Here is a 56,774-nt window from a genome sequence, read left to right as displayed (position 1 = left end):
CGCCGGCCTGTGGTTCGATTACGGGACGGACCGCGTCGCGCAATCCTATACCGCGGTCGATGCCGACGGTAATCCGGCCGACCGGTGGGGATACCGCAGCAAGGCGATCCGCACCGCCGATGGCCGCCTGCTCGCCTATGAGAACCAGCGCACCGTGACCGTAACGAAGGCGTTTTTCCTCGCCGACAGCATCACGCTCGGTCCGCGCCTGACGGTCGATGCCGGTTTCAAGGGCGTCGGTCTGCTGCGCAATGGCCGCAACTACCTGCCCGGGCCGCAGACCCGCGTCCGTCGCGACAGTTTTACCGCCTTGCCGCGAGCCGCGGTCCACTACGCGATCGACGACCGCCAGCAGTTGTTCGCCAACATCACGACCAATTTTCGGACCCCCAACGAGTTCACGCTCTACGACAGTTACGATGGCGGCGTCGTATCGACGCGCGGCACCAACGCGCTGAAGAACGAATATTCGGTGTCGCAGGAACTGGGCTATCGCTACATCGGCCCCAACCTGTCGGCATCGGTCACCGGCTTCCACTACAAATTCCGCAATCGCCAGTTGGCGACGGTGATCGACGTTGGCGGCGCGCAGGTCAATTCGACGCTGAATGCCGGCGGACAGACGTCCTACGGCGTCGATGCGGAGATCGATTATCGCCCGGCAAGGGGCGTCAGCGTTTATGTTTCGGGCGAATATCTGCGCGCGCGGATCGACGACGATCTGCCGGTTGGCGGCGACTATCTGCCGACACGGGGCAAGCGCGCGGTGTCGAGTCCGACGGTCCAGATCGCTGGCGGCGGTACCTATGACGACGGTCGTCTGTTCGGCAGCATCGCGGGCAAATATGTCGGGCGCCAATATGCGACGTTCATAAATGACGAGAGCATCAAGGGCTATGCGACGCTGGACGTCGCGGTCGGCGTGCATATGGCAGACTGGTTCGGCGGCAAGCGGACCGATTTCCGTGTCAACGCGATCAACGTGACCGATCCTCATGTCCTGGGGGGCGTCCAGGCGGTCAGTACCAACGCCGGCGATGTCATCGGACCCCGCGGTACGGTCATCAGCGGCTATGCGCCCGCCTATTACATCGGCAGCGGCGCGGCCGTCGCCGCGACCGTCTCGCGTGGTTTCTAGCTGTGGGCGACGCTGAGGGCTCGGCCACTAGCCACCGCGTTCACGGCATGGGCTTCGCCATGGAGGCGCCGACCTGGCCTGCGATCACCGCCGACGAAGCCACGACCGTGCTGGCCCGCTTTCCGGGCGCCGCCCGGATCGAAGCGCTACACTGGCATTCTCCGCGTCCCTTCTCCGCGGCCACGCTGATCCAAACGACGGACGGCGTGCTTCTTCTGAAACGCCATGATCGCCGGGTGCGCACGGTCGCGGGATTGGCGGAGGAACATGGTTTCATCGCCCATCTCGCGGCTGCGGGGACATCGGTACCTGAAGTGTTGCGCACGACGGACGGTGCCAGTGCGGTCGGGGTGGGCGAATGGACCTATGAACTCCATCGGCAGGGGGCAGGGGACGATGTATATCGCGACCGACCGTCATGGACGCCCTTCCTCTCCCAGGCGCATGCCCATGCCGCTGGTGTCGCGCTTGCGCGATTGCATCAGGCGTCAAGTGGCTTCGATGCGCCGGCCCGGGTCGCGCAGCCGCTCGTCGCCAGCTTCGGCATTCTGTCCGCTGCGGAGCCGCTGGCTCTTGCCGAAGCCTATGTCGAGGCACGTCCGGCCTTGGCCGCGTTTCTGACGGGGCGGCCGTGGCGGCGCCAGCTGTCGTCGCTCTTCGCGGCATCGGGCGATGGCCGCGCCCATCGCATCGCGCATCAGCAGCCGCTGTGGACGCATAATGACTTGCATCCCTCCAATATTCTCTGGTCGGCTGATGGCACTGTCGAAACCATATTCGACTTCGGATTGGCTGATCGGACCTGCGCGGCGCATGATCTGGCGATCGCGATCGAGCGGACCACTTTCGCATGGCTGGAACTCGGGGAGGGGCGGGATGATGCCATTGCCGACCCCATGGCTGCGCTATCGCTGATCGCCGGATATTCAACGATTCGCCCGCTCGACCGCACCGAGATCAATACGGTCATCCAGCTCCTGCCGCTGGTCCACGTCGAATTCGCTTTGTCCGAGATCGCCTATTTCGCCGGGATCGTTGGCGATTCTGACGCGGCATCGCTGGCCTGGGATGGATATCTTCTCGGCCATGCGGACTGGTTCTTCTCGGCCCCGGGACAGAATTTTCTCGCTCGCCTTCGCGTTGGTCGGAGCGTCTGATGTCGTCGCTGGAGATCGCTGCGGTCGTGATCAGCTTTCTGGCAATCTGGCTGACGGCGCGACGCAACATGCTGTGCTGGCCGCTGAACCTCGTCGCTTGCGCGCTGTATTTCAAACTGTTCCTCGACGTGCGGCTTTATGCGGACATGGCGCTGCAGGCGGTGTTCGGTATTGGCATCGTCTACGGCTGGATCGTCTGGCGCCGCGACAGGCACGACACCGGCGAGGTCGTCGTGATGCCGCTGCGGCGGCTGTGGGCGATAGCGAGCTTGGCTGTCGGCCTGCTCGGTGGACTTGCGATCGGGTGGTTCACCAGTCGCCATACCGACGCAGCGCTGCCATGGATGGACGCGATGCTCAGCAGCTTCAGCCTTGTCGCCCAATATTGGACGGCCCGCCGTCACCGCGAAAGCTGGCTCCTCTGGATCGCGGTAGACGTCGTGTATGTTGGCATGTTCGCTCTAAAGGGACTGATCCTGACCGCCGGGCTCTACGCGGTGATGATTGGCCTCGCCGTGATGGGCTACCGAGAGTGGCGGGAGATGCGAGGTTAGCTGTCTTACGGCTGCCGTTAAAAATCGCTCCTCCGCGGTGGTCAAGGTTACGACATCGACCGCAGACCTGCTGGATGCCAAAAGCGGTAGTAATGCGGAGATGAACAAATGGCAGAAGTTGGAAGCCGGGCGGGGAGCTCCGAATTACCGGTTGTGGGTCTTTTACCGAGTTGCATGATGAATCTATTCGAAAGCGTTTCGACATTCGCGCTGGGTAACATGAACGAGCCTCCCCAATGCCGCTTGTCGGCGGTGCCAGCGACGATGGAGGGTATCGCCGACCGCACGGCTTCTAATAAGCCTTACCGACGTACGTAGTTGTCCAGGAACGCGAGGTAGGCGTTCTGAGCGGTCACGCGGTTGGTGCGGCCCTGAAAGCCGTGGCCTTCGTCGGGGAACACCACATACTCGACCGGTACGTCGTTCTTCTTCACCGCCGCGACTAGTTCGTCGCTTTCGACCTTGAGGACGCGCGGGTCATTCGCGCCTTGGATGACCAACAGCGGCTTGGTGATCCGTTCGGCATGGAACAGCGGCGAGATGGCGCGGTGGCGCGCTTCGTCGGTCGCGGGGTCTCCCATCTCGTCGTAGAGCGCGATCCGGTTGGCGCCCCACCAGGCAGGGATCGACTTTAGCGTGCGCTGCCAGTTGGTCACGCCGAAGATGTCGATCCCGGCGGTGAACGCGTCGGGGTGAAAGGTGAGCGCTGCCGCCGTCATGTAACCGCCGTACGAACCTCCCATAACCGCAACCTTGTCAGGCGCAATCCAGTCCTGCTTGCGGAGCCATTCGCCCGAGGCGACGATGTCGCGCAGGTCCGCCTCACCATGGTGCTTGTCGTCCATGTGGAAGACGGACTTACCGTAGCCGCTAGACCCGCGATTGTTAGCGGCGAGCACCGCATAGCCGTGATTGACGAGGTGCTGGATCGACGCGCTGTAGCCGCGCCGGCTCTGCCCGCCCGGCCCGCCATGGACATACACGATCGCCGGCACCTTCGCCCCGGCCGATGCGCCCTTGGGGCGGTACAGGATGCCCGGGACCTGGACGCCTCCCTCCGCCGGCACGCGCACCACGGTGGCATCCACCAGGTCGGCCTCGCGGATTGCGGGATTCAGCGCGGTCGTCAGTCGGCGCGCGCGTCCGGTTGCCAAATCCGCCACAAAGACGTCACGCGGCGAGGTGTCGGAAGTGACGGTGAAGGCAATCTGCCTCTCGTCGGGGCCAAAGCGGACTGCGCCGAGGTCCCCCGCCGGAACGCCGGTGAGCACGATCGGCATGCCGGTTTGCGTGTCGGTGATGGTGAGCCGTGTCGTAGCGTCGGCGTTAAGCGCTGATACGCGGTAGCGACCGGAGGGCGAGAAGAAGGCAAACTGGACATCCCAGTCGCCGCGCACCAGCTCCGCCCGCGCCCCCGACGCCAGGTCGAATGTATAGGCGCGCATCCACTCGCCGTCCTGATCGCCAAGGTATATCAGCTTTCCGGAGTCCGGCGTAAAGTCGCTCGCGGCGAATTGGACGTTGCCCTGATGCGGCGTGACGAGCCTGGGCGCGGCGCTCATTGCGGTCAGATCGGCGACGTAAACGTCCGCGTTGGCGCTCGACAGCGTCTTGGTGACCGCTAGCGTTCGGCCGTCTGGGGCGACCGGCCCCACCTGGAAGCTGCCGTCGTTCCTGAACACCATGCGCGGCGTCAGCGTCGCCACGTCGTAAGCGTAGACGTCGTCCGCCGACGCCTCGCGCGCGTTTGACGAGACGAAGAAGGTCGTCCTGTCGTGGTTCCAACCCGCGAAGTCCGCCTTGGTCTTGGCGCCAGGGGTGAGGTCGGTCAGCGTGCCGTCAGGGGCGCGGACGAACAGGTGGGTTAGCTCGTTGCCACCAGTGTCGCTCGAGACAAGCACGCGCGCGTCCTCGGGGAAGGTCGTCACCGCGTAAGTCGCATTGGTGGTCGACCGGGTCAGCGGTACCGGCTTGCCGCCGGAGAGCGGTAGCAGATAGGCGTTGAAGGTTCCGCTCTCGTCCGATGAGACGAGCAGCGACTTGCCGTCGGCGGTGAAGGCGTCATCGCCAACGCCGGCAATCGCGTAGTTGCGTGTCTGGAGGAACTGCTCAGCGGTATAGCGCCGCGGTGTTGGGTCGGCTGCTTCGCTCCGGGTAGATACAATCAGGCTTCCGCCGAGCACCGACGTTGCCAGAAGAAACGCCGCCATCCCCGTCCGCATGATGATTACCCCCCAGTTAGTCGATAAGTTAGAGGAAACACCCGTCCCGGACCTGAGGCAAGGGGAGATCCGCTTACCGCCGCGCGATCCCGGCGGACGCATGTAAGCGCGGCGACAGCTGACCCGATGGTGATGCCAGCGACCGGCCGCCACTTATGGCTTTTGGGTAGTTTCATCATAAGTGGCAGATCTGCGACGGTGCCCTCTCATGAGCTCGGCCCCAGCGGCAGGCGCCAGCGCCGATAGACGAAGCCGAATGCGCCATCGGCAAACTCTTCGTAGGGCAGGGGCAGGCCGGCGACGTAAACGGTATGCAACGTCGGCGAGGGGTATTGCACTCGCCCGTTAAGTCCACAGGCCTCCCAGTTCGAACATGATATGTAAGCACGTGGCGTACCGTCCGGCTTCGCCTGAGACAGCAAGCGCCGTTTCGCCTGCAACGTGCCGGCGTTGCTCATCCGGTCGTGGGTCGGATTGATGACGATATCGGCGGTGAGAATGGCGTCCTCGGCATCCATGTTGACAAACGCAGCGCTGTTGCGGCCATGGACGATGTTGATCTCGCCGCAGATGAGCGCGAACACCGCGTGCTCGCCAACCTCGATCGTGCGGTCGGCGAGCCGGGCGCGAAAGCGGGCCAGCGCTTTACCACCATGATGACGAACCTCGCGACTGGAGCCAAAGGTCTGGCGCCCAAAGCGATGAAGCTCGCCGTCACCATCGATCGCCCACATGGCATGCGAATGGCCAGGATTACGGGGCGTTTGGCCGTCATGGTGGACCTCGGTGATGATCGTACCGCCCCGCGGTTCCTGTTCGATCTCCTGCGCTAGGCGGTGCAGATGCTTGCGGCTGTGCACGGCATAGCCGGCGGTGACGAGCAGGTCGGGGTCGTAGGCGTCCGAGGCCGCCAGGATAAGTCGGACGCGTTCGCGTGGTGCCAGCATCATAACCGGGCCGCAGCGGGCAAACGAAATGGTGCCGACCTCGAGGGATGGTGGCGCAGGGGGCACGGGCACCGGGCTCAGTATTCGCTAGCCAGCATGATGGTCAGCACCCGCAACGTCAGTGCCGCATCTGCCGGGTCAGGCGAGGCGAACTGCATCGCTCGGTCATAATAGTCTATCTTCCAGAATAGCGGCTGGTTTGCCCAGATCAGCACCCCGAAGTCATGTTCGCCGTAAGGGTCATCGTCGGGGGTGAAGGCATCGAAGGTCTGCACCGCGAGGAGGATAGCGGGCAGCGCATCGGGCCCCAGGCCGATAACCCCGGCGGTGGCGATCATCCGGCCGTCGGTTTGATTGGTACGGAACGCGTCGTTGAGTTGCGCCACCGGGTTGATGACCGGGGTGGCGGGGGCGTGCGTCGTCGGCTTCGCTGTCATGCGAATTCTCCGTTTCTATCGATGAAAAGGGTAGGTGGAGGGTGTGACCCTCAGACGAGGCGGATAAGCCGACGCTGTGCGTCGCGGTCGCCTTCAATATAGCATTCGGTCGTGGTGAGGCGCTTGTGTCCGGCCAGTTCCTGCACGTCGCGCAGCGAACCGCCGGTACGCGTCAACAGTCGCGCTGATCGGGTGATGAAGGTACGACGGCCGGAATGGGACGAGCAGCCGTCAAGCGCGAGACTGGCATAGGTGGCGGCGAACCAGTTGACGAGGCTGCGCGGGGTCAGGTGGGTGCCCCGTTCCGAGCGTACGACCGGTCCGACCCGAGGGCGGCCGGCTCGATCGTGCAGGTTACTCAGCGCTTCAACCAGTTGGGGGTGCAAGGGAATGCGACGGGCAAACTTGTTCTTGGCGATGGTCGCGGCGACGAAGATATGATCGCTGATCCGTCCATCCGGTTTTAGCACCATGGGCCAGGTGAGGCCGGCCATTTCGCAGGCGCGTAAGCCTGCCTTGAAGCTCAACAGGACCAGGACGCGATCACGATGGGCATGCCGACGCGTGGCGACGTGACGGAGGATCCGGCGCACGTCACCATGCTCCAGCACCCGGGCGGGGTGTGGCATAGTAATCTCCTGAAGGGGAATCGCAGTGATACCCACTGCGTAATACTATAATAACACACTAGTGCCTGTTTTGCAAATAACCCGGCTGTAGCGTCCGTCAAAGTAGCACAATCTCAAAGATGTAGGAAGAATTCAAACACGGAGAATCTGTTTCTCCGAGCGCTGGCCTATCAGTCGGTACGTAGCGCAGGGCGCAGAAAGGCCGACGTTTTCTGTCTTAAACTTAGTACGCATCCCCATTTGCCATCAATTTATAGCATTGCAATTGTTGGGTTGGTACTAATCGGTGAGACGGTCTGGCCCCACAGCGCCCTATGGAACGTCGAATAGAAATCCTGCACGTATGAACATAATTTAGTCTTCAATACGTGGTGCTTATTATCCCGGTCCTTTTTAAGTGATCGAAGCGCCTATAAAGCACCAAATGCGGCCAGTCCCCGAGAGGTATACGTTAACAGGACCGGAGATTATACACGTTGGGCAGCTTCACGTCGGCGGACCAGAATCCGAACAGTGTGGCACAACCGAGCCTTGCTGGTATACGCAAGGCCGATTGCTGCTAGACCGGTATATGCCCAAAAGATAATGACAATGCTCATTAGAGGTAAAGAGGCTGTTATGACGCTACAGATCAACATAACGCCAAACGGGCGCATGAGCCTGCCTGCTGACGTTCGCAAACGGTTGGGCCTGACGGGTGGCGGTGCGGTATATCTCGACGAAACCGAAGATGGCGTTGTTCTGCGAACCGCCAGCCAGGCGGTGGCAAGGGCGCAGGCGCTGGCCGCGCAATACACCGGCGGTAATCCCGACGCCTCGGTGGACGCATTCCTACAACGGCGTCGTGAGGACAGCGGCGAATGAGCGTGGTTCTCGACGCCTCGGCTCTCATTGCGATGATCAAGGGTGAAAAGGGGTCCGCCAAGGTTGCAGCCGGTATCGCCGGTGCGCGAGTGAGCAGCGTGAACTACGCCGAGGTGGTGACCCACTTCATCCATACCGGAATGCCCGAGCGAGAAGTTGATGCCATGCTTGATCCGCTGCCACTGACGGTAGTGCCGGCCGACAAGGCTTTGGCGCAAATTGCCGGGCGGCTGCGCGCCGTGACTGCCGAGGCGGGCCTCAGCCTTGGTGATCGCTTTTGCCTGGCGCTTGCCCGACGGGATGGGTTGCCTGCTTGGACCAGCGACCAGAACTGGAAGAAGATCGCGGATGCAGTCGAGGTCAAAGTCGTGACGATCCGCTAGAACTTGGCGGGGAAGGGGAGGGGGCAACCACCTGTCGATCCTCTGGAAGCGGAAGGTCTGCATTCTGGTGCAAAAATCGCCTGTCCGCTGTTGGGCGGCGTTTCGGCGAAAGCTGCCGGGCGGCTTCCGACCCAGTTCCCGCCGTTCAGCTAGACCGAGCGCTTTCCCGGAAGCGGCCATTTGTTCACTTTGCTTCCGGCGCGGACCGTGGTGACCGACATTTGGGACTTTCCTGCCAGTCAGCTTTCAGGATCGGAACGGTTGAATGCCGCCGGGCCGCGATTGCTGAAGCCGTAATGCATGTTCTGCGCGACGGCGTTGATGATGCCGTCCGCCTTCGCGGTGCGGATCAGTCGCGATAGAAAGGTTTCGCACCCCAGAAGCGACGTGGGCCGACCTTGTCAGACGGCTTCAATAGATGCGCAGCATTCCAACCTCGCGGTGCTGGACGGTGAAACGATCAGGCATAATGGGCCTTTCGATAGGAAGCAGGATCAGACGCGCGAGCGTCGGCGGGAAGCACGGTGCGTGCGGGCATCACGCAGGGTCGCACCGGGTGTGAGGTGCGCAGCAGGGACCTTGGGGACTGCGACGCGCTGCGACAGATAAATGCCGTTATGACCCGAGCAAAGGTAGGCGACGAAGCATGCGACCGCGATCGGCACAGCATAGGCCGCCCCGAACAATTCGATCCCCATGAAGGTGCAGGCAAGCGGCGTGTTGGCTGCACCCGCGAACAGCGCGACGAAGCCGATCGCCGCGAACACCCCCGTCGGCACTCCAAATATGGGCGCGAGCGCATTGCCGAGCGCCGCGCCGATGAAGAACAGCGGAGTCACCTCCCCGCCTTTGAAGCCGGCACTTAGGGTGACGACGGTGAAAAGCAGCTTCAGCGCCCAGCTCCATGGATGGGTGTCGGGACCAAAGAAGCTGGCGATGGTCAGGCCGTCCGATGACGGGGCGAGCGTGCCAAGGCCGAGATAGTCGCGCGTTCCGAACAGCCAGACCAGTGCGATCACGGTCACGCCACCGATGACGGGTCGTAGTGGGCTATAAGGCACCATGCGCTTCAGCCATCCGCCAAGCGCATGATTGGCCTCCGCAAAAGCTAGTCCGACCAACCCGAATACGACGCCCGCGACGCCAGCCTTGATGACGATTAGAGCGTCGACCGGCACTGTCGCATCGACATGGTAGATACCGTGGTGAATGCCCCAGGCAAGACAGGTCCAGTCGCCGACCAGTGCCGCGACTAGGCACGGCACCAGCGCGCGATACTCGACCCGGCCAATCGCCAGCACCTCCAGCGCGAAGACCGCTCCCGCAATCGGCGTCCCGAACACTGCGCCGAACCCTGCCGCGATCCCGGTCATCAGCAGGATGCGCGTTGCTTGCGTATCCAGCTTGAGGGCGCGCCCGAACCCGCCGGAAAGACTGCCGCCCAGTTGCACGGCGGTGCCTTCGCGTCCCGCCGATCCACCAAACAGATGTGTCACGACCGTGCCGAAGAAGATGAGCGGGGCCATGCGCAGCGGCACGCCGCCCCCCGGTTCATGGATTTGCTCGACGATGAGGTTGTTACCGCCTTCGACCGAGCGCCCTGTCAGATGGTAGAGCAGTCCGACCATGAACCCGCCGATCGGCAGCAGGTAAAGCAGCCAGGGAAAGGCAAAGCGAAGCCGGGTGACGGCATCGAGGCTCCACAAGAAGGCCGCGCAGAGCGTTCCCACCGTTGCGGCCATCGGGACCAGGATCAAAGCCCACCGCAGCACCGACATGGCATGGGTGCGGCGATCGCGAATGAACGCTGCCATGTTGAACTGGTCGTAGAGATTGCGAAATGTCGCGCGCACGATTCCTCCTTGCTGCCTTGCGGCGCCTGGTAGGAATCATCGGCCCTTGCGAGGGCGGTTCGGCCGAATGGCCCGGCGGAAATCCATCGCCGTGCCCGACCATATGCTGTCCGACGGCGACCTGGTCAACCAACGGCAGGGTCACGATGAGACCATTGTTTGCTGAGGATCAATAATTGGCTCACCCATGGAATAAACCCCGACGGGCGTCGTCTACGCTTTCGAGACTGATGCGCCGGAGGCTTATGCGTAGACGAAATTGGATGCTGGGTCTGACTGCTTCGGCCATGCTCACCGGCGCAGTCGCGGCCGCCCCCGCCGATGACTACGCCAGCATGGTATCTGCCGCGATGGACCGGATGATGGCGGGCATGATGGTCAAGCCGTCCGGCGACGTCGACCGCGACTTCGTCGCGATGATGCTTCCGCATCACCAGGGCGCCATTGATATGGCGGTGGCAGAGCTGCGCTACGGCCATAACGAGCAGCTCAAGCGCATTGCGCAGGAGATCATCATCGATCAGCAGCAGGAGATCGCCGCCATGAAGTTGGCGATCGGTCAGCCGCTACCCCCTTCGACGCCAGCCCCGACGCAGGGCGGCGACCACCACAGCCATATGGAGCACTGACATGATCCGGACCTTCCTGCTCTCGGCCGCCTTGCTGATGAGCGCCGCACCGGGCATTGCCATGGCTCAGCAGGCGCCGTGGAACGCCAAGGACGTGCCTGTCAGCCACCGCGACCGCGTCTATGCATCCGAACAATTCTCCAACACGGTGTCGGTAACGGACCCGGCCGACAACAGGTTGCTCGGCGTCATCAAGCTCGGCGATCCGCAGCCGATGAATTTTTCCCCGCTCTACAAGGGGCAGGTGCTGGTTCACGGCCTCGGCTTCTCGCCGGACGGGAAAACACTGGCGGTCGTGTCGATCGGATCCAACGCCGTGTCGTGGATCGACACCGCCACCAACACCGTCAAGCACACGACCTATGTCGGGCGCAGTCCGCATGAGGCGTTCTTCACGCCGGACGGCAAGGAGGTGTGGGTTACGGTACGCGGCGAGGATTACATCGCCGTGCTCGACCCCAAGACGTACAAGGAGACCGGTCGCATCAAGACGCCCGGTGGTCCGGGCATGACGATCTTCTCTCCCGATGGCCGATACGGCTATGTCTGTTCCTCGTTCAATCCGGTGCTGGCCGTGTTCGATGTCTCGACCCACGCGCAGGTCGGACAGGTGGCGCAGCCGAGTCCGTTCTGTCCCAACATCGCCGCGACGCCGGACGGCAAGCAGGTGTGGTTCACGCTGAAGGACATCGGCAAGACGGTCGCATTCGATGCCAAGCCGCCTTTCGCGATCCTCAAGGTGCTGGATACCGGACCGATCACCAATCACGTCAACTTTGCCCGCACGGTCAAGGGACAGTTCGCCTATGTCACGGTGGGCGGGGAAAACGCGGTGAAGGTGTTCCGCACGTCCGACTTCGCGCTTGTCGCCACCATCCCGGTCGGCAAGATGCCGCACGGCGTCTGGCCATCGGGCGACGGCCGGCGCATCTATGTCGGGCTGGAGAATGCCGATGAACTTGCCGCGATCGACACCGCCGGCAACAAGGTCGTTGCCACCGTGCCGGTCGGACAGGCACCGCAGGCGATCGCCTATGTGCCGAACGCTGTTCCGACAGGCCCCGGCACCGACAATCTCCAACCGCTCGGTACGGCAGGCAAGGCGGTGCATCTGAACATGGGGCCGGTTGGCGGCAATGGTGCGGCAAGCAGCATTACCCTCTTCGACCAGGGCATCATTCAGGTCGTGCAGAGTGCCGTTACCGGTTTGCAGCCCAAGAAGCCTTACATGCTCGTGCTCACCGCCAACGCGGACGGCAGCGGTGCGGTAGAGCCGCTTGCGAACTTCATGAGCAATCCGGCAGGTGCGGCGATCGTCAACGCATCGGGTCCGATCCGGCAGATCGTTCAGGGCAGTGCAGCGGCCCCCCGGCGCTTTCTGGCGGTCGCCGAGGTAGTGAATGGCGCACCGGGCCGCATCGTGCAGGTGCAGCGCGACTGAGATGGACCCGCTTGCCGCCGCGATCGAGCCCCTGGTCCCCGGTCTGCGCCGTTATGCCCGGTCGTGGTTGCGCGATCAGGCGATGGCGGATGACCTGGTGCAGGATTGCCTTGAGCGCGCGGTCGGGCGCTGGCGGCAACGACGCGGGACGGAGGTTCGCCCCTGGGTCTATGCAATCCTGCATAATCTGTTGGTCGATCATAAGCGGCAGCATGTCCGGCGAGGTACGGCGGTTCCGCTCCACCTCGTGGACGACGTTGCGCTCGGTCGCCCGGCCGATCAGGACGCAGGCCTGCACCACCGAGACCTGTTGCGCGCACTTGATGCGTTGCCCGAGGAGCAGCGGACGGTGCTGCTCCTCATTTCCGTCGAAGGTCTGTCATATGGGGAAGTCGCTGCCGTCGTCGGTGTGCCGCTGGGAACGGTGATGTCGCGCATATCGCGGGGGCGCGACCGTCTGGCGACGCTCCTCCGGGAGGGTGAACGGCCACGATTAAGGAGTATTCGATGACCAGCCCGATCGGAGAGGACGATCTGGCCGCGTGGATCGATGGCAGGCTGTCGCCCGAGCGGCAGCGTCTGGTCGACGCTTACCTTGAAGGCCAGCCGGACGTGCATGCCCGTTTGCGGGAGCAGGCGGAGCAGGCGCGAGCCCTTGCATCGCTTTTCGCTCCAATCGCGGATGAACCTATCCCGGCGACGATGCGCGTCGCAGCCATCAGGGGACGGCAACGCCAACCGCGTTGGCAACTCGCCATCGCCGCGTCGCTTCTGCTGGCGGTCGGGTTTGGCGGGGGCTGGTCGAGTGCGCGTTGGAGCGGCGAACCCCGCGCGGGCATCGCGGCGCTGGCCAACGAGGCGAGTGACAATTTCCGTGTCTATGCCGCCGACCGGATACGACCGGCGGAAATCGGCCCCGACCAGCGCGCCATGCTGATCCGGTGGACCTCCGCCCGATTGGGTGAGCGCGTGACCATCCCGGACCTCAGCACAGCCGGTTACCGCTATGGCGGGGGGCGATTGGTCGCGACGCCCCACGGCCCTGCGGCTCTTCTCCTCTACGATGGACCGCAAGCGTCCAAGCTCGCGGTGCTGACGAGGCCTATGCAAATCGACAAGAGCGCAAGCATGACCAGCACGTCCAGCGGGACCATGGGCCGGGTCACATGGGCTGTCGACGGGATCGGCTATAGTGTAGTGGGCGAGCGACCCGCTGCCGAGCTGCATCCGATCGCCGATGAGGTCCGGCGCCAGGCCGATGCGGGGCTTGTCTCCTGATAGCGCCTGGCCGCTTCTTAGCGCCGACAGGCACTGGGCGGACCAGCGGGATCACGGCTTGCGCTCGGCATCCTTCCGGTCGGCCTCTGCCGGAGTCAGCCTGGCCCGCTCGCGAATGCGACGTTCGAGCGGAGCGCCCGCGAACAGTACGAGCATCGCAAGGCTCAACCCGCCGATGATGAGCGGCCACACCGCCAACCCTGCTGCCGCGCCGATCGTGGCCGTGACCCAGATGCACGCGGCGGTCGCCAATCCATGCACTTCCTGACCCTGGCCGACCCGCAGCACCGCGCCGGCACCGATGAAGCCGACGCCGGACAGAATGCCCTGCATCGCCCGTCCTGCGGCATCGGCGTTTACGTTCGGCAAGCCACTGTGCACGATCGCCTGCACGGCGATGCAGCTCGCCAGACCGACCAGACCCAGCGTTCGCAATCCCATGATCTGCCGGTTCTCGCGCGAGCGTTCCCAGCCGAGCACCATCCCAGCCGCGGTCGCCACCACCAGCCGCCCGATCGCATCGATCCAGAAGCCGAGGTCCGATGCCGCTGATGCTTCGATCATTCGACCAGCACGTGCACATGATGCCAGGCGGTGCACAGATAGCCGGCGAAGTTCCACACCGTATCCGGCCCCTCGGGCTGACCCTGTCCAGTCTCGTCGAAGGCGCGCACGACAAGGTGCTGGCGCCCCTTGGCGAGCGTGGCGTCGAGGGTCCAGCGCCGCCAACCCCAGTGCGCCTCCGGATCATCGGTGAACGTCGCCTGTTGCCAGTCGCGACCACCGTTTACCGACACTTCGACCCGAGAGACGCGGCGATCATAGGCGATGGCATAGCCCTCGATCCGCACCTCCCCGGCCGGCAGGCTTTCGCCAGAGCCGGGCACGCAGATCGCGGCGTTGAGCGGCATGGCATTGATGGTCAGACCCTGGCTCCAGTCGACGGTGTCGCTCGTCACATCGGCAGGAAAGAGCTTGTAGTCGTGCGCCTGGATCGGTGCGTCGGATGGCGTCTCGCGCACCTCGATCCGTGTCAGCCATTTGGCGCTCCGCACCCCGGCATAGCCCGGCACCACCATGCGGAGCGGTGCGCCGTGTTCGGGCGTCAGCGGCTCGCCGTTCATCGCCCAGGCAATAAGGACGTCGGGTTGCCGCGCCTTGTCCATGGCGATCGAGACCCCGAACAATGCTTCCTCGCCTTCGACGTCCACCTCGTCCGCGCCGGTGAACGCCACGAACAGGTCGGACGCATTCGGCGCACCGACGGCATCCAGTACGTCGGACAGTCGTACGCCGGTCCATTCCGCATTGCCGATCGCGCCCACGTCCCAGGGGTCGCCGGACGTCCTGGCGACCTGCTGAAGATCCGTGCGCCGGTTGCCGGCGCACTGGAGAACTGCCGTCACCGTCCGCGTGGCCAACGCGCTTTTCAGTTCCTCCACCGAGAAGGAGCGGCTCGCCATGCCCGTCCCGCTCACTTCGATCCGGTGATCGGCAGGCAGATCGGGCACTGCACCATGGCTGCGCACGTAGAACAGCGCCTGCGGCGTCAGGAACCGCTCGATCAGCGCGCCGGGCGTCGGCTCGGCGTTGTAGGGATCGGATTTGCGCTCGATCATATCAGTCATGGACGAACCAACGCCGCAAGCGCGCGGATCGCTTCAAGCCTTCAAGACTATCGCAGACGAAGGATTACCGATCGTTCCGATATCCAGATTGGAACAAACAGATCGAACGGTTGGTCGTATCGATCAGTTTGCGCGATACAAGCTGCATGACCCTGGAGCAGCTCAGAATCTTCGTCGGTGTCGCCGAGCGCGAACACGTCACCAAGGCAGCAGAGGTGCTGAACGTCACGCAGTCCGCTGCCTCCGGCGCGGTCGCGGCCCTCGAAGCGCGCTACGGGGTTCCTCTGTTTCACCGCGTCGGGCGTGGCATCCAGCTGACCGAAGCGGGCCGCGGCTTTCTGGAGGAAGCGCGCGCGGTGCTGGGGCGGGCAGCGCATGCCGAGACGATGCTGGCGGACTATGCCGGGCTTGCCCGTGGTTCGTTGCGGATCGTCGCCAGCCAGACGATCGCAAGCTACTGGTTGCCCGCAAGGCTTGCCGCCTTCCACGAGCGCCACCCGCAGATCGCGGTCGAGCTGGCGATCGACAACACCGAAGGCGCGGCAGCGCAGGTCCTTAGCGGAGCGGCGGAACTCGGTTTCGTTGAAGGCGAAGTGGACGAACCAGCGCTGGCGCATTGGGAAGTCGGACGCGATCCGATGGTGCTGGTCGGACGCAGGGACGCCGAGCGTGTCGACGAGGACTGGCTTCGCGCTGCACGCTGGATCGTCCGCGAGCAGGGTTCGGGCACGCGCTCGACCTTCGAGGACGTGCTGCGAACGCGCGGGTTTGATCCGGCCCAGCTGACGGTAGCGATGACGCTGCCGTCCAACGAGGCGGTGCGTACCGCGGTCGAGGCCGGTGCCGGCGTCGCTGTGTTGTCGCGATTGGTCGTCGCACGCGTGCTCGAGGCCGGCGATCTGGTCGAGCTGGCGCTTGAGTTACCCGATCGCGCCTTCCACGCGCTGCGCCACAAGGAACGCTATCGCACCCGCGCGGCCGACGCGCTGACGGACCTCATCAAGGAGCAAGTCGCATGACTGCCGACGCACCTTCGGCCCTGACCGGCCTCAAGCCGCTAAGCAGGCTCGATCACCCGCGCGAGATGATCCGCCAGTTCACACCCAACTGGTTCGCCGCGACCATGGGCACCGGCATCCTCGCTCTCGCGCTGCCGCAGGTGCCCGGCATCGGCCCCGCGCTCAAACCGATTGGCGAGGTGTTGTGGTTCTTCAACATCGCGCTCTTCATCCTGTTCGCCGGTCTCTATGGCGCGCGCTGGGCGATGTTCGGGCATGAGGCACGGCGCATCTTCGGCCACAACACCGTGTCGATGTTCATCGGGACCATCCCGATGGGCTTGGCGACGATCATCAACGGATGCCTCGCCTTCGGGATCGCGCGGTTCGGTAACGGCATCGTGCCGGTCGCACACGTCCTGTGGTGGATCGACGTCGCCATGTCGCTCGCCTGCGGCGTGTTGATCCCCTACCTGATGTTTACCCGCCACGAGCACAGCCTGGACGGCATGACCGCGGTGTGGCTGCTGCCGGTCGTCGCAGCCGAAGTGGCGGGTGCCAGCGGCGGGCTACTCGCACCGCATTTGGCCGATCCCCACGCGCAAATCGTGACGCTCGCGACTTCCTATGTGCTGTGGGCCTATTCGGTGCCGGTCGCGTTCGGCATCCTCGCCATCCTGATCCTGCGCATGGCGCTCCACAAGCTTCCGCACGAGAGCATGGCAGCATCCTCCTGGCTGGCGCTGGGGCCGATCGGCACTGGGGCGCTGGGTATGCTGGTGCTCGGGGCGGATGCGCCGGCGATCCTCGCTGCGCACGGGCTGGCCGGTGTCGGTGCCGTCGCGCAAGGGATCGGCGTCGTCGCCGGGCTCTGCCTGTGGGGTTTCGGCCTGTGGTGGCTGGCGCTCGCGACGCTCATCACCATCCGCTACTGGCGCGCCGGCGTCCCATTCAACCTTGGCTGGTGGGGCTATACCTTCCCGCTCGGCGTCTACACCGTCGCCACCTTCCGCCTCGGTACGACGCTGAACCTAGGCTTCTTCGGTATTGTCGGCACAGTGCTGACGGTCGCGCTCGCGGCGATGTGGCTCCTGGTCGGTGCCAAGACACTCGCCGGAGCATGGCGCGGCAACCTGTTCGTCTCGCCCTGCATCGCTACCCCGAACTGATCCACCCTGATGATCGGATCAATCGGTCCGATCACTTGCAGAACGCCGCTTCGAACCGCCAGCGTGGCTGGCCACAGGAGAGCCTTGTCATGGACAATTTTGACGCCGCGCTGGCGAGTGAAACCAGCCGTCGCCGCTTTCTCAGGCGTACGGCGCTCGGCACCGCCGGCCTTGCCGCAGCACCTGCGCTGGCGCAGCAGCTCGTCGACCTGAAGCTGCCTGGCGGCAATGCCGAGCGGCCGATGACCAGCGCCTTTCCTGGCAAGGGCAGCATGATCCTCCAACGCATCCATCCTCCGCTGTTGGAGACGCCGATGGACGTGTTCGACAAGTCGGTGTTCACGCCCAACGACCAGTTCTTCGTTCGCTGGCACTGGGCCGACATTCCAACCTCGATCGACGTCGAGAGCTTCCGCCTCAACGTCTTCGGCCACGTCAACCGACCGCTGTCGATTAGCCTCGCCCAACTGCTGCGCCTGCCGCGGGTCGAGATGGCGGCGGTCAACCAGTGTTCGGGCAACAGCCGTGGGCTGTTCCAGCCCCGGGTCGCCGGCGCGCAATGGGGCAACGGCGCGATGGGCAATGCCAAATGGCTCGGCGTGCGCCTGCGCGACGTGCTGGACCTCGCGGGGGTCAAGGCAGGCGCGGTACAGGTGCGCTTTGGCGCGCTCGATCAGCCGGTTGTGGCGGACGCCCCTGACTTCGAGAAGGCGCTCGACATCGACCATGCCCGCGACGGCGAAGTGATGATCGCCTTCGGCATGAACGGCGAGCAGCTGCCGCTCCTCAACGGCTTTCCCTGCCGGCTGATCGTCCCGGGCTGGTATTCGACCTACTGGGTCAAGATGCTGAACGCGATCGAGGTACTGCCCGGCCTTGACGACCAGTATTGGATGGCCAAGGCCTACAAGATACCGGCGACACCCGGCGCGAATGTCGCGCCCGGTGCCAAGGACTTCCCGACCGTGCCGATCAATCGCATGATCCCGCGCAGCTGGATGACCAGCCTGCCCGATGGCCAGGCGATCGCCTATGAGGCGTCGATCCCGGTCGGCGGCATCGCGATGGGCGGCGATTGCGGCGTCGCCAAGGTCGATGTCTCGTCGGATGGTGGGCGCACTTGGTACAAGACGACGCTCGGTGTGGACGAGGGCAGGTACAGCTTCCGTCGGTGGGATGGTCGCGTGCCGCTTAGGCGCGGTCCCAACCCCATCATGGTGCGCTGCTGGAACGCCAACGGTGTCGCTCAGCCGATGAAGCCGATCTGGAACCCCGGCGGGTTCATGCGCGGCAACATCGAAACCACCACCATCATCGCGGCCTGAGGAGCGAGTAGCATGAAGACCCCGTCTTCCGGCATCATGGCCGCTGGCCTGATCGGCCTGACCGGCATTATCCTCGTCTCGATCGGGGCGCCGAGCAGCCGCAAGGCGCCTGCCCCGATCTCCGAGACATCCGAGCCGGCACCGCCCACCAGCGTCTCAGCCCGCGGCTTTTCGCTCGCCTCGACCAGCGTCGACCTGCCGGTCGATGACGTTACCTACCCCGATGGTCCGCACGCCGACGTCATCAACGCCAACTGCACTTCGTGCCACTCGGCCAGCATGGCGCTGACCCAGCCTGCGCTATCGGCGGATCAGTGGAAGGCGACCGTCACCAAGATGCGTGAAGTGTACAAGGCTCCGGTGGCCGAGAAGGACGTCAACGCGATCGTCGCCTATCTCATCGCTATGCCGAGCCAGAAGGCGGCACCCGCGACAGGCAAGGCACAGGATCCCGACCCCAAGGCGGCTCCCGATGTCTCAGGTGGAACAGGCTAACCGATCTCCTTCCATAATCCCGAAATACCATCGTTTGTGGGACGGTCGCCAGCAGTGAACTGCAACGCGCCGACACTGCCTTGCGAGCCGACAGAAGGAAGAGCTTCAACCCTCAATGAAGCTTCATCGGTGCCGTTTGGTAGGGTGCCGTTTGGTCCTCCTTGGTTAGGACTCCAGGCGGACCAAAGGGCCGATCCGAGCTAAATTCTTAATGTCCCTTTTTGGCGGAAATCGGACCGGCCAGAGTAGGAACGCAGAGGGTATACCTAAAAAGCACTAGCAAAAATTCGATCAATGTCGCGGGAAAGCAGGGGAGGGGAGCCAAGTGTCGCACCCGGCTCTAGCTTAATTTATTATATCGTCTATGCTGGATATATGGAAAGCAACACCGCGATCGCTGCGCTTAGCGCACTAGCGCAAGGAACACGGCTCGACGTGTTCCGCCTACTGGTTCAGCACGAGCCAGACGGCGTCGCTGCGGGCGATATTGCTCGGCAGCTCGATGTGCCGCAAAACACGATGTCGGCGCACCTTGGCATCCTCGCGCGTGCGGGCTTGGTCCGCTCTGAACGGCATAGCCGCTCCATCGTCTACCGCGCAGATCTGGGCGGACTGCGAGCACTGACCCTGTTCCTCGTCAAAGACTGCTGCGCCGGCTCGCCCGAACTGTGCGCGCCACTGCTGGCCGAACTCACCCCCTGCTGCTGAAAGGACGCCCCGTGGCCGTCGATATCGTGATCTATCTCAACCCCGAGTGCGGCACGTCGCGCAACACGCTGGCGATGATCCGGAATGCCGGCATCGAGCCGCATATAGTCGAATATCTGAAGACGCCGCCCTCGCGCGCGCTGCTGGTCGAGCTGATCGATCGCGCCGGGATCACGCCCCGCGATCTGCTGCGTGAGAAAGGCACGCCCTATGCGGAGCTAGGCTTGGGCGACACGTCGCTGTCCGACGACGTGCTGGTGGACGCTATGATGGCGCATCCGGTCCTCATCAACCGGCCGCTGGTTGTCTCTCCGGTCGGCGTGAAGCTGTGCCGACCGTCCGAAGCGGTCCTTGATCTGCTGCCCGAGCCGCAACAGGGGGCGTTTGCCAAGGAAGACGGCGAAAAGGTCGTGGACGCCTCGGGTCAGCGCATCGCCTGATGCTGCTCGCGCTTGCTATCTTCGTCGTCACGATTGCGCTCGTCATCTGGCAACCCAAGGGCCTCGGCATCGGGTGGAGCGCGCTGGGCGGTGCAACCGTTGCGCTGCTCGTCGGCGTCGTCTCGCTCTCCGATGTGCCGGTGGTGTGGGGCATCGTCTGGAATGCGACCGCGACGTTCGTCGCGATCATCATCGTCAGCCTGTTGCTCGATGAAGCCGGGTTCTTCGAATGGGCGGCGCTCCATGTCGCGCGCTGGGGCGGGGGGCATGGTCGCCGGCTGTTCGTGCTGATCGTGCTGCTCGGCGCGGCGGTGTCGGCACTGTTCGCCAACGATGGCGCGGCCCTGATCCTGACGCCGATCGTCATCGCGATGCTGCGCGCCTTGGGATACAAGGACAAGGCGACGCTGGCGTTCGTCATGGCGGCGGGGTTCATTGCCGATACCGCCAGCCTGCCGCTGATCGTTTCCAACCTCGTCAACATCGTGTCGGCCGACTTCTTCCGGATCGGCTTTGCCGATTATGCCTCGGTAATGGTGCCGGTCGATCTGGCGTCGATCGCCGCGACGTTGGTCGCGCTGTTGCTGTTCTTCCGGCGCGACATACCGGGCAGCTATGATGTGGCTCAGCTCCGCGCGCCCGCTGACGCGATCCGCGATCCTGCCACGTTCAAGGCGGGCTGGGTCGTTCTCGCCCTGCTGCTCGCCGGCTTCTTCCTGCTCGAACCGATCGGCGTGCCGGTCAGCGCCGTGGCCGCTACCGGTGCGGTCCTCCTGCTCGTCATCGCCGCGCGCGGACACGTTATCCAGACCCGCAAGGTGCTGGCCGGCGCTCCGTGGCAGGTCGTGATCTTCTCGCTCGGCATGTACCTGGTCGTTTACGGCCTGCGGAATGCTGGACTGACTGACCACCTTGCCAGCCTGCTCGATCGCACCGCGCAAGGCGGCGTGTGGGGTGCGGCGTTCGGGACCGGGATCATTGCCGCGCTGCTGTCATCAGTGATGAACAACATGCCGACCGTTCTGGTGGGGGGGCTGTCGATCGACGCGACGCACGCCACAGGCGCGATCAAGGAAGCGATGATCTACGCCAACGTGATCGGCTGCGACCTCGGTCCGAAGATCACGCCGATCGGCTCACTCGCGACGCTGCTCTGGCTGCATGTCCTCGGGCAAAAGGGCATCCGGATCGGCTGGGGCTATTACTTCAAGGTTGGCGCGACACTGACGATCCCGGTGCTGCTGGTAACGCTCGCGGCACTCGCGATCAGGATCAGCATGGTATGACGGCACTCGTCTACCTTGCCGCGTCGCTTGCGGAAATCGCGGGCTGCTTTGCCTTTTGGGCATGGTTGCGGCTGGACAAATCGCCCCTGTGGCTGGCTCCGGGCGTGGTCTCGCTAATGCTGTTCGCCTGGCTGCTGACACGTGTGGATAGCGATGCAGCGGGGAGGGCCTATGCTGCCTATGGCGGCGTCTATATCTGCGCATCGCTGGTCTGGCTGTGGGCTGTCGAAGGGGTGAGGCCCGATCGCTGGGACGCGGGCGGAGCCGCACTGTGCCTGATCGGCACCTGCATCATTCTGCTTGGCCCAAGGACCGCCTGATGCCGCTCCGTATTCTTTCCGATCCTGATAATCTGCCCGCGCTCGATCGGCGCTATGCGCTCGATCGTCCTGCCCTTGGGCTGGGCGCTGGTGATCCGCCTCCGCGCATCTTGCTGCTCTACGGCTCCCTGCGGGAGCGGTCGTTCTCGCGACTGTGTGTGGAAGAAGCTGCTCGCCTGCTGCAATTCTTCGGCTGCGAAACGCGGATCTTCGATCCTTCGACCCTGCCGCTACCCGACCAAGTGACGGGGGACGATCACCCGGCCGTCCACGAACTGCGCGAACTGTCGATGTGGTCGGAAGGGCATGTGTGGTGCAGCCCCGAGCGGCACGGCCAGATTACCGGGATCATGAAGCTGCAAGTCGATCACCTGCCGCTGTCGATGGGGGGGATGCGCCCAACGCAGGGCCGCACGCTCGCCGTCATGCAGGTGTCGGCCGGATCGCAGTCGTTCAACAGCGTGAACACGCTGCGCGTCCTTGGCCGTTGGATGCGGATGGTGACGATCCCCAACCAATCCAGCGTCGCGAAGGCGTTTGCCGAGTTCGACGAAAGCGATCGAATGAAGCCTTCGGCCTACTATGATCGGATCGTGGACGTGATGGAGGAATTGGTACGCTTCACGATCCTGCTACGCCCGCACACCGCACAACTGGTCGATCGCTATTCCGAACGAAAGGAGGCAGGCGTGCCGATTGATAGCGCCACGGACCTTTCGAGCATCGCAACCTCACCAACGTATCGGAAAGGCGAGTAAAGTCCGCTTAGTGTGGCAAACCGCTCCTGCGACATTGTGCATCACGAAGTGTGCTTCTAGATGCATGCAATGAAACGCCGGGCTCGCCCACTCTCCAAGATATTGCATTCCATGGCGTTTTTCGTCCTGGCAGTGATGTTACTGGTCCGGCTTGGTCCGCTCTGCGAGACGATGGCGATGGCCGCGCCTCCGGCTGCGTCCGCGATGATGGACTGCGCCAGCAAATCAGCAGGCGCTCCCGTCAAAAAGGCGCCTGCGTCGGCCTGCGCCATACCGTGCGTTGCAGTTGCCGGCGAAACCGTCGAACATATCGAGCTGGTTCCGTCCTCCCGTCTATCGCCATGGCCGGCTCCACAGACGGGCCTTTTAGGCATGGCATACGCTCCGGCCACACCCCCTCCGCAAACCGTGTGAAATTGAACACCATCACACGTAAATTTCGGAGAATATCATGACCAAGTTCAAGCTCATCAGCGCTGCTTTCGCCCTCACCCTGTCGACTGGCGCATTCGCCGCTGTCGCCAATTGCTGCGCCGACATGGCGTGCTGCAAGGACGGTGCGGACTGCTGCAAGGATGGCGCAAAAGCCAAGGCTGCTGACTGCTGCGATCATGCCAAGGGCGGCATGAAGCACGGCTAAAGGATGGATAGGGGCGGGCAACCGCCCCTATTTTCTAGTCTACGTCTATTCGGCGCGGCACGCCGTCCCGCCACGGTCGCTGCGACGAGCGAAGAGTTACCCGCAAGGTTGAGGCTCTCCCCCGAACCGCATCCATCGTTCGTCCCATCTCGCGCGCAATTACCGCCAGCGTCTGCCTGGCCTCGATACGCCGACGAAGCTCGGCGTCATCATCATCGGTCCAGGACGTTCCACGTCGAGCGGTCAGCCCAATACCTCCTCAATCAGGAGCAATCCCAGAAACCCGATGAAGAACATCGCGCTGATAAGCGGGGTGTCAGGCTTCTCGTGCGCCTCGACCAATAGCTCCTCCGTCACGAGGTAGAGCAGCGCCATTAGACCGAAACTGAGAAACCCGGCGATGACGACGGGCGGAAACGTCGCAACGGGAGTCGCTATCGCCGCACCGATCGGCAGCAACAAGGCGATCCCCATCGTAATCCCGATGATACGTGTCTTGGACTTGATCGTCTCACCCAACTCGGTCGTCACGGTCAGTCCGAGAAACAGCACCTCCAGCGTCAACGCGATCGTCAGCAACACGCCGGCCTTCCCGCCAGCGACGAACGCCAGCCCGAGAACAAGCCCGTCGATCAGGATATCGACTGCAACGGCCCCGAGCATCGCGATCGGTCCACTGGCGCGACCCTCAAGGGCTTTGAGCGACAGCATCACGAGGATGCCTAGCGCGCCGCCTGTGAATGTCGCGATCGGCGAGCCTTCGTGCATCACCTGCGGCAGGATCTCGGCAGCCGCTGCGGCGAACACGACTCCTGCCGCCAAGTGCTGCATGGCGCTTACGAAGGCATCGCTTGGCCGTCTCGATACCGCGAATAGCGAGCCGATCAGTACGGCAACGACGGGAATGAGCGTGAAGGCAACGGCCTGCATAGCTTAGGCCCTCACGCTGTCATGAGCCAAAGGCGGCAGTTCGATGTGTCCCCCTGACGGGGCTGGCAGCTCGCGCCGTCCGAAGCGAGCGTAGAGCGTCGGAAGCACGAACAAGGTGAGCAAGGTTGCGGATATCAGGCCACCAATGACGACGGTCGCCAGCGGCTTTTGCACCTCTGCTCCAGCACCATGACCAAGTGCCATCGGCACGAAGCCAAGCGACGCAACGAGTGCCGTCATCGCAACCGGCCGGAGCCGCGCCAGAGCGCCTTGATGCGCCGCTACCGCACGATCCATGCCTTGCCGCATCAGATCATGGATGGACGACACCATGACCAGCCCGTTGAGGACCGCGACCCCTGATAGCGCGATGAAGCCGACTGCCGCGGAAATAGAGAACGGCATGCCTCTTAGCACCAGCGCAAGGATGCCTCCGACCAGCGCCAGCGGAACGCCGGTAAACACGATCAACGCATCCCTGACGGAGCCAAGCGCGCCGTAGAGCAGGAACATGATGACCACGAAGCAGATTGGCACCACAACGCTGAGCCGATCACGGGCGGATGCCAGGTTCTCGAACTGACCACCCCATTCGAGGTACGTGCCGGCTGGCAATTTCACCTGCGCGTCGATGGCTGACCGGGCATCAGCCACAACGCCGGCCACATCCCGATCGCGCACGTTGGCCTGCACCACGACGCGCCGCTTGCCGTTCTCGCGGCTGATCTGGTTCGGACCATCGACCACGGCGATATCCGCCACAGTCGATAGCGGTACGAAGCCGCCACTGCCAGTCGGCACCGGCACCTGAGCAACCGCCGTCAGATCGGAGCGCGAGCTTTCCGCCATCCGGATCACAACCGGGAAGCGACGATCGCCTTCAAAAATCACGCCAGCCTGTCGGCCGCCAATGGCTGCGGCAACCGTGTCCTGCACGTCACCCGCCGTCACCCCGACGCGGGACATGGCAGTGCGGTTCGGCCGGATATCGAGCATCGGCAAGCCTTCGGTTTGCTCAACCCGCACGTCTGCTGCACCCCGCGTCTTTCGCAGAATGCCGGCGATCCGATCCGCGGTCGCGTTCATCTCGCCAAAGTCGTCGCCGAATACCTTGATCGCTATATCGCCGCGCACGCCTGCAATCAGCTCGTTGAACCGCATCTGGATCGGCTGGGTGATTTCATAGGCGTTGCCGGGCAGAGTGGAGAGGCGCTTTTCCAGCCGCGCCACCAGCTCTTCTTTGGACAGGCCGGGGTCGGGCCACTCCTTCTTAGGCTTCAGGATGACGAAGGTGTCGGTCGCGTTAGGCGGCATCGGGTCTGATGCGATTTCCGACGTACCGGTGCGAGAGAAGGCGAAGCGGACCTCAGGGGCCTTGGCGAGGGCCTTTTCCACCTGGAATTGCATCGCCTGGCTCTGATCGACCGATGTGCCTGGGATGCGGACCGCCTGCACGAGGATGTTGCCCTCATCGAGCTGCGGCAAGAACTCCTGCCCCAATGTCGTAAAAGCGGCACCGGCAAGCGCCAGCGCGCCGATCGCGACGCCGATGGTGAGGGTGGGCCGGCGCATTGCCGCATCGAGTCCCGGCTCATAGCGCTGCCGGAGGAACGTGACGACGCGGCTTTCCTTTTCCTCAACCCGCTTGCTGAGCCAGATCGCAATCGCTGCCGGTATGAAGGTCAGCGACAGGATAAAGGCGAACACCAACGCAATAATGACCGTGAGCGCCATCGGCTCAAACATCTTGCCTTCGACACCCGTGAAGGTGAGCAACGGCGCATAGACCAGGATGATGATAGCCTGCCCGTACACCGATGGGCGGATCATCTCTCGCGCCGACGCCGCGACAATCCCGAGACGTTGCTCGATCGTCAGCACGTCATCGCGACCATGCTGCGCCTCGCCCAAACGCCGTAATGCGTTCTCCACGATAATGACCGCGCCATCCACGATCAGACCAAAGTCGAGCGCACCAAGGCTCATCAGATTGGCGGAAACGCCCACCTCCAACATGCCAATGCTGGTCAGCAGCATCGTGATCGGAATGACGCAGGCTGCGATCAGCGCCGCGCGGAAATTGCCAAGCAGCGCAAACAGAACGACGATCACTAGCACCGCACCCTCGGCAAGGTTGCGGGCAACCGTGGCGATCGTGGAGTTCACCAGCTCGGTCCGGTTCATAACCGGCTTCACGACAACATCGACCGGCAACGAGCGGCCGATCTGCGTCAGCCGTTCGGCAACGCCCGTCGACACCGTGCGGCTATTCTCCCCGATCCGCATGACTGCGGTCCCGACGACAACCTCATGACCGTTTTCCGATGCCGATCCCATGCGTAGCGCCTGCCCGGTGCGAACGGTCGCGATCTGGTTGAGCAGTATTGGAACGCTCTCGCGGGTGGCAACGACGGTACGGGCCAGCTCGTCGGCGTTGCGGACACGCCCATCAGATCGAACCGCCAACCCTTCGCCGTTGCGGTTGACCACGCCAGCGCCCGCGCTGGTATTGCTGCGCTGTAGGGCGGTGGTGAGATCCTGCAGCGTTAGCCGCATTGCCGCCATGCGCTGTATGTCCGGAATAACGAGATATTCCTTGGTGTAGCCACCAAGAGAGTCGACGCCAGCAAGCCCGGCCGTGCTTTTGAGCTGCGGCGTGACGATCCAATCCTGCACGGTGCGCAGATATGTCGCCTTGTCGGCGTCGCTGACGAGGTGATCCCCCTCGGGGGTGATATAGCTGGCATCGCGTTGCAGGCCAGGCTCCCCGTTGCGATGATGGACCTGATCCAGCTCGCGGTATTCGACGGTCCACATGAAGATATCGCCAAGGCCCGTGGCGATCGGCCCCATCTCAGGGTTCACACCTTCGGGAAGGTCTTCCTCTGCGGTTCGCAGGCGTTCCGCGACCTGCGCCCGCGCAAAGTAGATATCGGTCTTTTCACCGAAAACCGCTGTGATCTGGGCAAAGCCATTGCGGCTTAGCGAGCGGGTATATTCAAGCCCGGGAATGCCCGCGAGCGCGGTTTCGACCGTGAACGCAACCTGCTTCTCGATCTGATCGGGGGAGAGGGCAGGAGCAACGACGTTGATCTGCACCTGGTTGTTGGTGATGTCGGGTACGGCGTCGATCGGAAGCTGACGCAGCGCGCCAATCCCGAGCAATGCAGCCGCGATAGTGAGAAGCAGGACGAGCCAGCGCTTCTCGACGGAGAGGGTGACGATGCGACCGATCATGGCTCAGTCCTCATCCCCGCCCGCACCCTTGCCGAGTTCGGCTTTAAGCGTGAAGCTGTTGGTGGAAGCGATGCGCTCCGAGCCGGTAAGGCCTGCCGTTACGGTGACTTGCCCGCCATTGGTGCGGCCAAGCGTCACCGGAATTGCCCGGAAACCTGTCGCGGTGCGGACGAACACAAACGACTTGTCCTCGATCATCTGTACTGCGGCCGATGGTACGGCGACGGTGCGGTCCCCGGTCGCAGGAACGAGGATCGATACGTTGACCGTCTCACCGACGCGCCATGTGCTGCCGGCGTTGTCGAGGGTGGCGATCACCGGCACCAATCGGGTCGTCTCGTCCAGAATGGGGGACACGAACGTGACGCGTCCCTCCTGACGCCGCCCCGGCGCTGTCACTTCGACACGCACGCCGGGTTTCACCCGACCAGCATCCGTGGGAACGAGTGATGTGGTGACAGTGACCTTCGACAGGTTGGCGACGCGGAACAGCTCTGCATCGGCCGCGACTGCCTGCCCGAGGGTCGCCGATCGCGCGATCACTTGGCCGGCGATCGGCGAGCGGACCGCGATGCGGTTGAGCGCGCCGCCTCCGCTGCCCGTCGCTGACAACTGCTGCTGCGCCAGACGAAGGGCAATGCTGGCCTCCGTTGCGGCCGTTCGCGCCGCGACCAGATCCTGCTCCGGCGAAACGCGTTCGGCGAACAGGCGCTGTTCGCGGCGAAGGTTCGATTGGGCGAGTGCGGAACGCGCGCGCGCAGCCTCTACCTCCGCTTTCAGTGATGCCGCTTCCCGGCTTTCGATGATAGCCAGCGGGTCGCCCCGGCTGACTGACTGCCCGAGATTGCGGGTGAGGGAAACGAGCCGACCGCCTACGGAGGTGGACACAACCTGCACACCCTGAGGATCGCCCTCGATCGTTGCCGATAGCTCGATCGCTCCGGCCACGCCGCCTACTGTAGGACGCGTAACCTCTATCCCGGCATCCGCGATCTGCTGGGCGGACAGGGTAACAATATCCTTTGGGCCCTCCTTGGCTTCGCCGGCCTCGGCACCTTCCGCCTTCTCGGCTCCGGCTTTCTCACCGGCCTCGCTGCTGCCACCCCCGCCGCATCCGGCAAGGAGGATAGCCAGGGTCATAGGCGCGAGCGCCCGCATGATGGTCTTCGTCATTGATTGGTTTCCTCGGGCGAGGGCGCTGCGGCAACGAGCCGTTCGAGGCGTGCCTTGGCGTCGTGATAGGTGGCGAGCGCATCGATCGCGGCGGTTCGTGTTTCGGACAGGGTACGTTCGGCATCCAACAAATCGAGCTGACCGAACTTGCCCTCCCGGTAGCCGATCCGGGCAATCCGAGCGGCTTCGCTTGCCGATGCCAATGCCGGCCCGCTGGCGTTGCGAGCGGTCGTCGCGGCATTCGCGACGTTCGCCTGTGCGCTTGCGATATCCTGCGCGGTATCCAGCTCGGCCGCGCGACGTAGCGCCTGCGCCGAATCGGTCTGCGCCCGCGCCTGCGCCACTGCCGCCTTGCCGTTGTTGAACAGCGGAAACGGGATCGACAGGCCGAACACCGCTGCCACGTCGTTCGTAGCCTCAAGCCGTCGTGCGCTGGCGCTGAGTGTCACGTCGGGAATGCGCTGCGACCTGGCAAGCCGCACCTGGGCCTCTGCCGTTTTTACGTCCGCGCGTGTCGCTGCCAATGCCAGCGTCCCGGCGGTCTCGATCGGCCGCGCTGGACCAAAGCTCTCGACACGGCCGAACCACGCCAAGTCCAACGGTCCTGTGAGGGGTTGGCCGATCCGTCGGGCAAGATTGCTTCGCGCGACCTCGGCAAGCCGCTGCGAGCGCTCCACAGCCGTCTCCGCGTTGATCCGCAATACATCGGCTCGCTGCTGTTCGAGCGGTGATGCTCGCCCCGCCTGAACGCGGACGCCGGCTGCACGCGAAGCCTCGCGGGCGATACCGGCCTGCTGACGGGCGATCACAAGCCGACGCTCCGCTGCTGTCGCCTCGATGTAGAGCTGAGTGACGGCAAGCCGTAGATCAGCCTCAGCCAACGCCGTGCCTATCCGCGCTCGATTACCAATCGCATCCGCGACGGCGATCCGTGCCGATCGTTTGCCAGCCAGCTCGATCGGTAGTGCCAATCCTGCTGTTGTCTCGGCGCTGCGAAGGCCGCGATATTGACCGCTACCGGCAATGTTCTCGGTCTCGGCGACGATCGACGGGTTAGGGCGGTAGCCGGCAACCGTGCGGCCTGCCTCTGCTGCCCGGACGGCTGCTGTGGCAGCCTCAAGGCTAGGGGCGGTCGCTCCGGCAAGTGAAAGCGCCTGATCAAGGGTAAGCGGGGGACTGGTCGATGTTGGATCGGCTGACTGCGCCTGCGCGATCGACGCGCATGACGCCACGGCCAATAAGGCCGCAATAAAACGGTGCATGGGAACGGACTCCTGACGAACCTTTGAGCATCCGCACGGGCTTTCCCGGCGAGATTAGGCGTTGGTCAGGCTTGGGGAGGACGTAGGGCTGGGTCCGACGCTACCGGGGCCTTGGGCGCATTGCGCCACACCGACGCATTCATACGAACGCTGCTGGCTGGTCCGGTTGAATCGGACGCGAACGGCACGCCGACATGATGGCCGTGGCAACCGCCATGATGGTGAGGATACGCCTTGTCGGCGTCTGCCGGCACTTGGTCAGCGTCGCCGTCGCAATGATCGAGGGAGCTGACCGCTGTGGTATCAATGCACGTCACGCCTTCGGTCGCATGCGCGACTGATCCAAGCCCGAGCATAAGCACGAGCATGAAACTGAGGAACAGGGCGGAAAGGCGGTGCATCGGCCCGCGCCTTAGCAGCTTACCGACTGCCATGTAACGACCGCTGGTAAGTAGCGGGGGCGGGTGACGGCTCGCTACGCATTTCGGCGCGTGCCTGCCGCATGATCTGAACACCGCCCGATATTCCCAACACAGCCATTAAGGCGGCGACGGCAAGATCAGGCCACGCGCTGTTGAGGCCGAACACCCCGCCTGCGGCTAGCACGACGGCGATGTTGCCGATCGCGTCGTTACGCGAGCAAATCCATACTGACCTCATGTTCGCGTCACCGCTTCGGAAGCGGTACAGCATGACCGCGACGACAAGGTTCGCGATCAGCGCGGCGATGCCGACCACACCCATAATGTCGGCATGGGGCGTCGCGTCGTGGAGCGCACCCCATCCCGCCGCGAACAGGACATAGACGCCTAGCAAAGCAAGCGTCGCCCCCTTCAACATCGCAGCGCGTGCGCGCCAGGCTATCGCCATTCCGGCAACACCAAGACTGATTGCGTAGTTCGCGGTGTCACCAAAAAAGTCGAGCGCGTCGGCTTGGAGCGCCTTCGATCCGCCCGTGATGCCGGCTATGATCTCGATAACGAACATGCCGGCATTGACGGCAAGCGCGATCCATAGCGCCCGGCGCCACTTTGGATCGTTGAGAGTACCCGCCTTGTCGGACGCGCAGCTTGTGCAGGCCATGTTCGCCACCTCGATAGAATCGATCTGACAGCCTATATGCACCCTCTAGTCGCTAGAGGGTCAAGCGCTGTGTCTGAGAAACTGACAATCGGAAAATTGGCTGGTGCGACTGGCACGAAGGTCGAAACGATCCGCTACTATGAGCAGATTGGCTTGCTGCCGGCACCTGCGCGATCGGCGGGGAACTATCGGACCTATGAGGGTGCGCACCTGCGCCGCCTGTCCTTCATTCGTCGTGCCCGCGATCTTGGCTTCTCGATCGACCAAGTACGCGAGTTGATGGGGCTTGCCGATCGACGAGATCAGTCCTGCATCGCTGTTGATGTCGTTGCCAATCAACACCGCGACGCGATCAGGCGTAAGATTGCCGATCTCACCGCACTGGCTGGTGAACTCGATGCGCTGATAGATTCCTGTAGCCGGAACACCGTCGCCGACTGTCGGATCATCGAAGCCCTTGCGCCTCCTGAGTAGTCCCACAGGACTTAACGGCTTCCTGTGACGGATCCTTTGCCAGGCGTCGCCAGCAATCACCATATAAGTCGAGGGTTTTGCGATGCCCGCGACACCGCTGCCGAGGATCGTGATGCTAAGACAGAAACCCTGATACTTAGATACTTACCCCTGCAGTGAGAAATCGACGGTGTTGTTTGATTGGGTGCCGTATGGTCCTCCTTGGCTGGGACTTCAGCCGGACCAAGGCAACAAATAGCCCCGAATTCTATGGATCATCTATTGATCTAAAAAGGACCGGCCTGGAAGGATGCGCTGGGGGTATGCCCAAAACGTACCGGCAGTGAGGGCGCTAGGAATCAGAAGCTTAGGCCTGCATATCGTGCCAAGGGGCAGATCTGTGATCCACTTCATAGAGGCGAAGTGTCGGCCGCTCCTGCGGGGAATGACAGGTAGTCGAATGAGCAGCTTGCGATCGATTGAGTTAGGTTTGATTGACGACGTCTTCCGAGGGGATTCCGGGAAAGGCTGGGTCCTCGACTTCTCGAATAGGACGTTCAAGGAGTTCTTCGCGCGCGAGTTGAACGTTGATATCGACGCCCCGCAGTACGCCAAGGACGGGGACTCGAAGGGAAAGCGGTTCCGGTGCTTCCTCGCGCAGGTCGATGATACTACGGCCGCAAAGACCCTCCGGGTTTTCTGGGAACAGCGTGAGGCACTTCGGGGAGCACATATCCCAGATCCTATGCCGCGCGCCGGAGGTCAGATAGCTGCGCTCATCACAAGGCTAGAGGGGGGCGGCGGATTTGCACCGCAGAACGTGGTGGCGGCGCCGCTGCTCGACAACATCGACTTCCTGACGTTACGCGATCGGCTCACGGCGATACGAGACCAGGACCCGCACAAAAGGGGCTACGACTTCGAGCGGTTTTTAACTGAGGTGTTCGAGGCCTTTAGCCTATCACCGCGTGAGCCGTTCCGCCTGATCGGGGAGCAGATCGACGGTAGTTTCGAGTTGGCCAACGAAACGTACCTTGTGGAGGCGAAATGGCTCAACCGGCGGGTTGGCGCAGCTGAGCTTCATACCTTTCAAGGGAAGGTCGACCAAAAGGCAGCATGGGCCCGGGGCGTCTTCATAAGCTTCCAGGGGTTCACCGCCGAAGGTCTGCATGCATTTGGTCGAGCAAAGCGGGTGATAGGGATGGAGGGGCGCGACATCTATGACGCCCTCGATCGCAACATCGGCATCGACCAGGTCATCGCGCGAAAAATACGGCATGCCGCTGAGACCGGAGAGGTCTTTGGCCCGGTCTCGCAGCTATTTCCGTAATCGTAACACCCGAGCTCACTGACAAATTTGTCAGCCGTTACCGAGCTCGACCGATGCGCAGTAAGCAGAGAAGGCCGCCTCCGCCTCGTGGGACGGCAAGTCGGCCATAAACTGGTTGATGCGATCGTCCTGGACCTTTGAGAGCCCCTGGGCGAGGTCACAGTTAAAAACGTCGATTGCCGCAGCTGGTGGGCGGAGCTTATCGGCACTGACCAGAAAGCCGTCGCTTTCGAGAACGGCGAGCGTCGCGTCATATGCCGCTTGCAGTGCGTCCAGCCTGTCCGCAGAAAGGGATATGTCGTCAACATAGACGCTTACGGTGACATCAGGAGATAGGCTGCTTAGATGCTCTCCCACGGAAGACGAGGCCAACACTAAGGACGCAAGTATTGGCGACTGCACAAAACCGTATGGCAAGGCATATCTCGGCGCCTCGAACGGATTGGTGACGGTCGACCACTTTGCGTAAAAGGCCGCATTAGCGACCCCTATCCGATCTAGAGCGCTCTGTACGCGACGTCGGGATATGCTGTAAAAGAAGCGACTGATATCTATGCGGGCGAAGAACCGGTGCGGCCGGTGATGGTGGATTGCAGCCACATGCCCGCCAGCGCGGAAATGGAAATAGAGCGGGCTGAAGGCGAAAGCGCCTTCGACAGCCTCTTTTACCTCATTGCCAATGCGTCGGCCTACGTTGGACGGGGCAAAGACCGGCTTCCCCCGACGATCATACTTGAACGAGTAGTTGCGGATAGCGACGGTCATAGCTGACAGCCTTGATCACGATATCAGCGATTTTATCAAGCAGTCCGAGGACCGCAGTGATAAGAACCACCTTCTCGGGATCAAGACTGATGCGAGGCTTTTGGGCCATATGCATCTCCCTCATCACGCGCTCGGCAAACCACAAACCCTCATAAGAGGGGTCGTCAGCCAAGAGACCAAATAGTCTCAAAACGTGGAAACCCAGGGTAGCTGAAAGGCTACTTTCGGGATTCCCGACAGGTGGGATTGTGGACCTATCACCGAACGTAGGGCCGATATATACCTCGCTCGCGCTATAGGCAACGGGGCCCGCCATAGCATCGTATTGATGGCTGACTAGCGGGCTCATAAGCCTCACCCACTGGCTATAGGGATATTGGCCTACTGTGCGGCATCTTGCGATAGTGAGAAAAGGCCGCCAAATTCCTGCGATGGAGCTAGACAAGGAGAGCCTTGAACAATGAGGAGTGGCCTTCCGACTGTTCTCGCGGCAGAACTTGACGCTCGCCACCGATGGCTTGGCGTGGCGATCGCTGCATTTCTGGCCAGCATGTACGCCATTTCCCAATCGCAAACTGTTTGGACGAGTCTGGCCGGGGCAACTACCCTGGTAGGAGTATGTCTATCTGCGTATCGGGTCGGTATCTATGAGAAAGAATTGCCTTTCTTAAAGATAGAACACGAATACGAGCAGGAGGAGCGGCGACTTGAGGCCCTACGGCGCAACGACGAAAGGGAGCAACGCGCTGAGGAGGCGAGAAAGGCCTACGCAGAAGCAGAAAGAGGACGGCGAGAGAGCCAAATTCTAACCTTTGTCGCAGTTTTAGATAGCGAGAGGGGCTCAAAGTTTGAACTATCCACATCCTTGGGTCCTATTTGGATAACCCACTGCGTCGACGATAGAATCAGAGTTTGGTGGCCTGATTATAGCCCGGTGCTTAGAAGCGGCGTTGAGGTCGTGAAGGGTAGAGCTAAGTGGGTGCCAGAAGAGCCAAAGGGATGGTATTTGTATCGCGGGGTGGAGCGAGACGTTCTTGAGGCGCTTGCGCTTCTATGACCGGCGTGCTCTTCCAACCATCAAATCGACAAATCTCCACCCCTTACTATTCTCATTACCGTGGCTCGCACTTAGATCTGGACTGAGATCGGCGCCGCTTCCGCTTTGGCTGATCCTTTGGCCCTGATATCATCGGCGGCGTGGGCGAGGGGGTGCAATAGGCAGCATACGAGTTCTTGTCAGTTGAAAGCTTGATAAATCTAAGAACACTTTTGTTATCCCTTATCGTCGGAGGCTCAGCGCCTTCTAAAATAGCTACGCGGTCAGGAGTGGATGCGACTACCACACCTGTTACGCACTCTCTGTTTGGAAAAACAACGGTCGAGCAAAGTTCGCTCTTTAGGCCATAGGGCTTCGAACATGTTGAAGCTGCTTTCCGAAGCTTCTCGACGTTACCTTTTGCAGCGCTCGTGCCAAGCTCCATGTTACGGAAGCCCCATAGCAAACTGCTAGTCAGAAGGACCCATACGATCACACCAAGAGCCGGTGCCAGGATCAATCCTGTGTCGATGACAAGCCAGCGGAAGCTGTGCTTCGCTTTACGGCGGTATAGTCGAGCGCGCGCTTTGAAGCGTCTTGCTGAGTCCCACTTTGACCAAGAAAGCCACCGTAACAAGGCGTAGCCAGCGAGCGCGACGGCACTCAGCGGCAAAAACCTCTCTATCAGGGAAACAAGTGACGTGTTCGCCCAGATATTGAATCCTCGATATACGGCGTTCGACCCTGAAGCCGATAGGCCAGCATCGTCTAAACCGAGGAGGCGCAAGCGTTCATCGTCATACGCCGCGCCGAGTAAGAAGAAGTATGGTGCTATCACGAACGCCAGAAAAGCGGGCATCGACTGCACGAGATACTTCACTAGGCGCATTCGACGCGGCTCCTTCGACCGGGACCAACCGTACTAGGCAGATACGGTCATCAGCTGAGATGGGAACGGAGCTACTACCGATTGGAGGTTAACCCAGTCTTCCGTGAGCCATCGCTCATAATCCTCGATATGCAGGATTACAGGCATCGCTTTGGGGTGGATGGGCGCGACGATCGCGTTTGGTTCTGTGGTCAGGAATCCAAAGGCGTTGCCCCGCTCCGTTGGCCGCCAAATGCCCGCGAACGCAAAGATTGGACGGCTTGGCACGTCAAACCAATGCAACGGCTTTTTTCCATCCTCACCGGGAGCCAACCCGTACTCGGAGAACGATGTCACCGGCACGAGGCACCGGCGCGCTGGCGTAGTAAGCATCGACCGCCAGAAGCTTGAGGTAAGGTTCCGGACGTTGGTCACGTACTTTGTCAGCTTCGTCGCGGGATCGCGCTTGCTCGGAACTTGCGTCGGCACCCCCCATTCCATTCTCTCTATCCGACGACCGTCGCCGTCCTGCACGATGACGGCTCCGTAGAACGGTGTCTTCTTTCCCGTGGGAAAGATATCGCCGGCCGGAAACGTCTCGTCGACTTCGTAAGGCGGGCGGATGCCGAAAGTCGCAGCGACCTCGGCCTGCTTCGCCGTCAGCCTATACCGATTACACATCCGCGCCTCCTGTTGGCGCCGGCGAACGATCGCCGGCGCATGTCCGTCAGAGTTTGTCCTTCAGGCCCTTGGCGGCGGTGAACGACACCTTCTTCGACGCCGCGATCGTCATGGCTTCGCCGGTAGCCGGGTTGCGACCTTGGCGCTCCGGCCGATCTTTGACGGCGAACTTGCCGAACCCAGGAATGGAGACCTCGTCGCCCTTCGCTGCCGCGTCCGCAATCTGATCGAAAACCGCCGTGACCGCCTTCTTGGCGTCGGCCTCGCTCGAACCCGTCGACGTGGCGACGCCCTTGGCCAGCTCGGTGATGTTCATGCTATTCATGCTCCCTAGGAAAACGATCGGGATCCTTACCCATGACGAGCGACGACACCAAGACCGTGCTGGATGAGGCGAACGCCAGGGCAGTTACGCTAATGCTCGACAAGCTCGAGGACCACGACGTTACCGTGATCTATGAGACGGTCGGCGGGGTAGGGCCGATCGCCGACCTCGCGGCTGACGCCATGAAGAGCCGGAACATCGACCTCTAGCTTGCGGCGTCCCGCTGGCGGGTGATGCGTGGATCCTCGTACAGGTCGCGTAGCGCCCGCAGCCGGAACGCATTCCACCAGCGCTGCCAGCGATGCTCGGCCGCATCGTGGATCATGTGGCAGCGCTGGCAGAGCGCCCGCAAATTATTAGACGCGCTGTTTCCCGGATCATGATCGAGGTGCGCGCATGCCAGCACGACATAGGTCATCCTCACGCTCGCAAGCGTAAAGCCGGCCTTCATCGAGACACGCTTGCCCTGGTCTGATCGCCAGCACGACGCTTCCGCATCCCACCAGCGTCCGTCACCGAGATGTGCGACCCGCCGAAGGTGCGGACGACGGCATTGCTCGCAGCGCCTACCGGCACGCTCGAACCGGATCGTGCCTGACAGCTGCTGCCAGTCGATCGGGTAGAGCCAACGGTTTTCGGCGCGGATCGGCATCGCATTTCTATGAGTCACGCGACCGGTCTTGGAAAGCGGAATTTCACCCTCTGTTGCCGCTTCGTATCGCCTGCGTTCTGTTTGCAAGCGACGAGCTGAGACGATCGGCGCTTGACCAACTGACCACATTAACGGAACATAAAGGGAACGAGTAGAGTCTTAGAACACGATGTCCGCCGCCCTCGATTCCTTCGCGCCAAGCATAGCGCATCTCCGGACGATCGCCACGCCGGTCACGGACTATCGTGTGCTGCCGTTCGGCATTGATGAGCTAGACAATCGGCTCGGGGCAGGGGGGCTACGTGCCGGAGGGCTGCACGAAGCGACCGCCCAATCCGGGGCATTGGTCGACGACGCGGCGACGACGCTGTTCCTGGCCGGGATTGCGGCGCGTGAAGCGGCGAACGCCGGCGGGCTGGTGCTTTGGGCAAGCTGCCGCCCCGATATCTACGCACCGGGGCTGGCTCAGGCGGGCCTCACGGCTGCAAGCGTCATCTACGCGCACACACCCGACGATGCCACGCTACTCGCCGTGATCGAGGACGCTGCGCGCGACGGCACGCCGTCGGCGATAGTCGCGGACGCGAGTAAGGTATCTATGGTTGCCACGCGCCGCCTGCAGCTGGTGGCGGCTGAAGCCGATATGCCCATCTTGCTGATGCGCCGTCGACGCAAACGCGACGAGGATCCATTCGCCGAACCATCTGCCGCGTGGACGCGCTGGCGGATCGGCTCCGCGCCTTCGGCGCGGTTGGATGTCGCGGGTGTAGGAAGAGCGCGGTGGTCGATCGAACTCGCGCGACAGCGCGGAGGTGAGGGCTTTTCCCTGATATTGGAGGCCAGCGATGAGACGGGTTGTCTCGCTGTTCCTGCCGAACTTGGCCATCGAACGGCTGAGACGGTTGGAACGGCCCGCTTCGCGGCCGCCTGAGCGCCCGCCCCTCCAGTTACCGGTCGACGACGATCCCGGCGCCTGTTCGGTGCCGCGGGGCGGCGGTTGGCGTCCTGGCGCCCGTTGGGCGCGGACCAGCGCGCAATCGCGTGAAGAGGTGGAGGCACAGATTGCGTCGCTACCTGTTCACGCACAGCCACCCATGCGCGAGCTTGGCCGACGGTCGGAGGCGGCGAGCCACCCCTACAAGACGGCTGCGCTAACTATGCGAACCGCGCCAGCCGCAGCGCTAACCGTCGATCACGCCCCGCTTGCGCTTATCGGCAAGATCGGTCGTCGCGAGGAGGTCGTCGCCGCCTGCACAGGCGCGCAGGCGTTGGGGATCCATGCCGGCATGGCAGCGACCCATGCTCGCGCGCTGGTGTCTGATCTCGATTTCCGTCCGGCCGAGCCAGAAGCAGACGCGGCGCTGCTCGATCGCCTCGCACTACTGGCCGTCCGGCGCTGGTCGCCGATCGCCGCGGTGACGCCGATGGATGGCCTGTGGATCGACCTCGCCGGATGCGATCATCTTCACGGCGGAGAGGAACGCTTCTGCCGTCGTCTCCTGGCCTTCTGCAGGCGGGCAGGCTTCACCGCTCGCGTCGCGGTCGCGGACACACCGGGCGCCGCTCACGCGCTCGCGCGGTTCGGGAAAGGGGAGCTGACGCGCGTCGATCCATACGGCACGGTCGAGGCAATCAGCTCGTTGCCGATCGCGGCGCTGCGCCTGTCGGCGACCGCGCTGTCGGCCGCGCGCAAATTCGGGTTCGAGCGTGTCGCGGACCTGCTGCCGGTCGCGCGCGGTCCGCTGGCACGTAGACTTGGTTTGCCGGCGATCACGCGTCTCGATCAGGCGCTAGGCGGCCTCGCCGAGCCTATCACGCCGCGAGATGACCCCGAGGTGCCGGCGGTCGAACGCCGGCTGCTCGAACCGATCAGCACGGCCGACGCGATCGAGAAGGTCATGTCGGATCTCTTGGGGGACCTTGCCGAGGTGCTGCAGGCGAGGGGACTCGGCGCTCGATCGCTGCGCCTGACGGGAATGCGCGTCGACGGCACCGAACAGGTTGTCGCGATCGGCACATCGCGGCCGACAAGGGAAGTTACGCACCTGCTGCGGCTGCTGAAGCTCCGTATCGAACGCATCGACCCGGGCTGGGGCCTCGAGCAATTTACGATGGTAGCACCGCATACCGAGCCCCTTGATGCAGTAGATCTCGGGGCCGTCTTGGCGGGCGAGACGCTTGTGCGCGATCCCGCACGGCTGGTCGACGTGATCGCGGGCCGGATCGGAATGCGATCGATTTTCCGCATCGCCCCGGTGGAGAGCCATGTGCCGGAGCGGGCCGTCGCCCACTCCGACCCGAATGTCCTGCCGGGTGATTGGCCTGCTTGGCAACGTCCGGTGCGTCTTTTCGCGCGCCCAGAGCCACTGCACCGAGTTATCGCACTGATGCCCGACCAGCCACCGCGACGCTTCGAGTGGCGGGGAACGGTCTACAAGGTCGTCGCCGGCGACGGCCCCGAGCGCGTTCATGGCGAATGGTGGCGACGCGACGCGGAGATATGGGCGGTCCGTGACTATTACCGGGTCGAGGACGATGCGGGCGGCCGGTACTGGGTGTTCCGCCGCGGTGACGGGTTCGAGGACGATACCGGCGACCTGTCGTGGTGGATGCACGGGGTCTTCGGATGACCCACTATGTCGAGCTTCAGGTGCTGACGCACTTCTCACTGCTCCGCGGCGCGTCCAGCCCCGAAGAGCTGTTCGCGGCTGCGGCCTTGCTTGGATATCCAGCGATCGGCGTCAGCGACATCGGCACTGTTGCCGGCGTCGTGCGCGCGTGGGAGGCGCAGAAAGCCACAGGCGTCCGCTCGATCGCAGGAACGCGCGTTGATCTATCCTGCGGCCGTCGCCTGCTGCTCTATCCCACCAACCGCCCCGCCTGGTCGCGCATCACGCGACTGCTGACCGTGGGGAAGGGGCGGGCAGGGAAGGGCGGATGCCTCCTCCACTGGCACGACCTTGAACCATGGTCCGAAGGCGTCGTGGCGATCCTGCTACCCCATGAGGCAGACGAGGAGAACCTTGCCGCGCTGAGGGACCTGAAGGCGATCTACGGACGGCGCGGCTACATGGCGCTATTCCAACGACGTCGGCCGGGGGATGCAGTGCGGATCGATGCGTTGGCTCGTCAGGCGGGCGGTGCTGGCGTGCGGGCGGTCGTCACCGGCGACGTGCTCTACCATGCGCCTGAGGCACGACTGCTGCAGGACGTGGTGACGGCCGTGCGCGAGAAATGCACCGTCGATGAGCTCGGCTACCGGCGCGAGGTCAACGCCGATCGCGCGCTGAAATCGCCCGACGAAATGGTGCGACGCTTCCGAGCCTATCCGGACGCGCTGCAGGCCAGCGTCGACATATCGCGCATCTGCACGTTCGACCTCGGCGAGCTCCAGTACCAATACCCGCACGAGAAGCTCATCGACGGGCTGACCGCTCACGAAGCACTGCAGCGCTTGGCGGATGAAGCTGTCGACCGGATGTTCGATGGCAACGTGCCGCAGGCTTATACCGACCAGATTACCCATGAGATGCGGCTGATCGGTGAGCTTGGCTACGCGCCCTACTTCCTGACGGTGTACGCGATCGTGCGTGAAGCGCGCCGGCGAGGGATCCTGTGCCAAGGGCGCGGTTCGGCCGCCAATAGCTGCGTCTGTTTCGTGCTCGGCGTGACGTCGATCGACCCGATCAAGCACGAGTTGCTCTTCGAGCGCTTTGTCTCATGCGAGCGTCGTGAGCCGCCCGATATCGACGTCGACTTTGAGCATGAGCGCCGCGAAGAGATCATCCAGTGGATCTATGAGACCTACGGCCGCAATCACTCCGCGCTGACGGCCGTCGTCACCCGCTACCGCGCGCGCGGTGCCGTGCGCGACGTGGGTAAAGCACTAGGACTCCCGGAGGATCTAACATCATCGCTTGCCGGCTTGGTCTGGGGCTGGTCGGCGGACGGCGTGGGCGAAAAGCAGGTCGAGGAGCTGAACCTCGATATCGGCGATCGGCGACTACGCCTGACGCTGGACCTTGCGCGCAAGCTGATTGGCGTTCCGAGGCACATGTCTCAACACCCAGGCGGCTTCGTCCTCACCCATGACCGTCTCGACGATCTCGTCCCGATCGAGCCCGCCGCGATGGAAGACCGGCAGATCATCGAATGGGACAAGGACGACATCGATGCGCTGAAGTTCATGAAGGTCGATGTGCTGGGTCTCGGCATGCTCGGCTGCATGAACCGCGCCTTCAATATGCTCGAGGCGGACAAGGGGCTGCGCGTCGGCCTCGCCGACCTGCAGGACGACGATCCCGACGTCTATGCCATGATCTCGAAGGCCGACACGCTCGGCACGTTCCAGATCGAAAGCCGCGCGCAGATGTCGATGCTGCCGCGCATGAAGCCGCGGCGCTTCTATGATCTCGTCATCCAGGTGGCGATCGTGCGGCCGGGCCCGATCCAAGGCGACATGGTCCATCCGTATCTGCGCCGGCGCGAAGGGCTGGAGAAGCCGGAATACCCCCGGCCGGAGCTGCGCGCCGTACTCGAGAAGACGCTCGGCGTGCCCCTGTTCCAGGAACAAGCCATGAAGGTCGCGATCGTCGGAGCCGGCTTCACGCCCGCCGAAGCGGACCAGCTGCGCCGGGCCATGGCGACGTTCAAGGTGACGGGCGGCGTGTCGCATTTCAGCGATAAGCTGGTCGAGGGCATGGTCGATCGTGGCTACCCGCGTGACTTTGCCGAGCGCACCTTCCGCCAGCTCGAAGGCTTTGGCTCCTATGGCTTCCCGGAGAGCCACGCCGCATCCTTCGCCAAGATCTCCTATGCGAGCAGCTGGATGAAGCATCATCATCCGGACGTATTCTGCGCGGCGCTGATGAACGCGCAGCCGATGGGCTTTTACGCGCCCGCCCAGATCGTTGGCGATGCTCGTGCGCACGGCGTCGAGGTCCGGCCGCCCTGCGTCAATGCCAGCCGCTGGGACTGTACGCTGGAGCGGACCGGCGGGCGCTACCTGGCGGTGCGCCTTGGGCTGCGGCAAATCCGAGGGCTGTCGAACGCCGATGGTGCCAGGATTGTCGGTGCCCGCGAGCTGACCGCGTTCGAGAGCGTGGAGGATGTCTGGCGGCGGTCGGGGGTGCCGCGCGCCGCGATTGAGAAGCTGGCAGACGGCGACGCCTATCACAGCTTCAGCATCGATCGCCGGCAGGGGCTATGGAAGGTGAGGGGGCTGGGCGACGCACCGCTGCCGCTCTTTGCTGCGGCTGACCGGGTAGCGGAGACCTTCAGCGCCGAGGGGGTCGAGCCCGACGTGGCGCTGCGGCCGCTGACCGATGGCCGCGAGGTCATCGAGGATTACCGCGCGCTGCAGCTCTCGCTCCGCGCCCATCCGCTGACCTTCGTTCGCTACGAACTGACCAGGCGGGGCGTCACCAAATGTGCCGATCTCGCCAACATCCGCGACGGCCGTCATGTCGAGGTCGCCGGCATTGTGCTCGTGCGCCAAAAGCCGGGATCCGCCAAGGGCGTGCTGTTCATCACCATCGAGGACGAGACCGGGATCGCCAATGGCATCCTCTGGCCCGACCGTTTCGAAGCGCAGCGCCGTACGATCATGTCCGCCTCGATGGTCGGCATGAAGGGGCGAGTGCAGAAGGAAGGCGAGATCATCCATGTGATCTGCGACCGGATCATCGATCATGGCGACCTGTTGCACCGGGTCGGGGACATGTCGTTCCCGCACCGGACCGGACGCGGTGACGCTGCGCAGCATCCCGGCTCCCCCGATCGCGGCGACAAGGGATGGCAGCCGGAGGCGCGCAATCAGTACTGGCCGCCACATGCTGAGGGGATGGACCCGGAGGAAGTCGTGCGGTTCAAGTCGCATGACTTTCATTGATCCATGTCAAACCTGCCGAGGCATCAGCGTGTTGTGATCGCGCTTTCTGTACATATTTTGCGATGCGGGGTCTCACGTTGTTCGGAAGGGCGTGTCGATGTGCCGGAGATCCGCTTGGCGCTACGTTGCCTGCTGCCGCACTGCCCAGAAAAATGGCCGCTAACGATGTTCTGGGACGCGGCAGGTCAACAGAACGAAATAGGGCGTGCGCAAGGTGTCACTGCAGCGTTCAACGGGATTGTGCGCCAGCTCCGCCGTGCTGGCTGCTATGAGGAAGTGACACCGTCGTGATCGACTTGCATAGCGAATTGCCGGGATAGAGCTTGCTGCAAACCACACGACACTGGCCTGGACGACGGCATCATCCAGGCCAGCGCGAAACGTGGTACGGCTACTTGCTAATCAGGGCGGATCGGCCCGGAACCCCCTCAGCCCGACGTGTAAGACGGCCGGGGCGGCTTAGCCTTTTTCGGGCGCAATTCCGAAAGCTGGCGTTTGGAGCGTTCCTTAGTGATCGCAGGCTTGACGATCTTGGATGGCTGGGCAGCAGCGTGATGTGGCTTCTTGGTGACCGCGGTGAGCGCGGCAATGGGACGGAATGCACCACCATCAAAGCGATAGGGCAGGTAGAGACGGCTGCCGTGATTCGCTCGTATGCGGCCCCAAAACGCCCAGACATCAAAGTCCTTCGGCACGACGACCGGGACCTTACGGGCGTGATGCCATTTGACGAGAGCCGAGCGGAGAGCTTGGCGAATGACGCTGCCTTCACCAACGCCGAACATCACGTTCATCAACTCGACTTGCGACTGCCCCTCAAACAGACGCAATGCAAACTCGTCCCGATACCCCTTTTTTGTATCCATCATACGGTTGCGACCAGGCTTAGAATGGCTTGGCATGAGGTTTTTGGCGCTGAGTGTCTGTTTCATGAGATAGTGCGCGACACGTTCCATATGGCCATAACCTTGATCGATGACAGCAATATGGACGGGTGCCGCTCCCAAACCGCAGTTCCATGCCGGCGAAGCATTCAACTCCTTCACAGCGGCGGCGTGATCAAAAGGCATGTCTGTCCAGGCGATGGCATGTGCACCCAGCAGCAGGGAACGACCCGCCCCACCCCCTGGAAAGTTCATCAACGGGTGGACCTCGAGCATGGCAAACGCATTAACGTCCATCTTTGCCAAAGCACGACGCATCTTCTTGATCATCTGATCAAGCGCAAGGTGGGGAGTGCGGTCTGACGTCGTGCCACAATCATCCACAAAGCTGATCATATAATAGGTGCGGTCTTGCGGCGCGGCGTCCTGATGGCACGACGTCAAGGCGGCGAGGGTCTTGGACGCCATGTTGCGTGCTGAGATGTCCGACCAGAGCAGGCGCTCTGCGCGGGCGCCGACTCCCAACAAGCCTAAACCATATTGGAGGTCATGATCATCCAGGTCAAAACTCGTCAGGTGATCCCGAATTTTTTTAACAATTTCTGCGAACTTCGCCTTGGCTTTATCGCGCTCGGCGTGGGGATGAGGAAGAATTTTCGTGGGCATTGGAAAGCTCCAAAGATGCGCACAGATGGTCCCGGATAGTATCGGGGATACACGTACGACCATAAACATGTGCGGGTTATGTATATTACTAAGGCTACCAGGGATGATGGCTTGGCGTGTTTGTCATCCTCACGGACGGGTCGTTGCGAGCCGAACACCGCATCCCAGTTCGAGTGCTGCTGCTTCGAATGCCTCGACGCTCTCAATCGGATAGCGCACGCGATTGCCGAATTTCGCGTATTGCGGCGCTTGGCGAAGATCTCGTCGGCGACGAAGAAATTTAACGCTCAAGCCCAACCGCTGCGCTAGTTGTTTTTCGTCGAGATAGCGTGGTGATCCGTCATCACGGATTGAGGCCTTGTTTTCTGAAGTTGCCATTGAAGATTGCTCCTGTCAGGCTCGGAATGTCCCGACCGGCAGCTTTACAAGACAGCCCATCTTGCATGATTTTGCGCGCGAATGAGGTCGAGCAGCAACTTGGAGTGCTCAAACAGCGTCATCAGGTATGTTCTAATTTCGAAAATTCGAAATTACGCCGGCTACGTTTTAGTTAGGGGAAAAGCCATTGCAAAAACCGATCCGTAATGAATGGTTTATGAGAAGCGCCCGGGCGAAGGCAGCGGCGTATCGGAAACTCAGGCCCGGAGAAACGGACCTTGCCGATTTTGCCGGCCTCATTGATCTAGTTGGAACCCGCTACCAACGTGCGACCCGAGGTGCCGCGACAATGCCGAACGACGTTCCTTATGCGGTGTTACGCCGCTGGGTATATCGGTTGGGTCACGCCTACGCAGAAGCGGGCATGCAGGCTGAGTTGCAGGCGTATGTCGAGCACCAGTATGGAGCGAGTCATCGTCTCGCTAACAATGACGCTTTCGTGTGGGTGATAAAGCTCATCCGTTACACAGATACATATGAGGCGGTAAGTAGTGCTGAGTGGAGTAAGATGGCACCAGTTCTTGCACTAGCTGAGGGTTTAGACATTCACAGCAGTTATCTTGAGCATTTCATAACTATGTGTGGTGGAATGTCTAAAATAAGGATGTTTCTAGGCCCGGATAAACAAGTTCCCAAATGGGTTGTAGGCATTACCCGTCGCGCCCAACGCGCTGTAAAAGCAGATCTGGAGATAAAAAATGATTAAAAAGGTATAATATGATATCTTTCATTTTATCTTGATCAACTTGAATCCGCCAATTTTGCGATGAGCTTTTGCAAATGGACTGCCCAGGCATCCATCGCAACACGCTTTTCAGGCTTCCAATCATGCCGTTGGTATACCCCCGCCGTTCCGCTTTTCGAACCGCTTACGTGGTTCAAAAGGGCTTCAGTTACCTCAAATCGTACATTCAGACGCTGCATGGCCGTTGCGAACGTGCGCCGCAAATCATGAATCCGCCATGCGCTAATCGGTCGTATGGAGTGACGCTGGACAATTCCATCGAGCCGCATCTTCGCCTTCGAATAACCAGAGATTGGCGTTTTGCCGGTGGTCGTAAAAACAAAGCCGGCGTGGGGCCAGCTATTACCCCCAGCCAACCCGTCTAATTCTATCAAGGCGAGGTCGTTTAGCGGGACCGTATGTTCCTTTGCGTTCTTCGATCGCCGGGCAGGAATGACCCATTCCAAGCTATCGCGGTCGACTTCGCTCCATGACATGCCTGCCACCTCGTCGCGCCGTTGACCTGTCACGATCAACAGGCGAAAAAACGCGGCGAACGGAGCCCCAAGATCGTCAGCGAATACCGCAATCAACGACAGTTCGTGATCGGAAAGGACGCGATCACGTGATGCGACCGCAGCAGGGCTTCCCATACCTTCGATCGGTGAACGCTCAAGGTCGCCGCGCTCGACGGCCCAGGTGAAAAGCTTACGAACCAGCGCAAATATGCTCCGGGGTAGGGCGGGGCTTGAGCTCGGTAATCTGTCAAAGATCGATACCACATCGCGGCGCTCGATCGTCAGTAACGACTTTCCCGCAAGTGTTGGAAACACCCAACGACGCATGTTGCTCTCGGCCGAGGCATAGGTCCGCGGTCGCCATTTCTGCTTGCCATATTCCGCCAAGAATCGCTCGCCGTATGTAGCAAAATCAAACCGTATATTGTCGAGTTTTCGTGCTTGATCAGCAGCAGCCTTGTCGTTTGCCTCGATGCGTGGATCCGTGCCGCTACCGACCTTTCTAAGGATTCGTTCTGCTTCCTCACGGGCTGAATTCGGGCTCCACGCGCCGTGTTGTCCGATCGTCCAGCGCGATGTACCGGTCGAACGACCTCCCATGCGATACTGCACTATGTAGGTCTTCGTGCCTTTCGGGGTTATTTTTACTCCAAAACCGCGCAAATCGGTATCCCACATGAACTCGTCTCGGTCTTTTGGTTGCAGGGCATCCACTGATCGTTTGGTGATTTTGCCGTTTGGCATAGCCCCTCCTTAGCAATCATTCAGCAATCACCGCAGCGTACAATCGGGGGTATCAGGGGGCAAGTGGGACTACGCAACGGACGACGAACCCTCGTCAAAGCTCATTTTGCGAGGATGGAGCATCAGACTACGAATCTGAGGGTCGGACGTTCGAATCGTTCCGGGCGCACCATTTTCCTTCTGCTAGAAGAGCAGATTGTGAGAAGTGGAAATAGGGCGCGATGGGTTGATCCCATCGCGCCCCCTTTAATTTTTGCTATGGCTCACTGAGCTAATCGTTTTGACGTCGGTCGTTGACGAGCGGCGCTTGAAAGCGCTATCTAAATAGTGTTTTGCAGTGACGGCAAGCCCACCTGCTTGGCTGGTAGATCTGCCGTGTAACGCGGATCTGTTGGCGACGGGACGGTCGTCTCTACGTCCTGACCCGAGCAGATGCCGGTTGCGAGCGCAACAGCGTATCTCTCCTCAGCAATTTTTCTTTGCGCTAGCAACTTCCCGCTCCGCCTGAACGAAGCCGTATTCTGGTATTACCGCACCTGCAAAGTCGGTTACATCGCTCCACTTTTCGATCAGCAAATCGGCCGCTTGATCGCCGCCACCGATGAAGAGTCCGTCGGTCAGGGTGATATTCGCGACAGCGAAGTGTCCGGCCCCGGCGCACAGGATGGCACGCGTTGGTGCGGCGTCACCTACAAGCTGCAATAGGCCGGGGCTGACCAACGCCGGATCAAGACGCGTCAGGTTGTCGTCGGAAAGAACGCCTTGGGTCATCTGGGTGGCTGCGGTGGGGGCCAGCGCGTTGACGCGAATGCCGTATCTCTCCCCCTCGATTGCAAGCGTCTGCATCAGACCGACGAGGGCCATCTTGGCTGCGCCATAGTTCGCCTGACCAAAATTGCCGTAGAGACCGGAAGACGATGTCGTCATCACGATGCGGCCATATTGCTGGCTACGCATCGAATCCCACACCGCCTTTGAACAGATCGCGGCGCCAAACAGGTGGACGTCCACGACCTGCCGAAACTCATCCATCGTCATCTTGGCGAAGCTCTTGTCGCGCAGCATACCTGCGTTGTTGATAAGAATGTCGATCCGGCCCCATTCGTCCAAGACCCGGGTTACCATGGTAGCAACGGCGGCTTCATCGGTGACTGATGCGGCGATGGCGACGGCTTCGCCGCCCGCACGTTCGATCTCGGCGGCGACGGCCTCTGCATTGGCGATCGACACGTCGTTGATCACCACGCGAGCACCCTGACGGGCGAGGAATAAGGCATGGGCGCGGCCTAGTCCGCCACCGGCGCCGGTGACGATGGCGGTACGGTTCTTCAGATGCATGGCGATATCCTTTGCGGCGCACGCGGCGCGGTCGATCGTGGTTCTGTTGAGGAATTTTGGAGGGTCTATGACTATGTCAGCGCCCGACCAATGTCGTCCCGAAGCCGTAGTTTGTCGATCTTGCCGGTTGGCGCCAGCGGCATGGCGGGCAGGCGGACGACGGTGTCGGGAATCCACCACGACGCCACCCGCCCGCGCAGCGCTCCCAGCAGCGCCTCATCGCTGACGTCTTCGCCCCCGTCGCGCAGTTCGACGACCAGCACGGGGCGCTCTCCCCAGCGGACGTCTGGCCGCGCGATGACGGCGGCAAGAGAGACTTGGGGCAGGGCGCTGACCACGCCTTCGATCTCGGCGGGATTGATCCATTCGCCACCGGATTTGATTAGGTCCTTGGCGCGGCCCGTGATGAACAGATTGCCGCCTTCGTCCATCCGGGCCAGATCGCCGGTGGGAAACCAGCCGGCATCGTCGGTCGCGCTGTCGTCATGGCCAAAATAGCGTTCGATCACCGCCGCGCCGCGCACCCGCAGGTGCCCCTCGACGTCGCGCTGGTCGGGTAGCGCGACGCCGGCCGCATTGGTGAGCAGCAGGTCGACGCCGATCGCTGGTCGGCCCGCCGCCGCCGCCGATCGCGCCGCGTCTCCCGGCACGGCGAAGGTGCCGGAGGGCGAGAGTTCGGTCATCCCCCAGCTGGTCTGAACGGTGACGCCCAGCCGCTGTTCCAGCCGATCCATCAGTGCTGGCGCCATCGGCGCTCCGCCCACAATGATGCGGTCTAGGCTCGGAACGTCACCACCCGCCATGTCGAGATGATCCACCAGTCCCAGCCACACCGTCGGTACGCCGACCGCGATCGTGACCCCCTCGTCCCGGATCAGGCGGGCAAGGCTGACGCCGTCGATATGACGCCCCGGCAGCACCAACTTGCCGCCGACCGCGGGCACCGCGAAGGGCAAACCCCAGGCATTGGCATGGAACATCGGTACCGCTGCCAGCACCGCATCGCGGCGCGTGATCGCCATCACGTCCGCTTGGAGCATCCGCAGCGTGTGCAGGAAGCTGGACCGATGCGTATAGGTGACGCCCTTGGGCGCGCCTGTGGTGCCGGAGGTGAAGCAGAGGCCAGAGGGCGTGCGTTCATCGAACCGCCCCCAGGTGACCGCCGCCGGATCACTGGTCAGCAGCGCATCGAGCGCATCGACTGCGATCGTGCCAAACGCCGTGGCGGTCATGGAACCGTCGACGACCAGCAGCTGGTTGACCGTTCCGGCTTGCGCCGACAGATCATGCGCCAGCGGCAACAGATCGGCGCTGACAACCAGGATTCGCGCGCCGGACTGCCTGATCATCGTCGCCAGTTGTGTGGCGGTCAGCCGGGGATTTAGCGTGTGGCATGCAGCACCGATGCCCATGATCGCGTACCACACCTCGACATGCGCGCGGGTATTCCAGGCCAGCGTCGCAACCCGGTCGCCGATGCCCATGCCAAGATTGACCAGCAAGGCCGAGATCTGGTGGGCGCGTTGCTCGATCTGCGCATAGCCGGCACGGCCACCGATGCCGTCCGCCCCCGCCGTGACCACCTCCGCCGTAGGATGCCATTTGGCAGCGTGGCTGAGGAAGCGGTCCAGCGTCAGCGGAAAGTCCTGCATGGCGCCGTCGTTCAGCGGCTGGTCGGTCATTGGCAAGGTGCTGCCTTCACCAGGACCGGGGAGGCGACACCTGTGTTCCAGTTCCACGGCTGATCGCCCGCGGCGCGACGGCGACAGGTGGCAGCTTCGTGAAGCGCATACATATTTGGGAGCAGATATGTGCCGGGACGCGCCTCCTGCGCGAAGGCCATGAAGTTCGCCTGCTCGCCATAGGGCTTCCAGTCGGGCGCGTCGGGAGCGACCGGGGTGCCGGTGCGCGCGAAGGACGCCCAATAACCCGTCATCATACGCGACAGCGCGCGTTCGCGAGGGGTATCCGGCACCTTTGGCCAAGCGGGGGGCATGTCGGCGGCGGTGCCAAACACATAAGGGATCTCCGCCGCGTGGAAGGCATGAAGCCCGTTGTCGTCCGCGGCCGGATAGCCATGGTCAAAGAAGTACAGATAGGAACGCTGGCCGGCGGCGGTCTGACGGATCGCCAGCCGGGTCGCGGTCCAGCCGTACATCGCGTCGCGCGTGGTCGCCAACATGCTCTGAGCCATGTCGCCGGACGGGTAGAGGCGCAGGAAAGCGTCGCTCAGGTCGCGGTAGCGATCGCGGATGGTCGCCTCATAGGCAGCACCATTGGCCGGCGCCGGCGGCAGCAGGAATCGCAGCGAACGGATTTCGCCTGCATTGAATCCGGCTAGGACGGGCACCGGTGCCTGTTCGCCGCGATCGAACGTGTCGACCAGTTGCCGCGGCAACGTCTTGCCGTCGACCGTGCCCCACGGGATGTATCCGGCCGCCGTCGCCTTCTGCACCAGCGTCTCGGCCGGGATCGCGCGAAGGGCGGCGACGTCCGCGGCACCCATCGCGGTCGCCAGCCGGACGCCCTCCGATTCCGCCGACGGCATCCCGTGCGTCGCGGTGCGCAGCGCTGGCATCGACACCAGATAGGCGCTTTGTGCGATCGCCTTGTGGAAGAGGCCCCGTGCGGGCGGCGCCGCCATCAGATAGGTCGTGCTGAGTGCGCCTGCGGATTCGCCAGCGACCGTCACGTTGCCGGCATCGCCCCCAAACGCGGCGATGTTGCGCCGGACCCAGCGCAGCGCGGCGATCTGGTCGAGCAACCCGTAATTGCCCGACACCCCGTCACCGGATTCGGCACTGAGACCGGGATGCGCCATGTAGCCGAGGATACCGAGCCGGTAGTTGATCGTGACGACGATCACGCCCTGACGCGCTAGGCGAGCGCCGTCGAACATCGCCTCGTGCCCATATCCCGCGAACAGCGAGCCGCCATGGATCCAGACCAGGACGGGCAGCTTGCCGCGGTTTTTCGGCGCCCAGACGTCCAGGACCAGGCAGTCCTCAGACATCCGCTTCGGGGCATCGGCGTAGATGCTGCCAGGTCGCGGCAGTGGCTGGACGCAGGCCGCGCCGAATTCCCGTGCCGGGCGAATGCCCTGCCAATCCGCCGCCGGGGCGGGCGGGCGCCAGCGCAACGGGCCAACCGGCGGTGCGGCGAAGGGGATGCCGCGGAAGATGTCGAGCTCGCCTTGGCTCTCCCCCTCCAGGCTGCCGGCGGGGGTGGCGGCGACTGGCCGGGTGGCGGCGGGGGCCGCACTCGCGAGCATCGTGGCAAGCGCCACGCCGAAGAACATGGTGCGCATTATCGTACCTCGATTGATTGCTGTTCGCGTCGGATCGCCCTGGCCAGCGCCAGGAAGAGCAGCACGGCGACGCCGAAGAAGGGAACGATCGTGTAGAACGCCATCTGCAAGGGGTTGCCGTAGCCGGCCGCCCTGAACCCATCGCTGGCGAATCCCAGATAGGTGGGGCCAAGGCCCAGCCCGATCATGTTCATCACGAGCAGCAGCAGTGCGCCCGCCATGACCCGCTGGCCCGGCCGAACTTCCTCCTGCACCAGCGCCACGGCCGGCGAGAGATAGAAGTAGTTCAGCCCCATCGGCAGGATCAGCAACAGCATCGCCCATTGCCAGCTCGGCGCTGCGACGAAGCCGACGAAGAACGGCGCGGCGACGACCAGCGCAGCCGCGGGGATCAGCGCATAGGCGCGCTTGCTCCGCGCAGCGAAACGGTCGACGAGCCGGCCCGAAACGAAGATACCACCGCCCATCGAGACGAGCACGAGCAGCGCATACCACACCGCCACTTCGCGCAGCGTCATCCCTTTCTCCTCCATCAGGAAAAGGGTGGTGAAATTGGCGGTGGCATAGGTGATGAACTGGTTCGCGCCGGTTGCCAGCGCAGTCAGCCGCAGAACGGGGCGGGCAAAAAACATGCGGCAAGTCGCAAGGAACGGCGCCTTCTCCGTCGGAGGGGCGGCCACGTCTATCACGTCAAGCCCGCCGCGAACCGGTTCGCGTACGGTGAGGAAGACCAGCACGGCCGTCACGATTCCGACCACACCCAGCGTCATGAACGCATCGCGCCAGCTATACGCCGCCGCGATCGAAGCACCGAACGCGACGCCTAGTGCGTTGCCGATCGGCGGGCCCAGATTGTAAAGGCCGAGCGCGGTACCCCGGGTGCCGGGCCTGAAATAATCCGAGATGATGGCATAGGATGGCGGCACCCCGCCGGCCTCGCCCACCCCGACCGTCATGCGTGCCGTCGCCAGCTGACCGTAATTGCCGGCCAGCCCACAGGCTGCCGTCGCCGCGCTCCACAACCCGCAGGCGAGCGACACGACCCGCACCCGGTTGGTCCGATCCGCGAACCAGGCGACCGGCACCGATATGATGCAATAGAAGAGCGCGAAATACAGCCCGCTGATCAGCCCGATTTGCCCATGGGTCAGCCCGAGCTCGTCTCGGATCGGCTTGGCCAGGATCGCCAGCAGCTGCCGATCGAGGAAATTCAGCACATAGACGAAGCACAGCACCGCCAGGACGAACCAGGCCCGCCGCGCCGATGGTGGGGTGCGCCCCGCGGCAGCGGCAGCGGCAGCGGCGGGGGGCGGCGCGGCGGCCGGGTGGGATCGGGTCGCCATGACTCAGATGCCATAGGCCAAGCGGAAGCCGATTGTGCGTGGCCGCAGCGTGCCGACACGGCTGGCGAAAAACGCTTCCGGGTGGATGTAGGTGGCCGAATGATTGTCGGTCAGGTTCTCGACGTATAATTGCCCGGTCCAGTCGCCACGGCTGACCCCCAGCGTCAGGTTCATATTCACGTAATCGTCGGTCTCGCCGAACGTGGGCAGCCGCACGTTGGGATTGCCCGGCACGTTGGGAAACGAGCTATTGTACGATCCGACATATTGGGCGTTCACCGCCGCGGTCGCCCGCGTGCCGGCGCCGATGTCGAAGCCATAGGACAGGAACGACGATCCCTGCAGGCGCGGGGCGGAGAGCCGGTGTCCCAGCACCGCACCGGAAATCGCGGCCTCGGCGGCGGTCAGGCGGGTGATCTTTGCATCGTTATAGGCCACGTTCAGGCCCAGCGTGACGCCGGTGGCCGGGATGACCGCCATCTCCACCTCGAAACCCTTGCTGCGCGCCGCGCCGATATTGGTCGCGAACTGAACCGAATCTGAGATGCGGTTGGCCTGGACCTGGATGTTGCTCCAATCGATCCAGTAGGCCGCCGCGTTGATCGTCACCCGTCCGTCCAGCCAACGGCCCTTGGCCCCCACCTCGTAACTCTTCAGGTCGTCCGACGACGCGCCGGCGGGGATAACGATATCGTTGGCGTTGACCGTGCTGACCCGCCCGGCAAAGGCGTTGACCACGGGGCCGCGATACCCCGTCGCGAAGGTAGCATAGGTGGTGATGTGGTCGACCGGCTTGAAGCTGGCGCTGGCCTTGTACGAAGGTTTTGATCCCTTCGCCTTCACGCCGGTGACGGCAGTGTAGGGCGTCAGCGTCAACGGCCCGCGCCGTCCGGTCAGCGCTGCGACAAAATAGTTGCTATTGTAGCCGCCCGCCTCGGTGAAGCCCTGTGCTGTGATCCGGCCGTAGCGCAGCCCCCCGGTCAGCCAGAAACGCGGCGAGAATCGGTAGCTCACCTCGCCAAAACCGGCCAGTTCCGAGCTGTTCTGATAGGTATATTGCTTCTGGTAATATTGATCGGTCAGCCCGGTGATGCCGCGCGCCTGAAGGAACGGCAGCGACGAGCGATAGAAATAATCGACGTCGCGGCGACGGTTGAGATAGAAGCCGCCCACGACGAATTGCAGCGGACCATCGAAGGTGGAGGTCAGCCGCGCCTCTTCGACGAATACCTTGTCATAGCCGTTGGCATCGAGACCGAACGCGATCGCGCCGCCGAAGGTGTTGGCTAGATCGGCATAGAACCGCTGCTTGAACCGCGAATAGGTGCTGGAACTGGTCAGCTTCGCAAAGTCAAAATCATAGTCGATCGTGCCGTTGATGATCGTCTGCTTGCCCGTGAACCGGTCCGGCTGGTCCGACACGCGCTTCTCGCGGCCAAGCGACGGGCTGGTGAGCGACGAGTCCTTGGGATCGCTGTTTTCGTAGGAACCAAGCAGCCGGATCGACAGCCGGTCGGTCGGTTTCCACAGGGTAATGACCCGGCCACCATAATCGACCAGCGTGTTCGAGTTGTGCACGCCGGTGCCGACATTGTCGAGATACCCTTCCTCATGCCGGTAGAAGCCCACCGCGCGCACCGCCAGCTTGTCCGTCACCAACGGCACATTGACCATCGCATTGTACCGCTGCCGGAACGAATCCGATCCGGTCAGGCCGAGATCAACAAGTGCCGAGGTATCGAAGTCGTTGAGGTCGGGGCTTTTGGTCAGGATGCGCATAGCGCCTGACAGCGAACCCGATCCGAACAGTGTCCCCTGCGGCCCGCGCAGGAATTCCACCCGCTCAACGTCGAACAGGTTGGGATCGACCACAGTGGTGTTGCCGATTGTGGAGACGGGCAACTCGTCCAGATACACCGCGACCGTGCTCTGCAGGTTCGCGCCATATCCATTCGTGGCGATGCCGCGCACCGTGAAGTTGTTAAAATTCTGCGTGGGGCGGTTCAGCACGACACCGGGCGTTTCCCGTGCCACGCCCTCGAACCCAACGATACCCTTGCGGCTGAGTTCGGCCTGCTGGAACGCGGTGACGCTGATCGGTACGTCCTGGATGCGTTCCTCCCGCCGGGTGGCGGTGACCACGATCTCGTTGCCCTCCGCCATCGGGCGATCGCGATCACGGCCCGAGCGGTTGGTCTGCCCCGATTGATCAGACGTCGTCTCCGGCGGTGCATCGGTGGGATTGGGAGCGGCACCGCTCTGCGCGTTTGCCGGTGAAATCATGATCGTGAGCGCAGCCAGCCCGGCTGAAGCGTACAGCAATCCCCGCATTCTCTCTCTCCAGTCGGCCCGGCTGTTGCGCCGGTTCCTAGAGCGGAGATGACACCATCAGCAGCCGGATGTCAACATTCACTATCGCGAGCGTTAGTGAATTAAATGATGCTTTGTTTCCGCGTGTGGGATTTGGCGGAAATCAAGTGGCGTTATTCCCCGTTGCCGGTTTTGATGACCTCGCTATTGGCGCCAGCCGCCCCGGTTTGCCGGTCGCAGATGCTGCGGAAGCCGGCGGCCATGAACTGAGCCATGCGCTGTTTGACCGCAACGAAGTCATCCGACCGGCATAGCCCCCCTGACAGCTTGTCGATGCGGCCGGTGCGCGCAAGCGTCAGCATCAGTGAACCAGTCACGAAGTGATATCCCCAGAAGATATCTTCACGCGAACATTTAGGCATCGCGCGCTGCAGGATCTCTATCAGGCGAAGGACTACTGGATCAAAATACTCGTCCATCATGTCTGCACCCCATTCAGGGGTGTTCGCCACTTGAGCGCCTAATGCAGCATAATTCTTCCAGCGCTCCCCGCCTTGGATATAAAGGTCGAGGTCCGTATCAAGAAAGGCGTGCAATGCACCTTCCACGGTAGGACTGGTTCCACTTGTACGTTCATAGTCCTCGAGCGCCCTCATACGGGTTTCGCTGGTAACGATCGCGCGTCGAGCAAAGACCTTGTCAAAAAGCTCTTTTTTATCCTTGAAATAATAGCTCAATAAGGTGCGGTGAACGCCAACCCGTAACGCGACGTCATTCAACGTAACCCCATTTAAGCCGTGCTTTGAGAAAAGTTCTTCGGCGACGTCGAGAATTTGCTCGATCATCTCGGCGCGCTGCTCAGCCTTCCGGCCGGCTCGCTTAATGGGCTTGGTCTCCGTCACGCAACCTCCCTGTCAGGGATGTCGCTCCGCCGTCAAGAAATGGCATTTGCCAGGCAGACGATGTTGGGGTGGCTTGGCCAAAGCCGGGCGGCGGCTTGTCGCTTTCGATCACGGTACCCTGGTTTCGCATCTAGGGTTAGGACCCATTGATGTGAGAAGCGCGATCTGATTCAGGCTCCGTGAGGAGACTGAGGATGAGCGACCTGTATTGGCTGACAGAGGAGCAGATGGCGCGCCTGCGGCCATATTTCCCAAAGAGCCACGGCAAGCCGCGGGTCGATGATCGGCGGGTGTTGAGCGGCATCGTTTTCGTAAACTGTAACGGGCTGCGCTGGTGCGATGCCCCGAAGGACTACGGCCCGCACAAGACGCTGTACAACCCGTGGAAGCGCTGGGGAGAGAAGGGCATCTTTCTCCAGATGATGGAAGGGTTGGCTGCCACAAGCGCCGACCCGAAGACCGTCATGATCGACGCAACCTACCTCAAGGCACACCGTACGGCATCGAGCCTGCGGGTTAACGTATGGCTCGCCCCGTCGGCAAGCGGTTTGTGTCTAATATTCTGAGCAGTCTGCGAAAACGTATCCGGCCTTTCGACGCGAGGTCGTTGGCCAAG

At 62.6% G+C, this 56,774-nt stretch carries 53 protein-coding genes, 1 pseudogene and 1 riboswitch (1 of these 55 running past the window's edge); of the genes and pseudogenes, 28 read left to right on the top strand and 26 right to left on the bottom strand.

Translation table 11 applies throughout. The features are described 5' to 3' along the window. The 3 genes in view from ASG67_RS17000 to pnuC are tightly spaced (at most 47 nt apart) and all read left to right on the top strand, a layout consistent with a single transcriptional unit that may run on beyond the window. Positions 1-1,138 carry the 3' portion of a TonB-dependent receptor gene (locus ASG67_RS17000; RefSeq protein WP_235535273.1) on the top strand. It extends 1,160 nt beyond the left edge of the window, so 1,138 of the gene's 2,298 nt are visible here — the last part of the coding sequence; the start codon falls outside the window, past its left edge; the stop codon is at positions 1,136-1,138. 47 nt (positions 1,139-1,185) lie between these two features. Beyond that, positions 1,186-2,295 (top strand): phosphotransferase enzyme family protein, encoded by a 1,110-nt coding sequence (locus ASG67_RS16995; protein ID WP_056532600.1) that lies wholly within the window; start codon positions 1,186-1,188, stop codon positions 2,293-2,295. After that, positions 2,295-2,849: a nicotinamide riboside transporter PnuC gene (gene pnuC, locus ASG67_RS16990; protein ID WP_056532596.1), complete on the top strand. Its 555-nt coding sequence runs from the start codon at positions 2,295-2,297 to the stop codon at positions 2,847-2,849. Before ASG67_RS16995 ends, pnuC begins: the two co-directional genes overlap by 1 nt. Positions 2,850-3,151: 302 nt before the next feature. On the opposite strand, the gene ASG67_RS16985 is transcribed toward pnuC, so the two are convergent. The 4 genes from ASG67_RS16985 to ASG67_RS16970 form a co-directional block, all read right to left on the bottom strand. Continuing rightward, positions 3,152-5,059: an alpha/beta hydrolase family protein gene (locus tag ASG67_RS16985; RefSeq protein WP_056532593.1), complete on the bottom strand. Its 1,908-nt coding sequence runs from the start codon at positions 5,057-5,059 to the stop codon at positions 3,152-3,154. 218 nt (positions 5,060-5,277) lie between these two features. Further along, the gene (locus tag ASG67_RS16980; RefSeq protein WP_056532590.1) at positions 5,278-6,021 is read right to left on the bottom strand and encodes a hypothetical protein; all 744 of its coding nucleotides are present in this window, start codon (positions 6,019-6,021) and stop codon (positions 5,278-5,280) included. Positions 6,022-6,095: 74 nt separating this feature from the next. Further along, complete coding sequence (locus tag ASG67_RS16975; protein WP_056532587.1) at positions 6,096-6,455, bottom strand: DUF3768 domain-containing protein; 360 nt, start codon at positions 6,453-6,455, stop codon at positions 6,096-6,098. Positions 6,456-6,505: 50 nt separating this feature from the next. Next, a complete protein-coding gene (locus tag ASG67_RS16970; protein ID WP_056532584.1) occupies positions 6,506-7,084 on the bottom strand; it encodes a tyrosine-type recombinase/integrase in 579 nt (192 codons plus the stop codon). A gap of 618 nt (positions 7,085-7,702) precedes the next feature. Between ASG67_RS16970 and ASG67_RS16965 the strand changes: the two genes are divergently transcribed. After that, positions 7,703-7,948, top strand: coding sequence for an AbrB/MazE/SpoVT family DNA-binding domain-containing protein (locus ASG67_RS16965; protein WP_056025358.1), 246 nt, complete (start codon positions 7,703-7,705; stop codon positions 7,946-7,948). Next, on the top strand, positions 7,945-8,331 hold the full coding sequence (locus ASG67_RS16960; protein WP_056532581.1) for a type II toxin-antitoxin system VapC family toxin: 387 nt from the start codon (positions 7,945-7,947) through the stop codon (positions 8,329-8,331). The genes ASG67_RS16965 and ASG67_RS16960 overlap by 4 nt, the downstream gene beginning before the upstream one ends. A 494-nt stretch (positions 8,332-8,825) precedes the next feature. Here the strand turns inward: ASG67_RS16960 and ASG67_RS16955 are convergent, their stop codons facing one another. Continuing rightward, positions 8,826-10,184, bottom strand: a complete 1,359-nt coding sequence (locus tag ASG67_RS16955) for a voltage-gated chloride channel family protein (protein WP_056532579.1) — start codon at positions 10,182-10,184, stop codon at positions 8,826-8,828. A 23-nt stretch (positions 10,185-10,207) separates the two neighbouring features. Next, positions 10,208-10,284, bottom strand: a riboswitch (Fluoride riboswitch). Positions 10,285-10,447: 163 nt separating this feature from the next. On the opposite strand from ASG67_RS16955, the gene ASG67_RS16950 reads away from it, so the two are divergent. From ASG67_RS16950 to ASG67_RS16935, 4 genes are read left to right on the top strand one after another with little or no spacing between them, the layout of a single operon-like run. Beyond that, a complete protein-coding gene (locus tag ASG67_RS16950) occupies positions 10,448-10,813 on the top strand; it encodes a DUF305 domain-containing protein (RefSeq protein ID WP_235535272.1) in 366 nt (121 codons plus the stop codon). Position 10,814: 1 nt separating this feature from the next. Then, on the top strand, positions 10,815-12,254 hold the full coding sequence (locus ASG67_RS16945) for a YncE family protein (RefSeq protein WP_056532576.1): 1,440 nt from the start codon (positions 10,815-10,817) through the stop codon (positions 12,252-12,254). 1 nt (position 12,255) lies between these two features. Next, complete coding sequence (locus ASG67_RS16940; protein ID WP_055982122.1) at positions 12,256-12,765, top strand: RNA polymerase sigma factor; 510 nt, start codon at positions 12,256-12,258, stop codon at positions 12,763-12,765. After that, positions 12,762-13,532 carry an anti-sigma factor family protein gene (locus ASG67_RS16935; protein ID WP_056025200.1) on the top strand — a complete coding sequence of 257 codons (771 nt, stop codon included), beginning with the start codon at positions 12,762-12,764 and terminating at the stop codon, positions 13,530-13,532. Before ASG67_RS16940 ends, ASG67_RS16935 begins: the two co-directional genes overlap by 4 nt. Positions 13,533-13,583: 51 nt before the next feature. Here ASG67_RS16935 and ASG67_RS16930 read toward each other — a convergent pair whose 3' ends face one another. Both ASG67_RS16930 and ASG67_RS16925 read right to left on the bottom strand, forming a co-directional pair. After that, on the bottom strand, positions 13,584-14,096 hold the full coding sequence (locus ASG67_RS16930) for an MgtC/SapB family protein (RefSeq protein WP_052149081.1): 513 nt from the start codon (positions 14,094-14,096) through the stop codon (positions 13,584-13,586). Beyond that, a complete protein-coding gene (locus tag ASG67_RS16925) occupies positions 14,093-15,160 on the bottom strand; it encodes a sulfite oxidase (RefSeq protein WP_056532573.1) in 1,068 nt (355 codons plus the stop codon). The genes ASG67_RS16930 and ASG67_RS16925 overlap by 4 nt, the downstream gene beginning before the upstream one ends. Positions 15,161-15,306: 146 nt before the next feature. On the opposite strand from ASG67_RS16925, the gene ASG67_RS16920 reads away from it, so the two are divergent. The 10 genes from ASG67_RS16920 to ASG67_RS16875 all read left to right on the top strand — a co-directional run bounded on the left by ASG67_RS16920 (position 15,307) and on the right by ASG67_RS16875 (position 23,299). After that, positions 15,307-16,179 carry a LysR family transcriptional regulator gene (locus ASG67_RS16920; protein WP_056532570.1) on the top strand — a complete coding sequence of 291 codons (873 nt, stop codon included), beginning with the start codon at positions 15,307-15,309 and terminating at the stop codon, positions 16,177-16,179. After that, complete coding sequence (locus ASG67_RS16915) at positions 16,176-17,327, top strand: TDT family transporter (protein WP_056532567.1); 1,152 nt, start codon at positions 16,176-16,178, stop codon at positions 17,325-17,327. Before ASG67_RS16920 ends, ASG67_RS16915 begins: the two co-directional genes overlap by 4 nt. Before the next feature lie 89 nt (positions 17,328-17,416). Further along, the gene (locus ASG67_RS16910; protein WP_056532709.1) at positions 17,417-18,652 is read left to right on the top strand and encodes a molybdopterin-dependent oxidoreductase; all 1,236 of its coding nucleotides are present in this window, start codon (positions 17,417-17,419) and stop codon (positions 18,650-18,652) included. A 12-nt stretch (positions 18,653-18,664) separates the two neighbouring features. Further along, positions 18,665-19,147 (top strand): c-type cytochrome, encoded by a 483-nt coding sequence (locus tag ASG67_RS16905; RefSeq protein WP_056532564.1) that lies wholly within the window; start codon positions 18,665-18,667, stop codon positions 19,145-19,147. Between the two features lie 375 nt (positions 19,148-19,522). Next, positions 19,523-19,855 (top strand): ArsR/SmtB family transcription factor, encoded by a 333-nt coding sequence (locus ASG67_RS18590; RefSeq protein WP_056015375.1) that lies wholly within the window; start codon positions 19,523-19,525, stop codon positions 19,853-19,855. An 11-nt stretch (positions 19,856-19,866) separates the two neighbouring features. After that, positions 19,867-20,295, top strand: a complete 429-nt coding sequence (gene arsC / locus ASG67_RS16900) for an arsenate reductase (glutaredoxin) (RefSeq protein ID WP_082445131.1) — start codon at positions 19,867-19,869, stop codon at positions 20,293-20,295. Further along, a complete protein-coding gene (locus ASG67_RS16895) occupies positions 20,295-21,581 on the top strand; it encodes an arsenic transporter (RefSeq protein ID WP_056532561.1) in 1,287 nt (428 codons plus the stop codon). Before arsC ends, ASG67_RS16895 begins: the two co-directional genes overlap by 1 nt. Then, positions 21,578-21,901: a YnfA family protein gene (locus tag ASG67_RS16890; RefSeq protein ID WP_056015373.1), complete on the top strand. Its 324-nt coding sequence runs from the start codon at positions 21,578-21,580 to the stop codon at positions 21,899-21,901. The genes ASG67_RS16895 and ASG67_RS16890 overlap by 4 nt, the downstream gene beginning before the upstream one ends. After that, positions 21,901-22,659 carry an arsenical resistance protein ArsH gene (gene arsH / locus ASG67_RS16885; protein WP_056532559.1) on the top strand — a complete coding sequence of 253 codons (759 nt, stop codon included), beginning with the start codon at positions 21,901-21,903 and terminating at the stop codon, positions 22,657-22,659. Before ASG67_RS16890 ends, arsH begins: the two co-directional genes overlap by 1 nt. A 451-nt stretch (positions 22,660-23,110) precedes the next feature. Continuing rightward, positions 23,111-23,299: a hypothetical protein gene (locus ASG67_RS16875; RefSeq protein ID WP_041394287.1), complete on the top strand. Its 189-nt coding sequence runs from the start codon at positions 23,111-23,113 to the stop codon at positions 23,297-23,299. Positions 23,300-23,542: 243 nt separating this feature from the next. Here the strand turns inward: ASG67_RS16875 and ASG67_RS16870 are convergent, their stop codons facing one another. From ASG67_RS16870 to ASG67_RS16850, 5 genes are all read right to left on the bottom strand, one after another. After that, positions 23,543-24,229, bottom strand: coding sequence for a ZIP family metal transporter (locus ASG67_RS16870; protein WP_056532557.1), 687 nt, complete (start codon positions 24,227-24,229; stop codon positions 23,543-23,545). Positions 24,230-24,232: 3 nt separating this feature from the next. Continuing rightward, positions 24,233-27,466 (bottom strand): efflux RND transporter permease subunit, encoded by a 3,234-nt coding sequence (locus ASG67_RS16865; protein WP_056532555.1) that lies wholly within the window; start codon positions 27,464-27,466, stop codon positions 24,233-24,235. A gap of 3 nt (positions 27,467-27,469) precedes the next feature. Further along, entirely contained in the window at positions 27,470-28,624 is a 1,155-nt protein-coding gene (locus ASG67_RS16860) for an efflux RND transporter periplasmic adaptor subunit (protein WP_235535271.1), read from the bottom strand. A gap of 11 nt (positions 28,625-28,635) precedes the next feature. Then, complete coding sequence (locus ASG67_RS16855) at positions 28,636-29,901, bottom strand: TolC family protein (protein ID WP_056532549.1); 1,266 nt, start codon at positions 29,899-29,901, stop codon at positions 28,636-28,638. Positions 29,902-30,321: 420 nt separating this feature from the next. Beyond that, a complete protein-coding gene (locus ASG67_RS16850) occupies positions 30,322-30,984 on the bottom strand; it encodes a cation transporter (RefSeq protein WP_056532546.1) in 663 nt (220 codons plus the stop codon). A gap of 69 nt (positions 30,985-31,053) precedes the next feature. Here ASG67_RS16850 and ASG67_RS16845 point away from each other — a divergent pair, with 69 nt between their 5' ends. After that, positions 31,054-31,458 (top strand): MerR family transcriptional regulator, encoded by a 405-nt coding sequence (locus ASG67_RS16845; protein ID WP_235513447.1) that lies wholly within the window; start codon positions 31,054-31,056, stop codon positions 31,456-31,458. Positions 31,459-31,927: 469 nt separating this feature from the next. Then, a complete protein-coding gene (locus tag ASG67_RS16840) occupies positions 31,928-32,767 on the top strand; it encodes a restriction endonuclease (RefSeq protein WP_235535270.1) in 840 nt (279 codons plus the stop codon). A gap of 30 nt (positions 32,768-32,797) precedes the next feature. On the opposite strand, the gene ASG67_RS16835 is transcribed toward ASG67_RS16840, so the two are convergent. Both ASG67_RS16835 and ASG67_RS19075 read right to left on the bottom strand, forming a co-directional pair. Then, positions 32,798-33,532, bottom strand: coding sequence for a reverse transcriptase domain-containing protein (locus ASG67_RS16835; RefSeq protein WP_056532540.1), 735 nt, complete (start codon positions 33,530-33,532; stop codon positions 32,798-32,800). Beyond that, complete coding sequence (locus ASG67_RS19075; protein ID WP_156460895.1) at positions 33,495-33,641, bottom strand: hypothetical protein; 147 nt, start codon at positions 33,639-33,641, stop codon at positions 33,495-33,497. Before ASG67_RS19075 ends, ASG67_RS16835 begins: the two co-directional genes overlap by 38 nt. A 414-nt stretch (positions 33,642-34,055) precedes the next feature. On the opposite strand from ASG67_RS19075, the gene ASG67_RS19070 reads away from it, so the two are divergent. Further along, a complete protein-coding gene (locus ASG67_RS19070) occupies positions 34,056-34,589 on the top strand; it encodes a hypothetical protein (RefSeq protein WP_156460894.1) in 534 nt (177 codons plus the stop codon). 901 nt (positions 34,590-35,490) lie between these two features. Here ASG67_RS19070 and ASG67_RS16825 read toward each other — a convergent pair. Continuing rightward, positions 35,491-36,117, bottom strand: coding sequence for an SOS response-associated peptidase (locus ASG67_RS16825; protein WP_082543613.1), 627 nt, complete (start codon positions 36,115-36,117; stop codon positions 35,491-35,493). Positions 36,118-36,163: 46 nt separating this feature from the next. Then, complete coding sequence (locus ASG67_RS16820) at positions 36,164-36,433, bottom strand: HU family DNA-binding protein (protein ID WP_056532703.1); 270 nt, start codon at positions 36,431-36,433, stop codon at positions 36,164-36,166. Between the two features lie 41 nt (positions 36,434-36,474). On the opposite strand from ASG67_RS16820, the gene ASG67_RS19285 reads away from it, so the two are divergent. Further along, entirely contained in the window at positions 36,475-36,651 is a 177-nt protein-coding gene (locus ASG67_RS19285) for a hypothetical protein (protein WP_200940826.1), read from the top strand. Here the strand turns inward: ASG67_RS19285 and ASG67_RS16815 are convergent. After that, positions 36,648-37,094, bottom strand: coding sequence for a hypothetical protein (locus tag ASG67_RS16815; RefSeq protein WP_056532531.1), 447 nt, complete (start codon positions 37,092-37,094; stop codon positions 36,648-36,650). The two genes, ASG67_RS19285 and ASG67_RS16815, sit on opposite strands and share 4 nt — an antisense overlap. Positions 37,095-37,263: 169 nt before the next feature. Between ASG67_RS16815 and ASG67_RS16810 the strand changes: the two genes are divergently transcribed. From ASG67_RS16810 to ASG67_RS16800, 3 genes are read left to right on the top strand one after another with little or no spacing between them, the layout of a single operon-like run. Continuing rightward, complete coding sequence (locus tag ASG67_RS16810; RefSeq protein ID WP_235535269.1) at positions 37,264-38,025, top strand: ImuA family protein; 762 nt, start codon at positions 37,264-37,266, stop codon at positions 38,023-38,025. Next, positions 37,940-39,724 carry a DNA polymerase Y family protein gene (locus ASG67_RS16805; RefSeq protein ID WP_321163549.1) on the top strand — a complete coding sequence of 595 codons (1,785 nt, stop codon included), beginning with the start codon at positions 37,940-37,942 and terminating at the stop codon, positions 39,722-39,724. Before ASG67_RS16810 ends, ASG67_RS16805 begins: the two co-directional genes overlap by 86 nt. Beyond that, on the top strand, positions 39,721-42,984 hold the full coding sequence (locus ASG67_RS16800) for an error-prone DNA polymerase (protein WP_056532526.1): 3,264 nt from the start codon (positions 39,721-39,723) through the stop codon (positions 42,982-42,984). The genes ASG67_RS16805 and ASG67_RS16800 overlap by 4 nt, the downstream gene beginning before the upstream one ends. 428 nt (positions 42,985-43,412) lie before the next feature. Here the strand turns inward: ASG67_RS16800 and ASG67_RS16795 are convergent, their stop codons facing one another. Both ASG67_RS16795 and ASG67_RS18580 read right to left on the bottom strand, forming a co-directional pair. Then, on the bottom strand, positions 43,413-44,534 hold the full coding sequence (locus tag ASG67_RS16795; RefSeq protein WP_056532522.1) for a hypothetical protein: 1,122 nt from the start codon (positions 44,532-44,534) through the stop codon (positions 43,413-43,415). 129 nt (positions 44,535-44,663) lie between these two features. After that, positions 44,664-44,912, bottom strand: coding sequence for a helix-turn-helix transcriptional regulator (locus tag ASG67_RS18580; protein ID WP_082543611.1), 249 nt, complete (start codon positions 44,910-44,912; stop codon positions 44,664-44,666). A 187-nt stretch (positions 44,913-45,099) separates the two neighbouring features. Between ASG67_RS18580 and ASG67_RS19065 the strand changes: the two genes are divergently transcribed. Beyond that, complete coding sequence (locus tag ASG67_RS19065; RefSeq protein WP_156460893.1) at positions 45,100-45,678, top strand: hypothetical protein; 579 nt, start codon at positions 45,100-45,102, stop codon at positions 45,676-45,678. Positions 45,679-45,713: 35 nt separating this feature from the next. Here the strand turns inward: ASG67_RS19065 and ASG67_RS18575 are convergent, their stop codons facing one another. The 7 genes from ASG67_RS18575 to ASG67_RS16760 all read right to left on the bottom strand — a co-directional run bounded on the left by ASG67_RS18575 (position 45,714) and on the right by ASG67_RS16760 (position 56,101). Continuing rightward, a complete protein-coding gene (locus tag ASG67_RS18575; protein ID WP_082543610.1) occupies positions 45,714-46,958 on the bottom strand; it encodes a tyrosine-type recombinase/integrase in 1,245 nt (414 codons plus the stop codon). Positions 46,959-47,423: 465 nt separating this feature from the next. Continuing rightward, positions 47,424-48,296, bottom strand: coding sequence for an SDR family NAD(P)-dependent oxidoreductase (locus tag ASG67_RS16785; RefSeq protein WP_056532518.1), 873 nt, complete (start codon positions 48,294-48,296; stop codon positions 47,424-47,426). A 71-nt stretch (positions 48,297-48,367) separates the two neighbouring features. After that, positions 48,368-49,978, bottom strand: coding sequence for an AMP-binding protein (locus tag ASG67_RS16780; protein ID WP_235535268.1), 1,611 nt, complete (start codon positions 49,976-49,978; stop codon positions 48,368-48,370). Beyond that, positions 49,975-51,603, bottom strand: a complete 1,629-nt coding sequence (locus ASG67_RS16775) for a carboxylesterase/lipase family protein (RefSeq protein WP_056532513.1) — start codon at positions 51,601-51,603, stop codon at positions 49,975-49,977. Before ASG67_RS16775 ends, ASG67_RS16780 begins: the two co-directional genes overlap by 4 nt. Then, complete coding sequence (locus tag ASG67_RS16770; protein ID WP_056532508.1) at positions 51,603-52,946, bottom strand: spinster family MFS transporter; 1,344 nt, start codon at positions 52,944-52,946, stop codon at positions 51,603-51,605. Before ASG67_RS16770 ends, ASG67_RS16775 begins: the two co-directional genes overlap by 1 nt. Before the next feature lie 3 nt (positions 52,947-52,949). Next, positions 52,950-55,277 carry a TonB-dependent receptor gene (locus tag ASG67_RS16765; RefSeq protein WP_056532506.1) on the bottom strand — a complete coding sequence of 776 codons (2,328 nt, stop codon included), beginning with the start codon at positions 55,275-55,277 and terminating at the stop codon, positions 52,950-52,952. Positions 55,278-55,429: 152 nt separating this feature from the next. After that, on the bottom strand, positions 55,430-56,101 hold the full coding sequence (locus ASG67_RS16760) for a TetR/AcrR family transcriptional regulator (protein WP_082543620.1): 672 nt from the start codon (positions 56,099-56,101) through the stop codon (positions 55,430-55,432). Between the two features lie 251 nt (positions 56,102-56,352). Here ASG67_RS16760 and ASG67_RS16755 point away from each other — a divergent pair. Further along, positions 56,353-56,676 (top strand): annotated as a pseudogene (locus ASG67_RS16755) (transposase); the annotation flags it as partial. Positions 56,677-56,774: the final 98 nt, after the last annotated feature.

It is taken from the genome of Sphingomonas sp. Leaf339 (genome assembly GCF_001426195.1).
Taxonomy (GTDB): Bacteria; Pseudomonadota; Alphaproteobacteria; order Sphingomonadales; family Sphingomonadaceae; genus Sphingomonas.
The sequence above is the reverse complement of the archived record's forward strand: the minus strand, read 5'-3'. Positions and strand labels throughout refer to the sequence as shown.

Excerpts from the sequence above, each read along its gene's own strand:
- ASG67_RS16995 (WP_056532600.1), top strand. The coding sequence starts at position 1,186 with ATGGGCTTCGCCATGGAGGCGCCGACCTGGCCTGCGATCACCGCCGAC.
- pnuC (WP_056532596.1), top strand. The coding sequence starts at position 2,295 with ATGTCGTCGCTGGAGATCGCTGCGGTCGTGATCAGCTTTCTGGCAATC.
- ASG67_RS16985 (WP_056532593.1), bottom strand. The coding sequence starts at position 5,059 with ATGGCGGCGTTTCTTCTGGCAACGTCGGTGCTCGGCGGAAGCCTGATT.
- ASG67_RS16980 (WP_056532590.1), bottom strand. The coding sequence starts at position 6,021 with ATGATGCTGGCACCACGCGAACGCGTCCGACTTATCCTGGCGGCCTCG.
- ASG67_RS16975 (WP_056532587.1), bottom strand. The coding sequence starts at position 6,455 with ATGACAGCGAAGCCGACGACGCACGCCCCCGCCACCCCGGTCATCAAC.
- ASG67_RS16970 (WP_056532584.1), bottom strand. The coding sequence starts at position 7,084 with ATGCCACACCCCGCCCGGGTGCTGGAGCATGGTGACGTGCGCCGGATC.
- ASG67_RS16965 (WP_056025358.1), top strand. The coding sequence starts at position 7,703 with ATGACGCTACAGATCAACATAACGCCAAACGGGCGCATGAGCCTGCCT.
- ASG67_RS16960 (WP_056532581.1), top strand. The coding sequence starts at position 7,945 with ATGAGCGTGGTTCTCGACGCCTCGGCTCTCATTGCGATGATCAAGGGT.
- ASG67_RS16950 (WP_235535272.1), top strand. The coding sequence starts at position 10,448 with ATGCTGGGTCTGACTGCTTCGGCCATGCTCACCGGCGCAGTCGCGGCC.
- ASG67_RS16945 (WP_056532576.1), top strand. The coding sequence starts at position 10,815 with ATGATCCGGACCTTCCTGCTCTCGGCCGCCTTGCTGATGAGCGCCGCA.
- ASG67_RS16940 (WP_055982122.1), top strand. The coding sequence starts at position 12,256 with ATGGACCCGCTTGCCGCCGCGATCGAGCCCCTGGTCCCCGGTCTGCGC.
- ASG67_RS16935 (WP_056025200.1), top strand. The coding sequence starts at position 12,762 with ATGACCAGCCCGATCGGAGAGGACGATCTGGCCGCGTGGATCGATGGC.
- ASG67_RS16930 (WP_052149081.1), bottom strand. The coding sequence starts at position 14,096 with ATGATCGAAGCATCAGCGGCATCGGACCTCGGCTTCTGGATCGATGCG.
- ASG67_RS16925 (WP_056532573.1), bottom strand. The coding sequence starts at position 15,160 with ATGACTGATATGATCGAGCGCAAATCCGATCCCTACAACGCCGAGCCG.
- ASG67_RS16920 (WP_056532570.1), top strand. The coding sequence starts at position 15,307 with ATGACCCTGGAGCAGCTCAGAATCTTCGTCGGTGTCGCCGAGCGCGAA.
- ASG67_RS16915 (WP_056532567.1), top strand. The coding sequence starts at position 16,176 with ATGACTGCCGACGCACCTTCGGCCCTGACCGGCCTCAAGCCGCTAAGC.
- ASG67_RS16910 (WP_056532709.1), top strand. The coding sequence starts at position 17,417 with ATGGACAATTTTGACGCCGCGCTGGCGAGTGAAACCAGCCGTCGCCGC.
- ASG67_RS16905 (WP_056532564.1), top strand. The coding sequence starts at position 18,665 with ATGAAGACCCCGTCTTCCGGCATCATGGCCGCTGGCCTGATCGGCCTG.
- ASG67_RS18590 (WP_056015375.1), top strand. The coding sequence starts at position 19,523 with ATGGAAAGCAACACCGCGATCGCTGCGCTTAGCGCACTAGCGCAAGGA.
- ASG67_RS16895 (WP_056532561.1), top strand. The coding sequence starts at position 20,295 with ATGCTGCTCGCGCTTGCTATCTTCGTCGTCACGATTGCGCTCGTCATC.
- ASG67_RS16890 (WP_056015373.1), top strand. The coding sequence starts at position 21,578 with ATGACGGCACTCGTCTACCTTGCCGCGTCGCTTGCGGAAATCGCGGGC.
- arsH (WP_056532559.1), top strand. The coding sequence starts at position 21,901 with ATGCCGCTCCGTATTCTTTCCGATCCTGATAATCTGCCCGCGCTCGAT.
- ASG67_RS16875 (WP_041394287.1), top strand. The coding sequence starts at position 23,111 with ATGACCAAGTTCAAGCTCATCAGCGCTGCTTTCGCCCTCACCCTGTCG.
- ASG67_RS16870 (WP_056532557.1), bottom strand. The coding sequence starts at position 24,229 with ATGCAGGCCGTTGCCTTCACGCTCATTCCCGTCGTTGCCGTACTGATC.
- ASG67_RS16865 (WP_056532555.1), bottom strand. The coding sequence starts at position 27,466 with ATGATCGGTCGCATCGTCACCCTCTCCGTCGAGAAGCGCTGGCTCGTC.
- ASG67_RS16860 (WP_235535271.1), bottom strand. The coding sequence starts at position 28,624 with ATGCGGGCGCTCGCGCCTATGACCCTGGCTATCCTCCTTGCCGGATGC.
- ASG67_RS16855 (WP_056532549.1), bottom strand. The coding sequence starts at position 29,901 with ATGCACCGTTTTATTGCGGCCTTATTGGCCGTGGCGTCATGCGCGTCG.
- ASG67_RS16850 (WP_056532546.1), bottom strand. The coding sequence starts at position 30,984 with ATGGCCTGCACAAGCTGCGCGTCCGACAAGGCGGGTACTCTCAACGAT.
- ASG67_RS16835 (WP_056532540.1), bottom strand. The coding sequence starts at position 33,532 with ATGACCGTCGCTATCCGCAACTACTCGTTCAAGTATGATCGTCGGGGG.
- ASG67_RS19075 (WP_156460895.1), bottom strand. The coding sequence starts at position 33,641 with ATGGCCCAAAAGCCTCGCATCAGTCTTGATCCCGAGAAGGTGGTTCTT.
- ASG67_RS16825 (WP_082543613.1), bottom strand. The coding sequence starts at position 36,117 with ATGTGTAATCGGTATAGGCTGACGGCGAAGCAGGCCGAGGTCGCTGCG.
- ASG67_RS16820 (WP_056532703.1), bottom strand. The coding sequence starts at position 36,433 with ATGAACATCACCGAGCTGGCCAAGGGCGTCGCCACGTCGACGGGTTCG.
- ASG67_RS19285 (WP_200940826.1), top strand. The coding sequence starts at position 36,475 with ATGACGAGCGACGACACCAAGACCGTGCTGGATGAGGCGAACGCCAGG.
- ASG67_RS16815 (WP_056532531.1), bottom strand. The coding sequence starts at position 37,094 with ATGCCGATCCGCGCCGAAAACCGTTGGCTCTACCCGATCGACTGGCAG.
- ASG67_RS16810 (WP_235535269.1), top strand. The coding sequence starts at position 37,264 with ATGTCCGCCGCCCTCGATTCCTTCGCGCCAAGCATAGCGCATCTCCGG.
- ASG67_RS16805 (WP_321163549.1), top strand. The coding sequence starts at position 37,940 with ATGAGACGGGTTGTCTCGCTGTTCCTGCCGAACTTGGCCATCGAACGG.
- ASG67_RS16800 (WP_056532526.1), top strand. The coding sequence starts at position 39,721 with ATGACCCACTATGTCGAGCTTCAGGTGCTGACGCACTTCTCACTGCTC.
- ASG67_RS16795 (WP_056532522.1), bottom strand. The coding sequence starts at position 44,534 with ATGCCCACGAAAATTCTTCCTCATCCCCACGCCGAGCGCGATAAAGCC.
- ASG67_RS18580 (WP_082543611.1), bottom strand. The coding sequence starts at position 44,912 with ATGGCAACTTCAGAAAACAAGGCCTCAATCCGTGATGACGGATCACCA.
- ASG67_RS18575 (WP_082543610.1), bottom strand. The coding sequence starts at position 46,958 with ATGCCAAACGGCAAAATCACCAAACGATCAGTGGATGCCCTGCAACCA.
- ASG67_RS16785 (WP_056532518.1), bottom strand. The coding sequence starts at position 48,296 with ATGCATCTGAAGAACCGTACCGCCATCGTCACCGGCGCCGGTGGCGGA.
- ASG67_RS16780 (WP_235535268.1), bottom strand. The coding sequence starts at position 49,978 with ATGACCGACCAGCCGCTGAACGACGGCGCCATGCAGGACTTTCCGCTG.
- ASG67_RS16775 (WP_056532513.1), bottom strand. The coding sequence starts at position 51,603 with ATGCGCACCATGTTCTTCGGCGTGGCGCTTGCCACGATGCTCGCGAGT.
- ASG67_RS16770 (WP_056532508.1), bottom strand. The coding sequence starts at position 52,946 with ATGGCGACCCGATCCCACCCGGCCGCCGCGCCGCCCCCCGCCGCTGCC.
- ASG67_RS16765 (WP_056532506.1), bottom strand. The coding sequence starts at position 55,277 with ATGCGGGGATTGCTGTACGCTTCAGCCGGGCTGGCTGCGCTCACGATC.
- ASG67_RS16760 (WP_082543620.1), bottom strand. The coding sequence starts at position 56,101 with ATGATCGAGCAAATTCTCGACGTCGCCGAAGAACTTTTCTCAAAGCAC.